40 protein-coding genes, 3 pseudogenes and 1 other annotated feature (1 of these 44 running past the window's edge) are annotated in these 48,730 nt (G+C 63.0%); of the genes and pseudogenes, 24 read left to right on the forward strand and 19 right to left on the reverse strand.

The genetic code is table 11. The features are described from left to right. Window positions 1–403: the 5' portion of a maleylpyruvate isomerase N-terminal domain-containing protein gene (locus BANT918_RS13815; RefSeq protein ID WP_101620803.1), read on the reverse strand. The gene continues 365 nt to the left of window position 1, outside the view; only the first 403 of its 768 coding nucleotides appear in the window; it begins with the start codon at window positions 401–403; its stop codon lies off the left edge, out of view. 68 nt (window positions 404–471) lie between these two features. Continuing rightward, window positions 472–1,134, reverse strand: coding sequence for a heme oxygenase (biliverdin-producing) (locus BANT918_RS13820; RefSeq protein ID WP_101620804.1), 663 nt, complete (start codon window positions 1,132–1,134; stop codon window positions 472–474). Window positions 1,135–1,277: 143 nt separating this feature from the next. On the opposite strand from BANT918_RS13820, the gene BANT918_RS13825 reads away from it, so the two are divergent. The 4 genes from BANT918_RS13825 to BANT918_RS13840 are packed head-to-tail and all read left to right on the forward strand — an operon-like array spanning window position 1,278 to window position 4,456. Further along, window positions 1,278–2,225, forward strand: coding sequence for an aldo/keto reductase (locus tag BANT918_RS13825; RefSeq protein ID WP_167389478.1), 948 nt, complete (start codon window positions 1,278–1,280; stop codon window positions 2,223–2,225). Beyond that, the gene (locus BANT918_RS13830; RefSeq protein WP_101620805.1) at window positions 2,222–2,806 is read left to right on the forward strand and encodes a hypothetical protein; all 585 of its coding nucleotides are present in this window, start codon (window positions 2,222–2,224) and stop codon (window positions 2,804–2,806) included. Before BANT918_RS13825 ends, BANT918_RS13830 begins: the two co-directional genes overlap by 4 nt. After that, entirely contained in the window at window positions 2,803–3,882 is a 1,080-nt protein-coding gene (gene tsaD / locus BANT918_RS13835) for a tRNA (adenosine(37)-N6)-threonylcarbamoyltransferase complex transferase subunit TsaD (RefSeq protein ID WP_101620806.1), read from the forward strand. The genes BANT918_RS13830 and tsaD overlap by 4 nt, the downstream gene beginning before the upstream one ends. Further along, window positions 3,869–4,456 carry an NUDIX domain-containing protein gene (locus tag BANT918_RS13840; protein ID WP_101620807.1) on the forward strand — a complete coding sequence of 196 codons (588 nt, stop codon included), beginning with the start codon at window positions 3,869–3,871 and terminating at the stop codon, window positions 4,454–4,456. Before tsaD ends, BANT918_RS13840 begins: the two co-directional genes overlap by 14 nt. A 184-nt stretch (window positions 4,457–4,640) precedes the next feature. Here the strand turns inward: BANT918_RS13840 and BANT918_RS13845 are convergent, their stop codons facing one another. From BANT918_RS13845 to BANT918_RS13860, 4 genes are all read right to left on the reverse strand, one after another. Beyond that, complete coding sequence (locus tag BANT918_RS13845; protein WP_101620808.1) at window positions 4,641–5,768, reverse strand: glutamate--cysteine ligase; 1,128 nt, start codon at window positions 5,766–5,768, stop codon at window positions 4,641–4,643. Between the two features lie 62 nt (window positions 5,769–5,830). Next, a complete protein-coding gene (locus BANT918_RS13850; protein WP_101620809.1) occupies window positions 5,831–6,928 on the reverse strand; it encodes an ABC transporter ATP-binding protein in 1,098 nt (365 codons plus the stop codon). A gap of 8 nt (window positions 6,929–6,936) precedes the next feature. Next, on the reverse strand, window positions 6,937–8,526 hold the full coding sequence (locus tag BANT918_RS13855) for a xylulokinase (RefSeq protein ID WP_101620810.1): 1,590 nt from the start codon (window positions 8,524–8,526) through the stop codon (window positions 6,937–6,939). Next, a complete protein-coding gene (locus tag BANT918_RS13860) occupies window positions 8,523–9,512 on the reverse strand; it encodes a sugar-binding transcriptional regulator (RefSeq protein WP_167389479.1) in 990 nt (329 codons plus the stop codon). The genes BANT918_RS13855 and BANT918_RS13860 overlap by 4 nt, the downstream gene beginning before the upstream one ends. 189 nt (window positions 9,513–9,701) lie before the next feature. Here BANT918_RS13860 and BANT918_RS13865 point away from each other — a divergent pair, with 189 nt between their 5' ends. The 5 genes from BANT918_RS13865 to BANT918_RS13885 all read left to right on the forward strand — a co-directional run bounded on the left by BANT918_RS13865 (window position 9,702) and on the right by BANT918_RS13885 (window position 16,350). Continuing rightward, window positions 9,702–11,060 (forward strand): ABC transporter substrate-binding protein, encoded by a 1,359-nt coding sequence (locus tag BANT918_RS13865; protein ID WP_101620812.1) that lies wholly within the window; start codon window positions 9,702–9,704, stop codon window positions 11,058–11,060. A 78-nt stretch (window positions 11,061–11,138) separates the two neighbouring features. After that, a complete protein-coding gene (locus BANT918_RS13870; RefSeq protein ID WP_101620813.1) occupies window positions 11,139–12,089 on the forward strand; it encodes a carbohydrate ABC transporter permease in 951 nt (316 codons plus the stop codon). After that, entirely contained in the window at window positions 12,086–13,024 is a 939-nt protein-coding gene (locus BANT918_RS13875) for a carbohydrate ABC transporter permease (RefSeq protein ID WP_208618116.1), read from the forward strand. The genes BANT918_RS13870 and BANT918_RS13875 overlap by 4 nt, the downstream gene beginning before the upstream one ends. 106 nt (window positions 13,025–13,130) lie before the next feature. Further along, window positions 13,131–14,627, forward strand: coding sequence for a mannitol dehydrogenase family protein (locus tag BANT918_RS13880; RefSeq protein WP_101620847.1), 1,497 nt, complete (start codon window positions 13,131–13,133; stop codon window positions 14,625–14,627). An 82-nt stretch (window positions 14,628–14,709) separates the two neighbouring features. Beyond that, on the forward strand, window positions 14,710–16,350 hold the full coding sequence (locus BANT918_RS13885; protein ID WP_101620814.1) for a glycoside hydrolase family 3 N-terminal domain-containing protein: 1,641 nt from the start codon (window positions 14,710–14,712) through the stop codon (window positions 16,348–16,350). Window positions 16,351–16,427: 77 nt separating this feature from the next. Here the strand turns inward: BANT918_RS13885 and BANT918_RS13890 are convergent, their stop codons facing one another. From BANT918_RS13890 to BANT918_RS13900, 3 genes are all read right to left on the reverse strand, one after another. Next, on the reverse strand, window positions 16,428–17,351 hold the full coding sequence (locus BANT918_RS13890) for a C40 family peptidase (protein WP_101620815.1): 924 nt from the start codon (window positions 17,349–17,351) through the stop codon (window positions 16,428–16,430). A 608-nt stretch (window positions 17,352–17,959) separates the two neighbouring features. Next, window positions 17,960–18,796 carry a sulfurtransferase gene (locus tag BANT918_RS13895; RefSeq protein WP_101620816.1) on the reverse strand — a complete coding sequence of 279 codons (837 nt, stop codon included), beginning with the start codon at window positions 18,794–18,796 and terminating at the stop codon, window positions 17,960–17,962. 71 nt (window positions 18,797–18,867) lie between these two features. Further along, the gene (locus tag BANT918_RS13900; RefSeq protein ID WP_101620817.1) at window positions 18,868–20,127 is read right to left on the reverse strand and encodes a THUMP-like domain-containing protein; all 1,260 of its coding nucleotides are present in this window, start codon (window positions 20,125–20,127) and stop codon (window positions 18,868–18,870) included. Between the two features lie 139 nt (window positions 20,128–20,266). Here BANT918_RS13900 and rsmA point away from each other — a divergent pair, with 139 nt between their 5' ends. The 3 genes from rsmA to BANT918_RS13915 all read left to right on the forward strand — a co-directional run bounded on the left by rsmA (window position 20,267) and on the right by BANT918_RS13915 (window position 23,465). Beyond that, window positions 20,267–21,232, forward strand: coding sequence for a 16S rRNA (adenine(1518)-N(6)/adenine(1519)-N(6))-dimethyltransferase RsmA (gene rsmA, locus BANT918_RS13905; RefSeq protein ID WP_233430500.1), 966 nt, complete (start codon window positions 20,267–20,269; stop codon window positions 21,230–21,232). After that, entirely contained in the window at window positions 21,229–22,179 is a 951-nt protein-coding gene (locus tag BANT918_RS13910) for a 4-(cytidine 5'-diphospho)-2-C-methyl-D-erythritol kinase (RefSeq protein ID WP_101620818.1), read from the forward strand. The genes rsmA and BANT918_RS13910 overlap by 4 nt, the downstream gene beginning before the upstream one ends. Before the next feature lie 143 nt (window positions 22,180–22,322). After that, window positions 22,323–23,465, forward strand: a complete 1,143-nt coding sequence (locus tag BANT918_RS13915) for an alanine--glyoxylate aminotransferase family protein (protein WP_101620819.1) — start codon at window positions 22,323–22,325, stop codon at window positions 23,463–23,465. A gap of 426 nt (window positions 23,466–23,891) precedes the next feature. Here the strand turns inward: BANT918_RS13915 and BANT918_RS13920 are convergent, their stop codons facing one another. The 4 genes from BANT918_RS13920 to BANT918_RS13935 form a co-directional block, all read right to left on the reverse strand. Continuing rightward, window positions 23,892–24,941: a homocysteine S-methyltransferase family protein gene (locus BANT918_RS13920; protein ID WP_101620820.1), complete on the reverse strand. Its 1,050-nt coding sequence runs from the start codon at window positions 24,939–24,941 to the stop codon at window positions 23,892–23,894. A gap of 182 nt (window positions 24,942–25,123) precedes the next feature. Then, window positions 25,124–26,155, reverse strand: a complete 1,032-nt coding sequence (locus BANT918_RS13925; protein ID WP_101620821.1) for an acyltransferase family protein — start codon at window positions 26,153–26,155, stop codon at window positions 25,124–25,126. Window positions 26,156–26,252: 97 nt separating this feature from the next. Then, window positions 26,253–26,597 carry a TraR/DksA family transcriptional regulator gene (locus BANT918_RS13930; protein ID WP_101620822.1) on the reverse strand — a complete coding sequence of 115 codons (345 nt, stop codon included), beginning with the start codon at window positions 26,595–26,597 and terminating at the stop codon, window positions 26,253–26,255. A 22-nt stretch (window positions 26,598–26,619) separates the two neighbouring features. Beyond that, the gene (locus BANT918_RS13935; protein ID WP_101620823.1) at window positions 26,620–28,449 is read right to left on the reverse strand and encodes an ABC-F family ATP-binding cassette domain-containing protein; all 1,830 of its coding nucleotides are present in this window, start codon (window positions 28,447–28,449) and stop codon (window positions 26,620–26,622) included. Between the two features lie 339 nt (window positions 28,450–28,788). Here BANT918_RS13935 and BANT918_RS13940 point away from each other — a divergent pair, with 339 nt between their 5' ends. The 7 genes from BANT918_RS13940 to deoC all read left to right on the forward strand — a co-directional run bounded on the left by BANT918_RS13940 (window position 28,789) and on the right by deoC (window position 36,701). After that, window positions 28,789–29,859 (forward strand): BMP family lipoprotein, encoded by a 1,071-nt coding sequence (locus BANT918_RS13940; protein WP_167389480.1) that lies wholly within the window; start codon window positions 28,789–28,791, stop codon window positions 29,857–29,859. Between the two features lie 74 nt (window positions 29,860–29,933). Then, window positions 29,934–31,535 carry an ABC transporter ATP-binding protein gene (locus tag BANT918_RS13945; protein ID WP_101620824.1) on the forward strand — a complete coding sequence of 534 codons (1,602 nt, stop codon included), beginning with the start codon at window positions 29,934–29,936 and terminating at the stop codon, window positions 31,533–31,535. Then, window positions 31,532–32,764: an ABC transporter permease gene (locus BANT918_RS13950; RefSeq protein WP_101620825.1), complete on the forward strand. Its 1,233-nt coding sequence runs from the start codon at window positions 31,532–31,534 to the stop codon at window positions 32,762–32,764. Before BANT918_RS13945 ends, BANT918_RS13950 begins: the two co-directional genes overlap by 4 nt. 1 nt (window position 32,765) lies before the next feature. Then, window positions 32,766–34,064 carry an ABC transporter permease gene (locus BANT918_RS13955; RefSeq protein ID WP_101620826.1) on the forward strand — a complete coding sequence of 433 codons (1,299 nt, stop codon included), beginning with the start codon at window positions 32,766–32,768 and terminating at the stop codon, window positions 34,062–34,064. 79 nt (window positions 34,065–34,143) lie between these two features. Beyond that, window positions 34,144–34,587, forward strand: a complete 444-nt coding sequence (locus BANT918_RS13960; protein ID WP_418904420.1) for a cytidine deaminase — start codon at window positions 34,144–34,146, stop codon at window positions 34,585–34,587. 100 nt (window positions 34,588–34,687) lie between these two features. Next, on the forward strand, window positions 34,688–35,977 hold the full coding sequence (locus tag BANT918_RS13965) for a thymidine phosphorylase (protein ID WP_101620828.1): 1,290 nt from the start codon (window positions 34,688–34,690) through the stop codon (window positions 35,975–35,977). Window positions 35,978–36,047: 70 nt separating this feature from the next. Then, window positions 36,048–36,701 (forward strand): deoxyribose-phosphate aldolase, encoded by a 654-nt coding sequence (gene deoC / locus BANT918_RS13970; protein WP_101620829.1) that lies wholly within the window; start codon window positions 36,048–36,050, stop codon window positions 36,699–36,701. Window positions 36,702–36,931: 230 nt separating this feature from the next. Here the strand turns inward: deoC and BANT918_RS13975 are convergent, their stop codons facing one another. From BANT918_RS13975 to BANT918_RS13990, 4 genes are all read right to left on the reverse strand, one after another. Further along, complete coding sequence (locus tag BANT918_RS13975) at window positions 36,932–37,393, reverse strand: hypothetical protein (RefSeq protein ID WP_101620830.1); 462 nt, start codon at window positions 37,391–37,393, stop codon at window positions 36,932–36,934. Beyond that, on the reverse strand, window positions 37,390–38,241 hold the full coding sequence (locus BANT918_RS13980; protein ID WP_101620831.1) for a serine hydrolase domain-containing protein: 852 nt from the start codon (window positions 38,239–38,241) through the stop codon (window positions 37,390–37,392). The genes BANT918_RS13975 and BANT918_RS13980 overlap by 4 nt, the downstream gene beginning before the upstream one ends. A gap of 190 nt (window positions 38,242–38,431) precedes the next feature. After that, window positions 38,432–40,264 (reverse strand): phospho-sugar mutase, encoded by a 1,833-nt coding sequence (locus BANT918_RS13985; protein WP_101620832.1) that lies wholly within the window; start codon window positions 40,262–40,264, stop codon window positions 38,432–38,434. Window positions 40,265–40,408: 144 nt separating this feature from the next. Further along, window positions 40,409–41,218, reverse strand: a complete 810-nt coding sequence (locus BANT918_RS13990; protein ID WP_101620833.1) for a purine-nucleoside phosphorylase — start codon at window positions 41,216–41,218, stop codon at window positions 40,409–40,411. 46 nt (window positions 41,219–41,264) lie between these two features. On the opposite strand from BANT918_RS13990, the gene BANT918_RS13995 reads away from it, so the two are divergent. Further along, window positions 41,265–42,266 carry a GNAT family N-acetyltransferase gene (locus BANT918_RS13995; protein ID WP_101620834.1) on the forward strand — a complete coding sequence of 334 codons (1,002 nt, stop codon included), beginning with the start codon at window positions 41,265–41,267 and terminating at the stop codon, window positions 42,264–42,266. On the opposite strand, the gene BANT918_RS14000 is transcribed toward BANT918_RS13995, so the two are convergent. After that, window positions 42,238–42,585, reverse strand: coding sequence for a hypothetical protein (locus BANT918_RS14000; protein ID WP_145996989.1), 348 nt, complete (start codon window positions 42,583–42,585; stop codon window positions 42,238–42,240). The two genes, BANT918_RS13995 and BANT918_RS14000, sit on opposite strands and share 29 nt — an antisense overlap. A 1,004-nt stretch (window positions 42,586–43,589) precedes the next feature. Here BANT918_RS14000 and BANT918_RS14005 point away from each other — a divergent pair. Then, window positions 43,590–45,548: an ATP-dependent nuclease gene (locus tag BANT918_RS14005; RefSeq protein WP_101620836.1), complete on the forward strand. Its 1,959-nt coding sequence runs from the start codon at window positions 43,590–43,592 to the stop codon at window positions 45,546–45,548. A 4-nt stretch (window positions 45,549–45,552) separates the two neighbouring features. Continuing rightward, window positions 45,553–47,448: a UvrD-helicase domain-containing protein gene (locus tag BANT918_RS14010; protein WP_101620837.1), complete on the forward strand. Its 1,896-nt coding sequence runs from the start codon at window positions 45,553–45,555 to the stop codon at window positions 47,446–47,448. Window positions 47,449–47,787: 339 nt separating this feature from the next. Here the strand turns inward: BANT918_RS14010 and BANT918_RS14015 are convergent. Beyond that, window positions 47,788–48,119, reverse strand: a pseudogene (locus BANT918_RS14015) (integrase core domain-containing protein); the annotation flags it as partial. Between the two features lie 215 nt (window positions 48,120–48,334). On the opposite strand from BANT918_RS14015, the pseudogene BANT918_RS14020 reads away from it, so the two are divergent. After that, window positions 48,335–48,553 (forward strand): annotated as a pseudogene (locus BANT918_RS14020) (transposase); the annotation flags it as partial. 12 nt (window positions 48,554–48,565) lie between these two features. Then, window positions 48,566–48,730 (forward strand): annotated as a pseudogene (locus tag BANT918_RS18145) (IS3 family transposase); the annotation flags it as partial. Beyond that, window positions 48,607–48,723, forward strand: a sequence feature (AL1L pseudoknot). It overlaps the preceding pseudogene by 117 nt.

Raw genomic sequence — 48,730 nt, forward strand, 5'->3', positions numbered from 1 at the left:
TCGCCCCGACTGGAGTGAGGACGATCGCATGCGCAGGTGTGCGAGCAACCAGATCGCATACCCGTTGGGCGATGGCCTCGGCGGCTGCGGCGGGATCATCTCCGAGTTCTCGACCGGCGTCCTTCCCTCGCAGCTCAACCTGATGGGCGTCGGCCAGCATGGCAGACGCGCCACGGTAGTAGTCCGCAGGCGAATCGACGTCGGGCTGCCTCGTCGGCGATTCTGCGCCAGCGCTCAGATACCTCTCCACCGTGGTGAATGCGCGGCACGTGTGCCCGAGCAGAGATCGCACATCCCACTCACCGAGCCCGGGAGCGTCCAGCTGGTTTCGGGTGGCCGGGAGCAGGGCTGTCAGTGCCGACGCCGATGAGTCGAACCATTCGCGACCAGTCATCTTCTGCATACAACTCCGCTTCTCATCTCCGGTCAAGTGTGATTCGGCTCGTTGCAGAGTCGAATCGCGAATGGTGCCTAGGCGATGGTGGCTGCAGACCGCTGCGACATGGCGGTCAGCTCTGCGAGGAGTTCCCCGTTGAGCCTGAACGCGGTCATCGTCTCATCGATGACGGTCTGTTCGTCCCCGCCGGTGCCTGCGATGTCGTTGAGTCGCAGACGGTAGGCATCCTTATACGGTTTCGTCTTGCCGAGTTCGGCGAAGTCCCACATCGTCAGCGCGCTGGTGGGCAGAGCGTAGTGCCTGGCCATGAGCGCTCCGATGGCCTGCCCGCCGGACAGATCGCCGAGGTAGCGCGTGTAGTGATGGGCGATGAGCTGCTCCGGACTCTCGATCCCAGCGAGGTGGGCTGCGTAGAATTCGGCACTGCGGGTCAGAGGCGAGTCGACATCGCTGAGCCTGAACTGGTCAGAGCTGGTCAGTTCCTGCAGGTCCCAGACGATGCGCTCATGTCGGAACAGATTCGCGTCGTAGAACCCTGCGAAGATCGTGTCTTCGGCGAACTCCCGGGACCTCTGCTCGAGGACGCCATAGATGACCTCGTACTGCTTGAGCAGAAGCGCATAGGCGCGTGAGTCGAGCCTGCCCTCCATGAGATCGACCATGAAATCGGTGTGCTCGACCTCGTCATGGATCGTGGCTGTGCTGGCCTTGAGCCGAGCTGAGAATGGTTCAGTCATGAAGTTTCCCCATTGAGAGATCGATGATCCGGAAGTGTCTCGATGATCCGAACGACTACAGTACTCGTTTTCATCTTAGCCTAGCCTGCCCTAACATCTGACTCATTCCTTCGTCGACCGCTGCCAAAGGGTAGGCTGGAGTCATGGAAAGAGTGCAATTGGCTGACACGAATCTGATGGTCCACCCCCTGCATCTGGGAGGCAATCCCTTCGGATGGGGTGCGGACCGGGACCAGAGCTTCGCAGTCCTCGACGCCTACGCCGAGGCGGGTGGAAACTTCATCGACACGGCGGACGCCTATTCTGTGTGGGTCGACGGCAACTCCGGCGGTGAGTCGGAGACCATCATCGGCGAATGGATGGCCTCGCGTGGCAACCGCGATGACATGGTCATCGCCACGAAGGTGGGAATGCACCCGAAGCACAAGGGCCTTGACCCAGCCAATATTCGCGACTGCATCGACGCCTCCCTGCGTCGTCTCGGCACAGACCACGTCGACGTCTATTACGCCCACGCCGACGATGAGGACGTTGATCAGGTGGCTGTGGCGGAGACCTTCGACGCGTTGGTGCGCTCCGGGAAGGTCAGCTACCTCGGCGCTTCGAACTTCACCTTGAATCGTCTGCAGTCGGCAATGAAGATCAGTGCGAAGTACTCGCTGGCGTGCTACCGCGTCGTCCAGGATCGGTACAATCTCGTGGCCCGCAGCGCGGTGGACCCACAGAAGCAGGCCTACCTGCGCTCCAACGGCATCGCTGAACTTCCCTTCCACTCCTTGGCCTCGGGATTCCTGACGGGAAAGCACACCGGCGGAGACGCCACCGGCAGCGTGCGCGGTGAACGCGTGGCCGACCTCCTCGAGAACCAAGAGGCGCTTCGCGCTCTCGAAATCCTCGACGACGTGGCTTCGGCGCACAACTCCACCATGACCGCAACCACCCTGGCCTGGCAGCTGTCACACGATTTCATTCCCTCCACCATCGCCTCGGCGCGGGTGCCCGAGCAGCTGACGGAACTGCTCGCGGGAACCGAACTGCAGCTGGCCGATGACGAGATCACGGCCCTCAACGAGGCATGGGTGGAAGCATGACGAGCACCAGCCCACGCCTTGTGAAATGGGAGAACGGCACCGACCTGGTCATCGAACTGCCCTTGGCCCTCGACGTTGCGACCGTCTGGTCCAAGCTCGTCGACAGTGAGACCGCCAGAGCCTGGTTCGCGTCCTTCACCGTCGACGAGGCGGCAGCCAGCTCGGACAGCGACGACTCGGACAGCGAGGACAGTGCTGAGGGGGATTCCAATCCTGCGATCACCTTCGACCTCGGTGAGACCAAGCTGCACGGTGAGATCCTGAGCTGCGAGGTCGAGGACCATGTCCTCGTCGAGCTCGACGATTTCGGCGTGCTGGGCATGGCGCTGCTCGCGCTCGAACTCACAGATGGGGACGCGACCCTTCTGATCTTCACCCAATCCGCAGCCGACGTCGAGAGTGCACGTCTCAAGGCCGCGGACTTCGGACCGATGTGGGACACGCACCTGCGCCTGTTCGCTCGGGTCCTGGGACTCGACGTCGCCGAGGCCGGTGAGGAAGAGCTGCTCGCGCTCTACGCGGACCTCGAACTTGAGGACAGCGAAACACACGACAGCGAGGACGGGGCGGCCGAGGCATGAGCGAACCGCTGGTGCTGGGCATCGAATCCTCGTGTGACGAAACCGGAGTCGGGATCGTTCGGGGCCGGACGCTGCTGACCAACACGGTCTCATCCTCGATGGATGAACACGTTCGCTTCGGCGGTGTGGTCCCCGAGGTCGCCTCACGCGCACATGTCCAGGCCATTGGTCCGGCCATCGCCTCGGCCTGCGATCAGGCAGACATCGCGCTGGGTGACCTCGATGCCATCTCCGTGACCGCAGGCCCGGGACTCAGCGGTGCGCTGATGGTCGGAGTCGGTGCAGCCAAGGGCCTCGCCGCGGCACTCAACCTGCCGCTCTACGGGGTCAACCACCTCGCCGCACATGTGGCGGTGGACCTCATCGCCACCGACGTCGACGGTCTGACCACGCCGACCATCGCACTCCTCGTCTCCGGCGGGCACACCGAGATCCTGCGCATCGGTGACGTAATCGATGACATCGAACTCATCGGCGCCACGATCGATGATGCTGCCGGCGAAGCCTTCGATAAGACCGCGCGGCTGCTGGGGCTCAACTACCCCGGCGGGCCGAACATCTCCAAGGCCGCTCTCGGGCAGCTCGACGGCAGCGGAATCCCCGGCGATCGCACCGCCGTGAAGTTCCCCCGCGGACTGGCCAAGAAGCAGGACCTGCGCGACCCCGAACGTCGCTTCAACTTCTCGTTCTCCGGACTCAAGACCGCCGCACTGCGGGAGGTCACGAAGGCCGAGACGCTGGGAACCCACCTGCGGGTCGCCGACATCGCAGCGGGGTTCGAGGACGCCGTCGTCGACGTCCTCGTGACCAAGACTCTGCTGGCGGCGGCCGACACCGGAATCAACCACGTCGTCCTCGGCGGGGGAGTCGCCGCGAACTCCCACCTGCGCGAGGTTCTTGGAACCAGATGCGCCGAGGCGGGGGTGAGGCTGCGCGTGCCGCCTTTGAGCTTGTGCACGGACAACGGAGCCATGGTCGCAGCCCTCGGTGCCGAACTCGTCCGCCGTGGAATCGGACCCAGCGACCTGTCATTTGCCGCAGTCTCTTCATTGGATGTCGATCATGTCCTCGTCTGACCCGAACGCAGGCGACCAGAACGCCTACACGCACGACCGAAGCGGTGCCTCACGCGATGAGACCGCATACGGTCCGAACTCGAAGGATCTGCCCGACTACCTGCCGCCTCGGCGATCAGGAGACGGATGGACTCTCGGCTCGGACGGGCAGAAGCATTGGGGACTCAATGGGGCAGCGGGATTGATGCTGCTTGACCCTGCGCAGGGGATCCTCATGCAGCACCGCGCCCTGTGGTCGGTCGAAGGAGGGACCTGGGGTTTCCCCGGTGGTGCCCGTGACCTGGGCGAATCCGCTATCGAAGCGGCCGTTCGCGAGTCCTGGGAAGAAGCCGGTGTCCCCGACCGTGAGGCCGAGGGCATCGAAGTCCTCGAGACCCATGTCCTCGATCTCGGCGACTGGTCGTACACGACGGTCATCTCCCGGGCTCTGCATCATTTCGACCCGGTCATCAGTGATCCGGAGAGCATCGAGCTCGCCTGGGTGCCGATTGAACAGCTCACGGATCTCAAGCTGCACTCCGGGGTCGCCGCGTCGCTGCCGGTCCTACTGGAGCTCCTCCGCCCCCACCTGTGAGCATTGCAGCCCAGCTGCTGGGCCCCGTGTGGAGCGTCGCCTGGGCTCCGTGTGGAGCGTCGTCGAGTTCCGGGTGTTGTACCGCGGCACTGGTGTGCGCCTGCAATTGTCGAGCCAGCACCCGTGTTTCGGCGAATGTGGGCGGGGCAGCGGCTGGTGGAACCCTCAGGTGTATGTGGAACCCTCAGGTGTATGAGGTGCGCAGGTCGCTGATCAGCGATCGAGTCACCTCGGTCAGCGATTGGGTGTCCTTGAACACGTTCTGCAGCCGCTGATAGGGCACGCCGCGGTCGATGATCGAGGTGATGGAGTTCAGCTCGTCTGTGCAGCCCAGACGCTGTGCCACCGGGGCCAGGCGCGCGATCTCATCGGCCAGGCATTCGGTGACCAGACGCTCATCGGCCTCGGCATTCTCGATGATGATGGCGTCCATGCCGTAGCGTGCGGCACGCCACTTGTTCTCGTCGTGGAACCAATCCGGCATCGTCGGCAGGGCCTCACCGGCATCAAGACGGGCGGAGAAGTCGTCGACGAGGCACTGGATGAGAGCTGTGATCGCGGTGATCTCCTCGAGCGTGGGCAGCCCATCGCAGACTCTGACCTCGACGGTTCCCCAGTTCGGGGCGGGCCGGATGTCCCAGCGGATCTCATTGATGTTGTCGATGATGCCAGTGGTGAGCATGTCGGCCACGTACTTCTCGTAGTCCGACCACTCGTCGAACTGGAAGGGCAGTCCAGCGGTCGGCAGCTGCTGGAACATCATCGCCCGGTTTGAGGCATAGCCGGTGTCGGTCCCGCCCCAGAACGGTGATGATGCGCTCAGTGCTTGAAGGTGGGGGACATAGGCGAGGAGGGCGTTGACGATCGGCAGCACCTTGTCCCGGGAGTCGATGCCCACGTGGACGTGGACGCCGAAGATGAGCATGTTCCGGCCCCACCACTGGGTGCGATCGACGAGCTCGAGGTAGCGGTCCTTGGCGCGGACCTCCTGAGACTGCCACTGCGCGAACGGATGCGTCCCAGCAGACATGAGTTCGATTCCACGGTCCTCGGTGAGCGTGCGCAGGGCACCCATGGACGTGGCCAGGTCCTCAGCGATTCCGGACACCTGCTTGTGGACGCCGGTGACGAGCTCGATCGTGTTCGTGAGCATTTCGCCCACGATCTGCTTCTCGAATTCGGGTGCACGTTCGGCGACATCGGCGAGGAGGATCTCGGCGGCGGGAGTCAGATCAAGGCTGTCCCCGTCCAACAGAGCCAGTTCCCATTCGACTCCAAGCGTGGAGCGGGGTGAGCGTGCGAAATCGACCATGGATCGATCATAGTATTCCGCACCTGATTTTCTTGCCTCCGCCCGCCTAATGGGCGTCACATTCAGGCCGCGTGGTCGGTCTCATCCGACAGCCGCGCACCGGATTGCGAATCGAAGAGGTGCAGGCGTGAGAACTCCGGGACGACTCTGACCACGTCACCTCTGGCCACGCGCGTGCGCCCGCTGACCCTGGTGACGATCGGCATGTCGCCGGTGCCCGTCGTCGCCCGACCGTGCACATAGGCATCGGCACCGAGCTCCTCGACCAGATCCACACTGACTTCCAGGCCACCGGTTGGTTCCAGACGGAAGTCCTCCGGGCGGATGCCGGCCGTCACCCGATCATCCGTGAGCTCCGAGCGCTGGGCGTGACTCAACCGGATCTCGGACTCACCGATGCGCAGCGCCCCATCCTGGAGCGGCAGGTCAAAGAGGTTCATCGCCGGAGAACCCATGAAGCCGGCGACGAAGAGGTTGGCGGGACGGTCGTAGAGGGCCCGCGGAGTGTCCACCTGCTGCAGGCGCCCGTCAGCGAGCACCGCGACGCGATCACCCATCGTCATCGCCTCGACCTGGTCGTGGGTGACGTAGACCGTGGTGACGCCGAGGCGACGCGTGAGCGAGGCGATCTGTGCACGTGTCTGGACCCGCAGTTTGGCATCGAGGTTGGACAGCGGTTCGTCCATAAGGAACACCTGTGGAGAGCGCACGATGGCGCGTCCCATGGCCACGCGCTGCCGTTGCCCACCCGAGAGAGCCTTCGGCTTCCGATCCAGGTAGGGCTCGAGGTCGAGCAGCTGGGCGGCCTCACGGACACGTTCGCTGCGTTCAGCCTTGGCCACACCGGCGATTTTGAGGGCGAAGGCCATATTCTCCCCGACACTCATATGTGGGTAGAGCGCATAGTTCTGGAACACCATTGCGATGTCTCGCTCGCGGGGTGAGACCCCGGTTACATCGTCGTCGCCGATTCTGATGTGCCCGCCGTCGACGGGTTCGAGGCCGGCGAGCATGCGCAGGGTGGTGGACTTTCCGCAGCCAGAGGGGCCGACCAGGACGAGGAACTCGCCATCGGCGATATCGAGGCTGATCTCGTTGACTGATGGAGTCAGCGCCTCTGGGTACTGGCGCATTGCCTTATCGAAAGTGACTGTTGCCATGGTGAATCTCAACCTTCCACGGGTGCGTGGGCACCCGACGATCCGCGGTGATCATTGTCTGAGTTCTCGTGGGCGGGATTGGTGCGGTCGGTGACGCTGCTGTCGGGGGTGTTTCCGGAGTGGGCGAACGAACGGTACTGCTGACGTACCTGCGATGGTCTCGGGTGCAGGGTCGCGACGAGCTCGACCTGCCACCTCGGCGAGGTTCCGGTCAGTGTCCAGGCCGCTTGTCGGGCGGCTCCGATGGCCACGTACTCGGCCTGTTCGGGCACGTCGATGGGGACGGTGAAGATGTCTCTGGCCACCTCACGGACTGCGGGGTTGCGGGCTGCCCCGCCGATAAGGAGCAGCCGTTTGACGGTCAGACCCTGCCGCGGCACCGCATCGAGTCCATCCGCCAACCCGCACAGCATGCCCTCGACGAAGGCCCGAGCAACGTTCTCCGGGGTCGAATTCGCCAAGGTCATACCTTCCAGGCGGGCTGTCGCATCCGGCAGGTTGGGGGTGCGCTCGCCCTCGAAATAGGGGACGAGCGTGAGACCGTTCGCCCCCGGTGCCGAGGCAAGCGCCAGTGCAGCCACGTCGGTATGGCTGGCTCGCAGCAGCACTGCCGCGGAGTCGAGGACGCGGGCGGCGTTGAGGGTGGCCACCAGCGGAAGCCGCCCACCGTCGGCCGAGGCGAATCCGGCGACCATACCGGAAGGATCGTTGATCTCCAGTCGGGTCGGGCTGAAGACCGTCCCCGAGGTGCCGATTGAGATGACGACGTCGCCCGGGCCGGCTCCGAGCCCGAGTGCAGCGGCCGCATTGTCCCCGGCGCCGGGACCGACGAGGATGCCCTCGGGCGTGTGACCAGCGCTCTCGTGGGGCTCCAGGACACGCGGCAGAAGGATGGCTGTCGGTTCAGGACTGGCCGTGCCGGTTGCCGGTTTCGTGTGAGCTGTGGGTCCAGCCGCTTCGCGTGCTGCGGAGCCGAAGGCCGCATGGAAGAGTTCAAGGTCGTAGCTGCCGGTGACCGCTGAGAAATACGCGGTTCCGCTGGCGTCGGAGGCATCAGTGACGAGTGCCTCGAGGTCGGGTCCTCGGGGAGCGGCCGAGCTGGTCGGTCCGTAGCCCAGGAGCCGCCAGGTCAGCCAGTCATGGGGCAGAGCCACGGCTGCCACTCGGGAGGCGTTGTCGGGCTCATGATCGCGCAGCCACCGCAGCTTGGCCCCGGTGAAGGACGCAACAGGAACGATGCCGGCCCGGTCGACGAACTCATCTGCCCCGATCTCCGCGATGAGTGCCCGTGCCGCTGCGTCGCTGCGCAGATCGTTCCACAGCAGAGCATCGCGGATGACCTGTCCGTGTCTGTCGAGAGTGATGAGTCCGTGCTGCTGTCCGCTGATGCTGACGGCGGCGACGTCAGCGAACCCTCCTGCGTCGCAGATCGCCTGCTGCAGGGCCGACCACCAGGCTTCGGGGTCGACCTCCGTTCCGGCAGGGTGCGGCGCCGATCCTTGGCGCAGGATCTCGCCTGTGTCGGGGTCGACGATGACGACCTTGCAGCTCTGCGTCGAGGAATCAACGCCGGCGACCAGTGTGCTCTCGGCAGTCATCGGGACTCCTCGGGCTGCCCGGCGGTCTGCCCGACGTTCTGTGCCTCGGGGCGCGGACTGTCGAGGATCTCTTGGGCCAGCGCATCGTCGACGATGGCGACGTCGAGGAATCCGGCGGCGCAGGCTGCGCGAACAGCCTCGGCGCGCTGTGCTCCGCGTGCCACACCGACGGTGGTCGCCGCGTTTCGCAGTTGTTCGAGGGTGACGGCGATGACGCGGTCGTCGATGGTGTCGACCTCGGCTCCAGCGGAGTCGAAGAGGCGCCCGGAGGCTTCGGCCACCGCGCCGTCGGCCAGCCCTGCGGCTCGCTGTTCTGGGCTGCATTTCTCCCAGACTGAGGACTGCTCCTTCGCCCACGCGGCGACCGAGACGACCGCGAGATCGAGATCGTCTGCGGCGGCGAGGGCACTGGAGATCTCGGGCAGGGCGCTGAGATCCGCAGTGGTGTCCGCCTCGGTGACCAGCAGAGGTGCCGGCAGCCGAACCATGGTCACGGCGGCATCCTGTCCCAACCGGGCGAAGATCCCGGAGCTGGGTCGATGCGAGCCGAGTTGAAGGGCCCCTGCCAGCTGGACGACTGTGCAGCGGGGGAGCGCGGGGGCGAATTCTGCTGCTGCGTCGAGTGTGCGCGACCAGGCAAGTCCGATGCGCATGCCCGGGCGGGCTCGATGATCGACGTAGGAGAGTGCGGCACGACCCATTCGCTGGGCGGCATCGGTCTCGTGCTCGAGGTCGACGATGACTGCCGACCTCAGCCCGAGTGTCGCCGCGAGCCGTTCGGCTTGGTCGTCTTCTTCGGCGGCATCGGCCTCGATGGAGATCGTGACGACTCCGCTGTCGACGGCCTCCTGAAGCAGACGGGCGATCTGGAATCGGCTGAGTCCGTGCGCTTTGCCCAGCTCCACCTTCGAGCCGCCTTGAATATAGTGCTCTCTGGCCAGTTGGGCCAGGAACCTGCGATGTCTGGCGGTGGGTGCTGTGTTCATGGCTCTCCCTTCCGAACTCACGGCGACCACACTCACGGCAGCCACCTTACCGCTCATATGTGATCTGTTGCACATCTGATCAGATTATGACACAGTATTGCACATGTGAGCACGGATGCTCATATGTATTTCGTCAAGCACACCCGACGGCGGGCAGCAATCCCGCAATGACGAGGGAAGGCAATTACGATGAAGCAGAAGATCACGGGTCGAGCTGTCACAGCGGCGGCCATCGGAGTGGTCGGAGCACTCACACTCGCTGGGTGTGGTGGCGCCGGAGGCAGTTCGAGCGGCGGAGGAAACGAAGAAGTCAACGTTCTCATGGTCAACAATCCGCAGATGCAGGACCTGCAGAAGCTCACCGCCGATCACTTCACCAACGACACAGGCATCAAGGTCAACTACACAGTGCTGCCGGAGAACGAAGTTCGCGCCAAGATCGGTCAGGAGTTCTCCGCTCAGGCCGGCAACTACGACGTGGCCTCGATGTCGAACTACGAAGTGCCGACATACGCCAAGAACGGGTGGCTGACCCCGATGGACGAAGGGGTGGTCGATGCCGAGGGATTCAACCAGGACGACATCCTCGCGCCGATGGCCGAATCGATGACCTATGAGGACCAGATCTACGGAGAGCCGTTCTATGGGGAGGGATCCTTCCTGATGTACAGGAAGGACATCTTCGAGAAGGCAGATGTGACGATGCCGGAGAATCCGACTTGGGACGAGGTTGCCGACCTGGCGGCGAAGGTCGACGGTGCCGAGAAGGGAACCAAGGGCATCTGCCTGCGTGGTCTGCCCGGTTGGGGAGAGATGTTCGCGCCCCTGACCACTGTGGTCAATACCTTCGGCGGAACCTGGTTCGATGAGAATTGGGATGCTCAGGTCGATTCCAAGGAGTTCAAAGAGGCGACGAACTTCTATGTCGACCTCATCAAGGATCACGGCGAATCGGGAGCACCGCAGGCCGGGTACACCGAGTGCCTGACCAACCTGCAACAGGGCAATGTCGCAATGTGGTATGACTCGACGGCGGCAACAGGAACCCTCGAAGCCGATGACTCACCGGTCAAAGGCAAGATCGGCTACGTTGCTGCTCCGGTGAAGGAGACCGAGTCGAGTTCGTGGCTCTACACCTGGGCCTGGGGCATCCAGGATGCGGCCAAGAACCAGGATGCCGCCAAGCAGTTCGTGGCCTGGGCCTCCTCGCAGGACTATGAGGAAACCGTGGCCGAGGAACTGGGCTGGCAGCACGTGCCCGCAGGCAAACGCACCTCGACCTATGAGAACCCGGACTACCAGAAGGCAGCAGAACCGTTCTACAAGCAGACCGAGGACGCCATCAACTCGGCCGATCCGGAGAATCCCGGTGTGCAGCCGCGCCCGACTCTCGGCGTGCAGTTCGTGACCATCCCCGAATTCGCTGACCTGGCGACGGGCATCTCTGAGGACGTCAGTTCGGCGATTGCCGGACGCACCACGGTGGACAAGGCCTTGGAGAAGGGACAGAAGGAAGCGCAGAAGGTCGGAGACAAGTACAAGAAGTGAGAGAAGCGCCGTGGGCGGAGGCGTTCGCGTCTCCGCCCAGGCATCCGGCCCCATTGCACCCATCACCGGAGGTTGTCCATGTCAGCTCCTGCGCAAGATCGCCGAACTCGGGCGGTGCCCGCGCCCACATCGCCTAAGCCCGCATCCTCGAATGCTCGACAGCGGTGGTCTCGGCGAGCCCCGATGCTGCCGGCGCTGATCTTCGTCATCCTCGTCACGCAGATTCCGTTCGCGATCACGATCGTCATCTCGTTCATGAAGTGGAACGCTGCCTATCCCGATGACATCAGCTTCGGCACCCTGCAGAACTACATCACCGTCTTCACAGATGCGGACCTGCTGCGTGCAGTGTTCGTCACCGTTGGGCTCACCGTCTCAGTCGTCCTGGTGTCGGCCGTGCTGGGCTTGGCCATCGCACTTCTCCTTGACCGCAAGTTCATCGGACGCGGGTTCGTGCGCACGCTGATGATCACCCCGTTCCTGATCGTGCCCGTGGCTGCGGCACTGCTGTTCAAGCATGCGATCTTCAACCCTTCCTACGGATTGGTCAACGGACTGCTGACCACTGTCTTAGGTGAGAATGCCCCGCAGCCGGATCTGATGAGCACATACCCGCTGTTGGGAATCGGCATCGTGCTCGTCTGGCAGTGGACCCCGTTCATGATGCTCATCATGCTGGCAGGTCTGCAGTCGCGTCCCATGGACGTCTACGAGGCGGCCCTGGTCGACGGCGCCGGGCCGGGTCAGACGTTCCGATTCATCACGTTGCCGCACCTGCGCCGCTATATCGAACTCGCGGCGCTGCTCGGCACGATCTACATCGTGCAGAACTTCGACACCGTCTTCACGATGACCTCAGGCGGACTCGGAACCGCGAATCTGCCGTATGTCATCTACCAGGAGTTCTTCGTGGCCCAGGACTATGGCGTTGCCTCTGCTGTCGGCGTCATCGTCGTCATCGCATCACTTGTCATTGCAACCTTCGCACTGCGAACCGCGTCCACTCTGCTCAAGGAGGAGAACTCATGAGCACCTCAGACATCACGGCGGCGACAGGAGCCACCGACCCCGCAGCCAACACCGGCCAGGCAGGTGCCGATCGTTCCCGGCAGAAGGCGAGTGCGCCGCGACGTCCGGGGCAACGCAGAATCGGCAAAATTCTGCTCGGTCTCTTGGCCTGGCTCGTGGGGCTCCTCTTCGTGTCCCCGCTGCTGTGGATGCTGTTGACCAGCCTGCATGCCGAGACCGATGCCTCGACGAACCCGCCCAGCTTCTTCGCGCCGCTGACGCTGGACTCCTATGCCAACTTCTTCGGCGGAGGCAGCGGTGCGAGCCCCTGGCCCTCCCTCATCAATTCTGCGGTCGCGGCGATCGTCTCCACCCTCATCGTGTTGGTTCTGTCGACCATGGCCGCGTACTCGCTGGCCATTCGCCGGATCCAACGCTGGTCCGACGTGCTGTTCTTCCTGCTCTCGACCAAGATGCTGCCGATGGTCGCGGGGCTGCTGCCCGTCTACCTGGTCGCGCAGGCATTCGGCATCCTCGACACCTGGCTCCTGCTCATCATCATCTATTCGGCGATGAACATGCCCATCGCAGTATGGATGATGCGATCGTTCCTCGCCGAGGTGCCGGTGGAAGTGCTCGAGGCCGCTGAGCTCGACGGTGCCCGGCTTCCCCGTGTCTTCATGCAGATCCTGTTGCCGCTGACCGCTCCGGGCCTCGCGGCCACGGCACTCATCTGCTTCATCTTCTCGTGGAACGAACTGCTGTTCGCCAATGTCCTGACCTCGACGGCAGCATCGACCGCTCCCGTGTTCCTCACCAGTTTCGTCACCTCCCAGGGACTGTTCCTGTCCCAGGTATGCGCGGCCTCGCTGATCATTTCGGTGCCGGTGCTCGTGGCGGGCATCGCCGCCCAGGACAAACTCGTCCAGGGCCTGTCGATGGGTGCAGTCAAATGATGCTCAACCGAATGCCCAACCGGTTCGATCAACGATCAGGGAAGAGATGATGATGAAACCCACGGATGCCCTCCATCCCACGGACTCTGGTCACGAAGGCCGTGACATGCTGCCTCTGCACGAATCGAACCTTGACCGGATTGCGGCACGCGGAGTCACGGTCCCCGACTACGACCGGAGCGCAGTGACTCCGGGCATCGTGCACTTCGGAGTCGGCGGCTTCCACCGGGCCCATATGGCAATGGTCATCGATGACCTCATGAGCGCCGGACGTGCCGCGGACTGGGGAATCGTGGGAGCCGGTGTCCTGCCCCACGATGTGCGCATGCGAGACGCGCTGGCCGGACAGGACCACCTCTATTCGCTGACGCTCAAACACTCCGACGGCACCCGCGAACGACGGGTCATCGGGTCGATCATCGACTACCGCTACGGACCCGACGATCCGCAGGGACTCATCGACCTCCTCGGCGAGCCGGCGATCCGCATCGTCTCGCTCACCGTCACCGAGGGCGGATACAACGTCAACCCGGTGACCGGGGAGTTCATCTCCGACGATGCGATGATCGTCGCCGATGTGGCCGCACTGGCCGCTGGGCAGCTGCCGGGTACGGTCTTCGGATATGTGATCGAAGCCCTGCGCCGCCGCCGAGACGCAGGTGTGGCCCCGTTCACCGTGCAGTCGTGTGACAACATCTCGGAGAACGGACAGGTGGCGAAGAAGATGTTCGGCGCCTTTGCCCGTCTCGTCGACCCTGAACTCGCTGACTGGATCGACGTTCATGTGGCCTTCCCGAACGCGATGGTTGATCGCATCACCCCGGCCACCACAGATGAGGACCGGGAGGACCTGCGTGATGACGCCGGGTTGCTCGATGCCTGGCCCGTGGTCGCCGAACCCTTCTTCCAATGGGTACTCGAGGACAGGTTCACCTCGGGCAGGCCCCCATACGAACTGGCAGGTGTCCAGGTCGTTGACGACGTCAGACCTTACGAGCACATGAAGCTGCGTCTGCTCAATTCCGGGCATCAGGGGCTGGCCTACTTCGGCCTCCTCGCCGGCTACACCTATGCCCACAAAGCGATGGAGAACCCCGATATCGCCTCTTACCTGCGCAGATACATGGACGAGGAGGGTTCGCCCAGCCTTGAGCCGTTGCCGGGCATCGACCTCGACGGGTACAAGGACTCACTCATCGAGCGCTTCAGCAATCCCGAGATCCGCGATACCTTGGCCCGCCTCGGCGCCGAATCCTCCGACCGCATCCCCAAATGGCTGGTCCCCGTCATCGGTGACAATCTTGCCTCGGGCGCACCGGTCGAGGTCTCGGCCGCGATCTGCGCATCCTGGGCCCGCTACGCCGAAGGCAGCGATGAGCAGGGGGCGGCGTTCACCATCGTCGATCGCTTCGGCGAAGAACTCCAGCAGGTCGCGAGGTCGCAAGCAGAGGACGCCTTGGCCTTCGTCCGGCAGGAGCAGTTCTTCGGCACCCTGGTTGACGAGCCCCGCTTCACCGGGCACTACCTGGCAGCCCTTGCCTCCCTGCACGAACGAGGTGCGAAGGAGACCGTCCGCCGACTCGCCGCCCACGAGAAGCTCTGAAGCAGCGCCGAACTCTGAGTCAGCGCAGTCACGCCCAGCCAGCCTTAGCCCCCGGTTGATCTTCGGCGATTAGCATGGTGATATGCGCCCCAGACTTGGCATCATCGCTGCGACCGCTGTGCTCGCCCTGACCGGTTGCTCCGGTGGACCCTCCGACCCGCAGCCGGAGAAGACTGGGGGAGCCGGAGCACCGCAATCGGCGCAGAGGGCCGACCCCGAAGAGGCTGCCGATCCCGCGGATATCCGCCCTGCTGACTTCGCCGCTGAGGCGAAGAAGATCGTCGATTCGTTCTCCACCGCTGAGCTGGCTGGGTCCCTCATCATCGGCACCTGGTCAGGTGCCGATACGCAGACCGGGGTGAATCTGCTGAAGGACAATAACCTCGGCGGGGTCATCATCATGGCCGACAATCTGCCCAAGAAGCCGACTCCCGACCAGGTCAGGGGCGTCACAGAAGCAATCAGTGGGGCCCGCTCCCAGGGCCAGCCCGTGTCGATCGGCGTCGATCAGGAGGGTGGTCCGGTGACGCGGCTGAGTACCGGGGCGCTGCCGTTTCCACCACTGATGGCGCTTTCGGCCGCCCAGGACCCCGAACTGACGCAGACCGCGACCAAGGTGCAGGGGCAGAACCTCACCGACCTGGGCTTCACCATCGATTTCGCCCCGGACGCTGATGTCACGACCGGTGAGAAGGACGTGGCCATCAACGTGCGTTCGGCCGGGGACGATCACAAGGCCGTCGCCGAGGTGGTCGCCCAGGCCGCGACCGGATACCACCTCGGCGGTGTCGCCAGTTCCGCGAAGCACTTCCCCGGCCACGGTCGTCTTCACGTCGACTCGCACGAGGGCCTGCCGGTGTCGAAGAAGAGCATCGAGGAACTCGAGGACACGGACCTGCTGCCGTTCAAGTCCGCGGTCAAGGCCGGCATCCCGATGGTGATGATGGGGCACATCGGCCTGCCGGATGCGAAGACGACGCCGGCGACGCTGAACACAAAGGCCTACCAGTCTCTGCGGGACACGCTCGACTTCGACGGAGTCATCATCACCGATGCCCTCAATATGAAGGCTGTGGACCAGAGCCAGGGCGGGGGAGAAACCGTCAGAGCGCTGTCTGCCGGCGCCGATCTCGCACTCATGCCACCGGATTCCGCAGCCGCACAGCAGGCAGTGGTCAAAGCGATGAAGAATGGTGACCTGAAGACAGTCGAACTGCAGAAGAAGGCCGAGCGTGTGGTGGCGATGCAGCTGGCCACGGCCGAGGCCCAGAAGGCGGTCACCGAAGCCGAGGATTCTGGTGGGAGCGACTCCGGGCCAGCCGGTTCGAAGGATCCGCAGGAGGTACTGACCGAGGTGGCCGAGAAGTCACTGACAGTCCTCAAAGGCGAGTGCGCATTTGAGGGCACCGACTCGATCTCCATCGTCGGTGGCGGTGAGAAGGAGAAGACCGCACTGGCCGCGGCGGCGAAGGCTGCGGGACTTGATGTTGGTTCCGGTGGCACGAGCGTGAGCCTGAGCCCGGACACCCCCGCCGAGGTGGCGGTCGGCACCGCTGCACCGTGGACGATGCGCAATACCTCGGCAAAGTCGGCGGTCACGGCCTATGACAGCAACTCCAATGCGTTGAAGGCCGTGGCGAAATGGCTCAAGGGCGATCTCAACGCCTCAGGCAAGCTGCCTGTGGACTACGAGGGAAGCGACAAGGCTCCGGACTGCAGCTGAGGCAATCGGATACACAAAAACTCCCCGTCTGACTCGAGGACCGTCGAGTCAGGCGGGGAGTTTCTGTGTGAACTGGATCAGAGAACGCGGATGAAGGTGACGTTGCCCATCCAGCTGTAGCTGCGCTTCGAGGTGCCTGAACCTGGGGAGCCGGCATCGTACATCTGTCCGCCACCGGCGTAGATGCCGACGTGGCCGGGGTGCCAGATGAGGTCACCGGGCTTGGCCTCCGACTGGGAGACGACTGTGCCGGATGCCTTCTGCGCTCCCGAGCTGCGAGGCAGGTTGACGCCGACCTTGCTGTAGACCCAGGAGGTGTAACCGGAGCAGTCCCAGCCGCCCTGTGAAGTTCCACCGTAGACGTATGGGGTGCCGACGCCCTTGGCAGCCCAGCCGATGACCTGCTGAGCCTTGGAGCCGTCGATCGAACCGGCATTGTCAGACCCGGAGTCTTTGCTCTCGCTCTTGTCCGACTTGTCTGACTTGTCCTTGTCGCCGGAATCCGAGGAACCGGTGTTGGCGGAATCGGAGGAATCGGTGTTGGCGGAATCGCCCGCCTTGTCCTCGGCGGGCTCTGGGCTCGGAGCCGCCTGTTCGTCAGCCTCGTCCTCGGTAGTCTCAACGGGTTCTGGCTTCGGCTTGGGTTGAGGCTTAGGAGCGGCTTCAGCAGTGACCTTCTGGACGTCGACACCGAAGGAGGAGTCCCCCTTCTTGTCCTTGTCCTGAGAAGATGAGCCTTCGCCAGCAGTGACGGTCGCCGACTGGTTCTTGAACTCGACCTGTGTCTGAGCTTGTGACTCGGCGGAGACTGCGACGTCGTCGTCGGCTCCCTGACCTGCTGCCGGAAGAACGGCTGCTGCGAGCAGACCACCGCTGGCAGCGACAACGGCTGCGCGACGCCCGAAGACGGCGGAGTTGGCATTCAGGATTTCGGTCAGTTCGGTCAGTGGGGTCTTGACCTTGGCTTCTGCGGCCCGGCGGCCATGCTGCTTAATTGCCACGTTTTCCTCTCGTCACCTGTTGGAAGAATCCCAACCGCCACTTTCGGTCCTTGAAGATTTCACATCGAGCGTGGCGTGCGGCTCTCGCTGTGAAGTCGTCACTTTCGTGTACGACCCTCACAACTGTAACCAATCAGTGACCCAATGTCACGTTTTTGTTATAAACGAGCATCCTTCCGAGATGATTCTGTAAAAGTCCAGGTCAGGGTGCTGATCATTGTCTAGATTTTTGTAACATTTGATCACTGGTGCGTATATGTCAGAGGTGAAATGCCGCACTTGTGGCGGTGTTCGAGAGTTTTATGTAACAAATCGGCTTACATGGCAATCGTGTGCGGACGGATCACGGACCACATCTGGCTGCCGCCGCCCAAGGGCGATTGGTGGCCGCTGGTCAGGCAGTGCCGCACCGTGAACGACCAGTGCCGCACCGTGAACGACAAACGGTCGGTATGGTCTCTTCGAATTCAGCGCTGAGTTCGAAGAGACCATACCAACCGTTGCACGGTTCGGGTGCGGACTCGGTTCGGGTGCGGACATGGTTCGGGTGCGGACGAGTTTGGAGACTGCGGCTCGGGTGAGACTGCAGCTACGTCAGCCCCGTCGGTTCAGGCCCCCGTGGCGACCGGGCGGTCGGGATCGGAGGACCAGCCCGACCAGCTGGCCGGGTAGAGGCTCGCCTCGACACCGAGGCTCGCCAGAGCCAGGGCATTGTGGCAGGCGCTGACGCCTGAACCGCAGTAGACGCCGACGGGCTGGTCGAGAGCGCCGAGAGCCGAGAAGCGCGAGCGCAGAGATTCCTCGTCAAGGAACTTGCCATCGGCGGTGTTCTCGCTGGCGGGCGCGTTCGTGGCGCCGGGAATGTGGCCGGCCTGTGAGTCGAGCGGTTCGCTGTCTCCACGGAAACGCTCGCCGGCCCGCGCATCGAGCAGGACTCCCGTCCAGGCCGACGCAGCATCGGCGTCGATGACGGGCATCGAATCGGGGGAGATCGTCACGGTGCTCGGCTGCACGGGGGCGCCGACTCCGGTGGCCAATTCCCCTCCGGCCGCAACAAATGCGTTCAGGCCGCCGTCGAGGACCCGGGCCTTCATTCCCGCCCACTGCAGCAGCCACCATGCACGGGCGGCTCCCTGGCCCGAATTGTCGTCATAGACGACGACCTCGGTGAGCTGGTCGATGCCCCAGGCCCGGACCTGGTCCTGGAATGCTTCGGCAGATGGCAGCGGGTGACGTCCCGCGGTGGGGTCGTTCTCGGAGTGTGCGGCGAGTTCCGTGTCCAGGTCGACGTAGATGGCTCCGGGGATGTGCCCGGCGGTGAAGTCGTCGCGGCCGTCGGGCTTCTGCAGTGTCCAGCGGACGTCGAGCAGCCTCGGCGTGGATCCATCGTCGGCGAGGCGAGCGAGGAGTTCGTCGGCGGTGATGAGAACGTCGGAGCGGTTCATGGGGACTCTCCTGGTGGGGTGGGACTAAGGGCGTAGAGCAGCGGTGGATCAGTTGAGCAGGGTGAGGCGGTTCAGCAGGGTTGGGTCAGGAGGACGACATGACGGTCACCCAGGCGGGTGAATACCAATGTCGCTTTGTCTCCTGCCGGCAGTTTGAGCTGACGCCTGACCTGGTCAGGAACAATATCAGCTCCGCGTTTTTTGATCACGACCGAACCGATGCCACGGCTGACGAGGGCCTTGCGCAGGCTGGGGATCTTCGCGGGCAGCACATCGGTGACCTGATAGGAGGTGACCCCGGCCGCGGCCGGCCCGGTGGGTTCGACGTCGGTGGTCAGATAGGCGATCTTCGGGTGGACGCGGCGAGCCTGCAGCGGTCCGCACAGGGCGGTGACGAGCCCGGCGCGCACGATCGCCCCGTCGGGTTCCAGGAGGTAGTGGCCGACTTCGCCGACGCCGTCCTCATCATCGTCGGGCAGATCGTCCTCGTGGACGAGGAGCGTGCGGTCGCCCATGACGAGGGCACTGCGTCCGGGACGCTGCCGGGCGGCACCGAAGTAGAGGCAGACCTCGACGACTTCGCCCAGGTGGGAGACCCATTGCGCCTCGGCCTCATCGGGGATGAGGCTGTGGTCGAGCGCTGGTCCGAGCTTGACCCCCGCGGCCTTCGCCGCGATCGCCTTGTCGATGACCCATGACAGGGAAGGGGAGAAGTCTTCGGGGTCGAAGATGCGTGCGGTGGACCCGCCTTTGGTGCCCTTCCCGACCGTGCGGCGGGCCGGGTCGAACCACAGGGCGTCGAATGCAGACGTGTCGATGTCTTCGGCGCGGGCATGGTCGACGCTGGCATTGGTCAGGTGGCGGAGGTTGAAGCTGGCGATGGCCGCGGTGACCTCATCCGCGTCGACGGCGGTGACCTGGGCGCCCATCCCGGCGAAGGCGAAGGAATCGACGCCGATCCCACAGCCCAGATCGGCGATCGTGGGTGCGGGGTCTGCCGCATCAGGACTGTTGTCGGTGTCCTTGTCGCCACCGGTGTCCTTGCCCTCGCCGAGGAGGCGGCGGGCGTGGTGGGCGGCGACCGGCAGTCGTGTGGCTTGGGCCAGACCATCGCGAGTGAACAGCATGTCTTCGGCGAACGGGCCGAGCTTCTTCACAGCGTCCTTGCGCAGCTGAGCCTGTGTGAGCAGGCCGGCGGTCACCTCGGCGGAATAGCCTTCCTTGCGCAGCGCCGAGGATCGGGCGAGCTCATCCGCAGGCAGGTCCTCGATCCGGTCGAGCCGGTCGAGGACGGAGACGTCGAGGAGTTCGGTGAGTGTCTGCGGATCCATACGTTCACCCTATCGTCCTGGCGTCAGTCCTCTGACTGCGATCATCCGTCCTGTGACTGCGATGGTTCAGAGTACAAGGAAATGGCGACAGGAGCCTTCGGTGATTGTGCCTGTCAACGAGTGCTGTAAGTTGTTGGCTGTGACGTTATTGACCGCACGCGACATTCGCGAAATCGCCGCCGACATCGGTCTGCGCCCGACTAAGCAGAAGGGGCAGAACTTCGTCATCGACCCCAATACCGTGCGCTCGATCGTTGCGTCCGCGAAGCTTGCCGATCACAGCAGCGTCGTCGAGATCGGTCCCGGCCTGGGATCGCTGACGTTGGGTCTGCTGGAAGCCGGACACCATGTCACCGCCGTTGAGATCGACGATGTCCTGGCCGCACGCCTGCCGGCGACGGTTGAGAAGTATGGGCAGACTGCAGTCGCTGCCGACGAGGCCGCGAACTTCGAGCTGGTCAACGCCGATGCGCTCAAGGTCACCGAATTGCCGACGGCCCCCGACGCGCTGGTCGCGAACCTGCCCTACAACGTTGCGGTCCCAGTGCTCCTGCATTTCCTCGAGGTCTTCCCGAGCCTCACGTCGGTGCTCGTCATGGTCCAGCTCGAGGTCGCCGAACGCCTCGCCGCGGGCCCTGGATCGCGCACCTATGGTGTGCCCAGCGTCAAGGCTCAGTGGTATGGCGACGTCACTCTGGCCGGACGCATCGGCAAGAACGTGTTCTGGCCGGCCCCGAACATCGACTCCGGACTCGTCCACATCGACGTGCCCCGCACCCACCGTGACCCGGATCAGCGACGTCGCCTGTTCAGCGTCGTCGACGCAGCCTTCGCCCAACGTCGCAAGACCCTGCGCGCGGCCCTGGCAACCTGGGCCGGCGGTCCCCAGCGGGCAGAAGAGCTCCTGCGCGCTGCAGGCATCGACCCGAAAACGCGCGGCGAAGCCCTCGGCGTCGATGACTTCGAACGACTCGCCGCAGCGGGCGCAGCATCGGAGCGCGGCGCGACGTCGACGAGTGCAGCCGCGGGTGCGACTTCGGGCAACACCCTCACACCGGACGACGAAGGCACACACGAAAACCCACAGGAAAGCGCACAGTCATGAGCGCACAGCTGCACTCGAGCCCGACGACCCTGACGCCGGTGAAGGTGCGGGCACCGGGCAAAATCAACGTCCACCTCGGCGTGGGCACAGCTGGCGACGACGGATACCACGAACTCGCGACGGTGTTCCAAGCGCTCAACCTCAATGAGACCCTGACCCTCGTCCCCGGCGGCAGCGCTTCGATCGTCGTCGGCGGCCGATATGCGGACGCCGAGGTGCCCCAGGACGAGTCGAACTTCGCCCGGAAGGCCATCAACCTCCTCATCAGCGCCCTCGAAGACGAACGGGATGTCGACGTCCTGCGCGACCTCGACATCGTCATCGACAAACAGGTGCCCGTCGCCGGCGGCATGGGCGGCGGATCGGCCGACGCTGCCGCAGCACTGTGCGGTGGGGCCCACCTCATCGGGGGAGTCGACGAGTCGATCCTCCATGACTGCGCGGTCGCCGTCGGCGCCGATGTCGCCTTCCTCCTCCACGGGGGAACGGCCATCGGCCATGGCCGCGGGGAGAAACTCACCCCCGTCCTCACCCGCGGATCATTCCACTGGGTCATGGCCACCTCGGCGAGGCAGCTGTCCACGCCGGCGATCTACTCACGTTTCGACGAACTCACACCCGACCCCGAACCGGCCGTCGTGCCCGCCGATGTCCTCGCGGCGCTCGCCGCTGGCGATCCGGACATCTTGGCGACGGCGGCAGCCAACGATCTGACTGATGCCGCGATATCGGCGATGCCCGAGCTCGCCGAGGTGATGGAGGCCGGGCGCGACGCCGGTGCGCTCCTGCCCCTGCTCAGCGGCTCGGGTCCAACGATCGGCTTCCTCGCCCGCGACGCCCATCACGCACTTGAACTTGCGGTGCTGCTCCAGGCCACGCGCGGAGTCAAGGAAGCGCTGCGAACCACGGGCCCGGCCCCCGGCGCCCATGTCATCGACCACCTGTGAGCCATCGGTCATCGACCGCTTCTGAACCATCGACCGTTCCCGAAAGTTGTATGTCGGTGAACTCGGATCACAGGCAAACCAGCTGGTGGGATTCGCTGCCCGGATAGTGGCCCAAACTTCGTGAACGTGGCAATGTGGGAGACATGACTTTGCCACATGAAGATGTTGACCCAGACGGCCTGCTCGAATACTCGGTGGTCTTCACCGACCGATCGCTGAACCACATGTCGGGGCGATTCGTCTCCGTGATGCAGGACATCAATCGCGTCCTGCGCGAGGCATACGACGCCCATAGTGTGGCCATCGTCCCTGGTGGCGGCAGCTACGCCATGGAATCCGTGGCCAGGCAGCTCGCGACGGGCAAGAAGTGCCTCGTGGTCCGCAACGGACTGTTCTCCTTCCGCTGGTCACAGATCCTCGACGCCGGCTCCATCGCCAGTGAGACGACCGTGCTCAAGGCCTCACCGCTCAGCGACGAGCACCAGTCGGCCTGGGCTCCGGCCCCCATCGCCGAGGTGGTCGCCGCCATCGAGCGCGAACGACCAGCCGTCGTGTTCGCACCCCACGTCGAAACCGCGTCCGGGATGCTCCTGCCCGATGATTACATCCGCCAGGTCGCCGACGCGGTTCACAGCGTCGGCGGAGTCTTCGTCCTCGACTGCATCGCCTCGGGTGCCGTGTGGGCCTCTCAGACCGATCTGGGCGTCGACGTCCTCATCAGCGCACCACAGAAGGGGTGGAGTGGTTCACCCTGCGCCGGCTACGTCATGCTCAGCGAAACCGGGCGTGCCGCGGTTCAGGAGTCCACCTCCTCGAGCTTCGCCATGGATCTGAAGAAGTGGCTGTTCATCGCCGACGAGTACGAAGAGGGCCGGGCGCCGTATCACGCGACGATGCCGACCGATTCGCTGGCGCACAACGCCAAGCTCATGCTCGAGACCGAGGAGCGCGGCTTCGACAAGCTCTCAGCCGCCCAGTTCGAGCTCGGCGACCGGGTCCGCACAGTCTTCGCCGATCGTGGACTGTCTTCTGTCGCGGCTCCGGAATTCGCCTCGCCCAGCGTGGTCGTCGTCCACACGGACAATCCGAAGCTGGCCACCGGCGCGAGCTTCAAGGAAGCCGGAGTTCAGATCGCTGCCGGAGTTCCTCTGCAGTGCGACGAGCCGGAGGACTTCTCGACCTTCAGAATCGGTCTCTTCGGTCTCGACAAGCTCGGCGACATCGACGGTTCGATCTCCCGTCTCGAGGCCGCACTCGATTCGATCGGCGTGACGCCGCAGGGCTGATGCTGCTTGCTTCGTCGCGAAGGCGCGGGTAGCACCACCGTAGGTAAGCGCGACGCCATGTGACTCACTCCGCACACCAAGAGCGCCAGAACACCCCGTTGCACAGGGAGGTTTTGGCGCTCTTGGTGTGTGATGATCTCCGGGCAGCTTCGTCGCCGCAGCGGGGAAGAGGTTGTTCCTCACTGCAGGCACTATTCCTACCCGCAGTTCCGCTGCACACACTCAGCGCCAAAAGGTCCCGTTGCACAGGGGCCTTTTGGTCCCGTTGGTGCGCGGTGTCGAGTGATGCGCGGTGTCGAGGAGAAGATGCTGGTTGCCCACGCGTTCGCGACTTGGGCGGAGGCAGCCTGTACTCGGGCAGAGGCAAACTGCGCTCAGGCGGTGGTGCCGGATACTGCGTTCAGGCGGTGCTGCCGGATACTGCGTTCAGGCGGTGGAGCCGAGGGCGACGACGTTGTCGGCGAGGCGTTCGTTGTCGCCGTACATGAAGTGGTTCTTCATGTTTTCCGAGAACCGGCTGGCATCGGTGGTCAGGCCGACCGCCTCGGCGACCTCACGGATGTGCATCGGAGTCGCGCCGCAGCACACGCCGATGTAGTTGATGCCCAGGTCGTAGGCTTCCTTTGCGAAGGAGCCGATCTCGTAGCGGTTCGTCTGCAGCGGATCGAGAGCCGTGGGGAAGGTGCGCCCATGCGGCGAGTGGACTGCGGCATGAAGATCGGAGAGGTTGAAGAAGGTGGGCTCATCGGCCGTCGTGCGGTAGGGGATGGGCAGGGCACCGACGTGACAGGACACTGCCGCACGGATCTCCTTCAGCCACGGCAGCATCGTGGCGGGTCCGCGGAAGCAGTTGAGGCCGACGACGTCGACGCCCAGCTGTTCGAGCTTCTGCGCCGTCTCCACGATGCCCACACCGTCGGCCATCTGCTGAAAGGCCATAGGTGCGAGGGTGAGGACGACGGGCAGGCCGCTGGCCTTGGCGATCTCGGCCGCAGCAATGGCCTCACCGGCGAAGTAGAAGGTCTCGCCGACGATGAGGTCGGCGCCTTCGTCCACGGCCCACCCCACCATCTCGGTGAACATGGAACGGACCTCGGCCTGGCGTTCCGGATTCTCGGGATCCCAGATGTTCGAGTTCGAGATGTTTCCGGCCATGAAGTTTCCGGGTTTGGCGTCGGCAACGCTGCGGGCGATCTGCAGGGCGGAGCGGTTGAGAGGTTCGAGCAGATCCTCCTTGCCGATGACCCGCATTTTCTCGCGGTGACCGTTGTAGGTGAAGGCTTCGACGATGTCCGAGCCGGCGCGCTGGAAGTCCACGTGCAGTGAGCGCAGGGCATCGGGGAATTCGAGTGCGACCTCGGGCACGAACTCTCCTGCGGACAGGTAGCCGCGCTTTTCGAGTTCGAACAGGAATCCTTCGGCGCAGATCACTGGTCCGGCGTCGAGGCGTTCGGTCAAGGGGTTGGGCTGAGTCATGGGTGCTCTCCGTATGGAAGGTCGAGGACGGGCGATTGAACTCGCTCAGGCGCAACGCCCGAACTCTTCGCATACAACCATCTTTGGAAGAGTTGCCGACGTCACATCGACATAATGGAGTCATATGACGCTCGGAGTCGTCTTCTAGCGACTCCGGAGCCTCATATTGCTAGGGGAGGGGCCTACGAAGAAGTCTTCTCCGAGTGTCTGCCGGGCTTCGGACGCAATGGCGCAAACGGGGCGAGCAGCAGTCGGGTCACGGTCGAGGAATACCAGCGCAGGGCTCTCTCGAACGGACCCCAGGACAGCACATATGTGGTGAGCAGTGCCAGGGCGAGACAGATGATGAAGATCAGCGGGGAGCTGAGCACGTCCTGACTGTCATCGAGGAGTGGCTGGAGACCGCGGACGACGAACCCGTGAATGACATAGATTGCCAGGCTGTGACGGCCGATCTTGGCAATGTACGTGTCCTTGTCGCCCACCCACATGAGCAGCATCAGAGTCATCAGGACAGAGCCGATGTCGATGATGAGTCGGAGGCCGACGCCTTCGGGAACGCTGACATCGAAGTGAGCGAAGTTGAGACTGCCGTAGAACCAATAGTGATCGACGTTGTCGAGGTAGAAGTAGCCGATCGCGCCCAGTGCGGCGGCCGTGAAGAACAGCTTCTGCCAGATGCGCAGGCTGCCCGCCCAGTCGAGGATCTGCTTGCCGTAGAGCTTGCCGATGACGAAGAAGGGCCAGAAGATCATGGACCGCGAGGCCGAGAGCTCCATGTCGAGGATCGGCAGAATTCCGCCGAAGAGGCCCACCACCACCGAGGTGACGAGGATCGTTCGTGGGAATCGTTCGATGAACGGCACGGTGATGATCCAGTACGCCATGGACAGCAGGAACCACGAGTACCAGAACGGAGTCAGGAAGCTGTAGTCGGGATCAAGGCCGAAGATCGACATCCACCCCCACAACAGGGGCAGCACGGTGAACAGCAGGACTAAGAAGGTCAGGACGCGTTCGGGCAGCCTCGTCGACTTCGCCGTGATCCCGGCCAGGAAGACGAAGGCTGGCATGTGGAACGAATAGATGAGGTACATCGGCGCACGGAGGACGTCGTCATCCCAGGGTCCGGTCCTGGCCAGCAGGTGGCCGAGGACGACGGTGAAGATGAGGATGCCTTTGGCGCGGTCCAGTCTGTGATCTCGTGTGGGCACCACGCCACGATAGCGTGCTGGGCCTGCGAAACATAAAGATTTCACACCGCTCCAAGACAGAGGTCAGGTGCCATTCAGCTTGGAAGCAGTCGTACTTTCAGCGTGCGCAGGCGACGCAGGTCGGTGCGTAGGGGCGAACCTCCAGTCGCACCTCGGGTATCGGGTTCCCACAATTGGTGCAGATTCCGAAGCAGCCGTCATCAAGTCGCTGCAACGCCTGCGCGATGGCGCTCAGACGCTCCTCGGACTGGCGCAGCAGAGTGTCTGCCTGAGACCGTTCGAAGGCGAGGGTCGCCCCTTCAGGGTCGTGCTCATCGTCGCTGTTGTCGCCCTCGCGTGCGGCCGAGAGATCCTTGATGTCCGAGGATAGGGCGGCGATGAGCCGTCTGGTCTCGGAGTCTTCGGCATGCAGGAGCTCCCGCATCCGATCCGAGTCGACCATCACCCCTCGTCCCCGTTCTCCATCAGGCGTCGAGGGTCTCGTTGGCTTCGAGCCAGCGCTCTTCCAGCTCGGTCATTTCGTCCTTGAGCTCCTGCAGGGATGAGGTGAGTTTCTGGAGTCCCTCGAAGTCGGTCTGGTCATGGTCGGCCATCTCATCGTGGGCTCGCGCGATCCGCTTGCTCAGCTTGTCCATGCGGCGTTCGATCGAGGAAACCTCTTTCTTCGCCGCCCTGGCCTCGGCCCCGGAGAGCGTGTCCGCCCCTGTGCCGGCGGACGCACTCGCACCGCCAGGATTAGAGCTCGCTGCTCCTCTGCCGGAGACGGTTCCCTTCGATCCACCGGATTTGGCGCTGTCGGCGCGCAGCTGAAGGTATTCGTCGACGCCTCCTGGCACGTGCCGCAGGCCATGATCGAGGATCGCGTACTGCTGATCGGTGACTCGTTCGAGCAGGTACCTATCGTGAGAGACGACGATCAGAGTAGCCGGCCAGGAGTCGAGGAGGTCTTCCATCGCCGCCAACATATCGGAGTCGACGTCATTGGTCGGCTCATCGAGGATGATGACATTGGGTTCGGACATGAGCAGCAGGAGCAGCTGCAGCCGGCGCTTCTGTCCTCCGGAGAGCTCTTTGACACGGGCCGAGAGGTGCTCCTTGGCGAAGCCGAGGCGTTCCAGGAGCTGTGCCGGGGTGTAGTCCTTGCCCTCGATGGTGAAGCTCGTCTTCGATTCCGACAGAACTTCACGCACCTTCTGCCCGGCGATTGCGTCCAGTTCCTTGAACTGCTGGTCAAGGACTCCGACCTTCACGGTCTTCCCGCGCTTGACTCTGCCCTCATCCGGTTCGAGCTCACCCGAGATGAGACTGAGCAGGGTCGACTTGCCAGCACCGTTGGGCCCCAGGATTCCGGTGCGTTCGCCAGGACCGATGCGCCAGGTGACGTTGTCGAGGATCTGCTGGTTCCCGAAACTCAGGGACACATCAAGGAGGTCGACGACGTCCTTGCCCAAACGGGCGGTCGCCATCTTCTTCAGTTCGATCGGGTTGCGCACCTCCGGGACATCGGCGATGAGCTGGTTTGCTGCTTCGATTCGGAACTTCGGTTTCGAGGTGCGGGCAGGGGCACCTCGGCGCAGCCATGCCAGTTCCTTGCGCATGAGGTTCTGGCGCTTCTGCTCAGTCGCGGATGCGATCCGGTCACGTTCGACACGTTGGAGGACATAGGCGGCGTATCCGCCCTCGAAGGGTTCGACGATCTGGTCGTGGACCTCCCACGTCTTGTTGCAGACCTCATCGAGGAACCATCGGTCGTGAGTCACCAGCAGCAGAGCTCCGGAGTTCTTCGCCCATCGGTTCTTGACATGCTTGGCCAACCACGAGATGCCATCGACGTCGAGGTGGTTGGTCGGCTCATCGAGGATGAGCAGGTCCCAGTCTTCGATGAGCAGTGCCGCCAGAGCCACACGTCGGCGCTGACCGCCGGAGAGGCTGCCGATAGTGGCATTCCAATCGAGGTCGGCGATGAGGCCTGCGATGATGTCGCGGGCTGCGGCGTCGCGGGCCCATTCGTGGTCGTCCATGTCCCCGACAACGGAATAGCCGACGGTCGCTTCGGAGTCCATGGTGTCGCGCTGGCTGAGCATGCCCAGACGCATTCCGCCGCGGTAGGTCACTCGCCCCGAATCGGGTGCGATGGTGCCGGCGAGCATGCCCAGCAGGCTCGACTTGCCGTCGCCGTTGCGGCCGACGATGCCGATCATGTCCCCGGCGTCGACGCCGAGCGTGACGGAGTCGAAGACGATGCGGGTGGGGTATTCGAGGTGCAGGGCTTCAGCCCCGAGAAGATGTGCCATAACGCCCTCTAGCCTAGAGCACGAGCCGTCTGGGACCAGCATGCGCGGGTAGTCGTCGGGTAGTCCGCGGGTAGTCCGGGGACCGAAGCCAGAGTCGGTGTCCGGGGTGGGGCGAAGGCAGGGGCGGAGTCGAGTGAACATGAAGTTATGTTGCGTTTTCATATCGGTGTCGAGGAATCCGATGCTATCGGCCCCTGTTTAGGGCCTGAGTTGCATTAGACTGACGGGAAATTCATTGAAATATGAGTGATCATCCAGTGGTTTCACAAATTCGGCGGAGGACTCCGTGCCTCGATCGACGCCATTGTTGGTCGTGAGAAACTTGAGAAAAGAGTAAAAGTGAAGAAGCTTGTATCTGCGGTGTCGATTGCCGCCGCATCTGCCCTCGTGCTCTCCGCCTGTGGCTCAGGAGACAGCGGCGATTCGAAGGCCGAAGATTTCCTCGGCTGCATGGTCTCGGACTCCGGTGGCTGGGACGACCAATCGTTCAACCAGTCGGGCCGTGAGGGACTGCAGGCGGCGGTGGACAACCTCGGCATCGAGGAATCACTGGCCGAGTCGCAGGGCGACGCAGACTTCAAGCCCAACGTCGACAACATGATCCAGCAGGGCTGCAACCTCACATTCGGTGTCGGGTTCCTGCTCGAGGACGCGATCCAAGAGGCTGCTGAGGCCAACACGGACCTCAACTTCGCACTCATCGACTCCACCTTCTCCGATGCTGACGGCAAGCCGGTCACCCTCGACAACGCGAAACCCGTCGTCTTCAACACCGCCGAAGCCGCCTACCTGGCAGGCTACGTGGCAGCGGCATCGTCCGAATCCGGCAAGGTCGGCACCTTCGGCGGCATCCAGATCCCCTCGGTGACCATCTTCATGGACGGATTCGCCGACGGTGTCAAGAAGTTCAACGAAGAGAATAAGAAGGACGTCAAGCTCCTCGGCTGGAACAAGGAGAAGCAGGACGGATCGTTCTCCGGTGACTTCGAGAACCAGGGCCAGGGACAGGCACTGACCAAGCAGCTCATCTCGCAGGGCGCCGACGTCATCATGCCCGTCGCCGGTCCTGTCGGACTGGGTGCAGCCGCTGCGGCGAAGGACGCCAAGGACGTCAAGCTCATCTGGGTCGACTCCGACGGATACGAGTCCACAGAATACGGTGACATCATCCTCACCTCGGTGGTCAAGAACATCCCCAACGCCGTCGAGGACACCGTCGCCGAAGCCCAGGAAGACAAGTTCACCTCCGAGCCCTACGTCGGCACTCTCGAGAACGAAGGCGTCGGACTTGCTCCTTACCACGACTTCGAGGACAAGGTTCCCGAGGACGTGAAGAAGAAGGTCGAAGAGCTCGAGAAGAAGATCATCGACGGATCGCTGACCGTGGATTCCGAGAGCACGCCCAAATAGGCGAATAGGTTAAACTGCAGGGCCGAGTCCTTTCGGCCCTGCAGTTTTCGAATTTATGAGGAGTACCGGAAGCAGTGAAACTCGAGCTTCGCGGGATGACGAAGGTGTTCGGATCGTTCGTGGCCAACGACCACATCGATCTCACCATCGAGCCGGGCGAGATCCACGCCCTGTTGGGTGAGAACGGCGCCGGAAAATCCACCATGATGAACGTCCTCTACGGACTCTACGACGCCGACGGGGGAGACATCCTCCTCGACGACAAGCCTGTGACCTTCGCCGGTCCCGGCGACGCCGTGGCCGCCGGCATCGGCATGGTCCACCAGCACTTCATGCTCGTGCCCGTGTTCACCGTCGCCGAATCGGTGGCACTCGGTTATGAGCCGACGAAGTCCCTGGGACTCATCGACCTCGCCGAGGCGCGGAAGAAGGTCCGGGAGATCTCTTCCCGCTTCAACTTCAACATCGATCCCGACGCTCGCATCGAGGACCTGCCGGTCGGTGCTCAGCAGCGCGTCGAGATCATCAAGGCACTGTCCCGCGATGCGAAGATCCTCATCCTCGACGAGCCCACCGCCGTGCTCACCCCGCAGGAGACCGACGAGCTCATCTCGATCATGCGCCAGCTCAAGGAGCAGGGCACCTCGATCGTGTTCATCACTCACAAACTGCGTGAGGTCCGAGCGATCGCGGACTCCATCACAGTCATCCGCCGCGGCAAGATCGTCGGCGAGGCCTCCCCGGAATCCACCGAGGCGGAGCTGGCCAGCCAGATGGTCGGCCGTGCCGTATCCCTGACGACGGAGAAGGACGAGGCCGACCCCGGCGACGCCACCTTCCAGGTTCGGGGCCTCACCGTCGTCGACAAGGCCGAGAACGTCGTCGTCGACGATGTCAGCTTCGATGTTCGCCGAGGTGAGATCCTCGCCGTCGCCGGTGTCCAAGGCAATGGGCAGACGGAGTTGGCTGAAACCATCATCGGGCTGAGCCAACCACGTCTGGGCACGATCACGCTCGACGGGAAGAACCTCGTCGGACAATCCGTCAAGGACCGTCTGGGATCAGGCATCGGCTTCGTCCCCGAGGACCGGTCCACCGACGGCATCATCGCCGAGTTCACGATCCGCGAGAACATGATCCTCGACGTCTACGATCGTCCTCCGTATGCGAAGGGCCTCAACCTCAAGTCCGCGGTCATCAACGAGGAGGCGAAGAAGAAGGTCGAAGAGTTCGACATCCGCCTCGGCAGCGTCGTCGACCCGATCGCGACACTCTCCGGCGGAAACCAGCAGAAGGTCGTCCTCTCCCGTGAGCTCGGCCGTGACCTGCGCCTCTTCATCGCCAGCCAGCCCACCCGCGGCCTCGACGTCGGTTCGATCGAATTCGTCCACAAGCGCGTCATCGCCGAACGTGATGCCGGCACGCCATGCCTCATCGTCTCGACGGAACTCGACGAGGTCTACGGGATCGCCGATCGGATCGCCGTCATGTACTCGGGTCGCATCGTCGGCGTCGTCGGTGCCGACACCTCGCGCGAAGCGCTGGGCCTGATGATGGCAGGAGTGCCGGCCGAAGAGGCATTCGCGGCCACATCCGACAGCACTGCCTCGGACACAGCCGCCACCGCGGCACCTGACGAGAACTGCGCCACCACCTCGGCGGAGGAGACCAAATGACAACTGACATGTCCCCGGCACCACCATCGCCGGCTCCACCATCGACAGCTGAGTCGGGAGAGGGCAAGCAACAGAACCTGCTCCAGGAGATCCTGTCCGGGTCGTGGTTGGTTTCGGCGCTGTCGATCGTGGTCGCACTCATCCTCGGCGGTGTGCTCATCGCCGTGTCCAATTCCGAGGTCATTGAGGCAGGGAAGAACCTCTTCGCTGCCCCAGGCGCCTTCTTCTCGACCCTGTTCTCCACAGTCGGCGACGCGTATTCGGCGCTGTTCCGCGGAGCTGTCTTCGATTGGAACGCCCGCACCACAGAGCGTGCGATCCGTCCCCTGACGGAATCCATGGTCAGCGCCACCCCGCTCATCCTCACCGGGCTGGGCATCGCCATGGCCTTCCGTTCGGGCCTGTTCAACATCGGCGGCCAGGGGCAGGTCATCCTCGGCGCGACCATCGCCGGCTACCTCGGATATGCCCTCCATCTGCCACCTGTCGTGCATATGCTCATCGCCGCGATCGGCGGCATCATCGGCGGCGCAGTCTGGGCCGGCATCGCCGGTGTCCTCAAGGCGCGGACCGGAGCCAACGAGGTGATCGTGACGATCATGCTCAACTCCATCGCGGGCTACCTGCTGGGCTACCTGCTCAAGCAGAGCTGGTTCACACACACCAACTCGGCGAACCCACAGTCACGCACACTCGACGATTCTTCGCAGATGTTCCTGCTGCTGCCGGCACCGTTCCGGCTGCACTTCGGGTTCATCATCGCCATCCTCGCAACGATCTTCGTCTGGTGGCTGCTGGAACGCTCGACGATCGGCTTCGAGTTCAAGGCAGTCGGTGCCAACCCGCACGCGGCCCGGACCGCAGGCATCTCGGTGTCGAAGGTGACGATCCTCGTCATGATCGTCGCCGGAGCACTCGCCGGACTCGGCGGAGCAGCTCAAGTGCTGGGCACCGAATACAAACTCACCGGCGGAATCAGCGGATCGATCGGCTTCGACGCCATCACCGTTGCCCTGCTGGGACGATCCAAACCCTTGGGGACGTTCTTCGCGGGTCTGCTGTTCGGTGCGTTCAAGGCCGGCGGCTACCTGATGCAATCGCAGACCGGCACCCCGATCGACATCGTCCTCGTGGTCCAGTCCGTCATCGTCCTGCTCATCGCGGCCCCACCACTCGTGAGGTCGATCTTCCGGTTGCCCACACCGGCGCTCAAGCGGAAGGAGGCCTGACATGACTGCTCAGAACACGACTGCTGCGACACCGGCGGCGAAGACCTCGGCACAGTCCAAGGCGCTGACCCCGATCGCGTGGAAGTTCCCGATCACCTACACGATCCTGGCCCTCGTCTCGCTCATCTTCTTCGGCCTCATCGGCCGTGACGGAGAGACGACGTTCCGGATCGCAACCAGCGGAGACCTCTTCGCCATTCCCGACGTCGTGGTCTCCTCCACCGTCGCCGGACTGGTCCTCTCGCTCATCCTTGTGGTCATGGCCGCAGCCTCGATCTACTTCGCGCTGAAGCGGGTCACCCTTGCCGGATGGTTCCCGATGGTCTTCGGCATCCTCTTCGTCGTCTCCTTCCTCGCCTGGGCCGGTGGCGGCAGCGGCGGAGTGATCCCGCTGACCACGCTGCTGGCCGGTGCCCTGGCACTGTCCGTGCCGCTGATCTTCGGCGCCATGTGCGGGCTCGTCGGGGAACGCTCCGGCATCATCAACATCGCCATCGAGGGCCAGCTGCTGGCTGGTGCCTTTCTCGCCGCGGTCGTCGCCTCTGTGGCCAAGAACCCATATGCGGGACTCCTGGCCGCACCTGTCGCGGGTGCGCTCGTGGCTGTGGTGCTCACCTTCTTCGCAGTGAAGTACTGGGTCAACCAGATCATCATCGGCGTGGTTCTCAACGTCCTCGTCGTCGGTGTCACGAGCTTCCTCTACTCGACTGTGCTCACCGCAAACCCAGAGCTGTGGAACGCCAGGCAGAAGCTTCCGAATCTGCCGATTCCGCTGCTCTCGGACATCCCCATCCTGGGACGGGTGCTCTTTGACCAGAACATCCTCGTCTACATCATGTATGTCGTCGTCATCGTCCTTCAGGTCTTCGTCTTCCGGTCGAAGTGGGGCCTGCGGATGCGGGCAGTGGGCGAACACCCGAAGGCCGCCGACACCGTCGGCATCAAGGTCAACTTCACCCGAGTGCGCAACACCCTCTTGGCCGGTGCCATCGCGGGCCTCGGTGGTGCCTTCTTCACCGTCGGATCGGGTCTGGCGTTCGGCAAGGAGATGTCGGCCGGCCAGGGGTACATCGCACTGGCGGCGATGATCCTGGGCAAGTGGAACCCGAAGGGCGCCCTGCTAGCTGCCCTGCTGTTCGGCTTCTCCAAGAGTTTGGGCAACACTCTGCAGTCCATCGGAACGCCGGTGGCCAACGAGCTGCTGCTCATGCTTCCCTACATCGTCACGGTCCTCGCCGTCGCCGGTTTCGTCGGCCGGGTCCGCCCACCGGCGGCCGCAGGCGTACCGTATGTGAAATAGTGCAACCCTGAAGAGAGAGGTATTCCCTATGACTTCTGCAGATGTCGAAGCCTCTGAACACGTGTGGGATGGCGTGCCGATGCTCGTTTCGCTCGAGGACCTGAGCGAGGACACCTGGTCGTTTCTGCGCGATGAGGCGATGAGGGCGATGCACTATGCCTACGTGCCGTATTCGTCCTATCCCGTGGGCGCGGCCGCACTCGTCGACGACGGCCGAATCGTCAGCGGCGCCAATATCGAGAATGCCTCGTTCGGGGTGACGTTGTGTGCCGAATGCTCACTCGTCTCCGACCTGTTCATGTCCGGCGGCGGCCGGCTCGTGGCCTTCGACTGCGTCGATGGTGCGGGGCAGACCCTGGTCCCATGCGGACGCTGCCGCCAACTCCTGTTCGAACACGGCGGCAACGACCTCATGCTCAACATGCCCAGCGGCAAGGTACCCATGTCGGTTGTGCTGCCCGAAGCCTTTGGACCAGATCATCTGAGCTCCGATGCGCAGGGCGCCGGCCCAGCCAAACACTGAACCCGATATCGCCGAGGTGGCACCGCGATCCCAGCGCCACCTCGGCGATCACCTGTGACCACCAGATCGGTCACCTCCCCGAGAACGAAGGACTGACACCGTGAGAGTAGAGGCATTCGATGCCGTCGACGTCATCGCAAGCAAACGCGATGGCCGCACCCTGAGCAGTGACCAGATCAACTGGGTCATCGATGCCTACACCCGCGGTGTCGTCGCCGATGAGCAGATGGCAGCGCTGGCCATGGCCATCTTCATCAACGACATGGAATCAGGCGAGATCGCGGACTGGACGAAGGCGATGATCGCCTCGGGCGAACGGATGGACTTCTCGTCCCTGTCACGGCCGACCTCGGACAAGCATTCGACCGGGGGAGTCGGGGACAAGATCACCCTACCTCTGGCACCACTCGTCGCAGTCTTCGACGTCGCCGTCCCGCAGCTCTCGGGTCGCGGCCTGGGCCACACCGGGGGGACGCTTGACAAACTCGAATCCATTCCCGGGTGGCGGGCGGGCCTGAGCAACGAGGCGATCCTCGACCAGCTCGAGGACATCGGTGCGGTCATCTGCGCCGCCGGATCCGGTCTGGCACCGGCGGACAAGAAGCTCTACGCACTGCGCGACACCACCTCGACGGTCGACTGCATCCCGCTCATCGCCTCATCGATCATGTCGAAGAAGATCGCCGAGGGCACTCAGGGCCTCGTCCTCGACGTCAAGGTCGGGTCCGGGGCCTTCATGAAGGACCTGCCCAAGGCACAGAAGCTGGCGCGGACCATGGTCGATCTGGGCAAGACCGCCGGGGTCAAGACCTCCGCTCTGCTCACCGACATGTCCACCCCGCTGGGGCTGACGGTCGGCAACGCCCTCGAGGTTCGCGAATCCGTGGAGGTCCTGGCCGGTGGCGGTCCCTCCGACGTCGTGGAGCTGACTGTCGCGCTGGCCGAGGAGATGCTGCGTCTGGCCGGCAAGACCGACGTTGATGTGCGCGCTGCGCTCAGCGATGGCCGCGCCATGGACGTGTGGAAGAAGATGATTCGGGCCCAGAACGGTGACCCCGACGCCGCGCTGCCCGTCGCCGAGCACACCGAGGTCGTCACGGCCCCGACGTCCGGCGTGCTCAGCCGCCTCGACGCGCTGTCCGTCGGCGTTGCCTCCTGGCGACTGGGCGCCGGACGTGCACGTAAGGAGGACCCGGTCCAGGACGTGGCCGGAATCGAACTTCATGCCAAACCCGGCGACACGGTGACCGCGGGCCAGCCGCTGATGACACTGCACACGGCCACTCCCGAGCGCTTCGCCCGCGCCGTCGAATCCCTCGATGATGCCGTCGAGATCGGTGGCGACCTCAGCGCGGTCTCCGACTCGATCGTGCTCGAGAAGATCACCTGAGCCTCAGGTCACGCTCAGCGCATCACCCCACCACGAACGCAAGCACCACGAACCACCTTGGAGGACAATCATGACCAGCAGAGCCGAAGTCGCCGTACTCATCGACCACACACTGCTCAAGCCCGAAGCTACCCCGGCCTCTGTTGAGGCTCTCGTGACGGAGGCTAAGGACCTCGGCGTGCTCGCGATCTGCGTTTCGCCGTCTATGCTTCCCATTGCCGATACCGCCGAGCTTCTCATTGCCACGGTCGTCGGCTTCCCCAGCGGTCAGGTCAAGCCCGAGATCAAAGCCGCCGAGGCTGCTCAGGCAGTTGCCGACGGAGCCGATGAGGTCGACATGGTCATCAACATCGGTCAGGCCATTGCCGGTGACTTCGACGCTGTGGAGGCCGACATCCGCGGAGTCGTCGAGGCAAGTGGCACCGCGCTGGTCAAGGTCATCATCGAGTCGGCAGCGCTCAACGACGAACAGATCGTCGAAGCCTGCCGTCGTGCCGAGGCCGCTGGAGCAGGCTTCGTCAAGACCTCCACCGGTTTCCACCCCGCGGGCGGAGCCAGTGCACACGCTGTCTCACTGATGCGTGAAACCGTGGGCGATCGCCTCGGCGTCAAGGCCTCCGGCGGAATCCGCACTGTGGAAGCTGCGGAGGAGATGATCGCCGCGGGAGCCTCACGTCTCGGGCTGTCGGGATCCGCTGGGATCCTCGGAGGGCTCTCCGACTGAGCCTAGTTCTCTGCAGTCGAAGTCAGGGTGAGCTGGTTGCAACCAGCTCACCCTGACTTCGACTGTATGCGTCCCGGAAACCACCGTGCGAGTGCGTCGGCAATGGGCGTGGCGAACCGCGCAGGGTGCAACTGTTCGTGGAGCGAACAAGATACCCCTCACCGCTTTGCTGCAACAGCCCAGCGGGGGCGGGTTTGGTTTCCTGCCGTAAGGCCTAAGGACCTTGCTGGCTAGAAGAGCCGCCTGAGCGTGGCCGACACAGCTTCGGGGTCGCGCAAGATGCTTCGCAACTCGGGGTCGCAATGTATCTCGCGAAGAAAGTTCGCCGCCGTTATGGCGGACCGTGAGTCATATCCGACGACGTAATGGGGAGTGATGTCGAGTTGCACAGACGTTTCGCCGATAGCGCGCACCGTCAGTGAACCAATTGGTGCATCGCCGGTCCACGCGCTAAGCGTTAGGACCATACGGAGTGCACCGACGAGGATATCGGCGAGAGCCGGTCGTGACCAGCGACCAATAGGCAGATAGAGGTCCAGAGACTCAATATCCGGCCATCGATACACGTAGTCCGGACGGTCTGGGGTTCGATGAATCAAACGGTTTTCGCTCACGACGAAGTGCGAATCAGAAGTATTCCCGATCGATATGCCCGCGCGGTCAATACCAAGTGGAGGGGGAAGTGATGTCATCCTACTTCCTCCGATGGAGGTCCTTCGCGAAGAAATTTTGAGATAGTCGACAATGCCAGTTTGTCTGCGGCATTTGGAAGTTTTTCGAGCACGTGAACAGCCAGTGAAATGGACTGCTCGGGGTCGACAACCAGGCAGCTCCCCGCATATTTCGTTTGACCGTTGTGCCAGCGAAGACGCCCGGTTCCGCTCCATCCATTCCAATCGCCGGTCTCTCCTACATCTGAGAGAAATCGTTCACCGTAGCGCGCCAGATCTTCCAAAGTAGACCACACCCCACCAGCACTTGAATACGCGCTTTCACCAATCTCCCACGGTGGATTGACCTTGTTTCTCCAATTCTGCAACACGACCCTGTCTCCGACTTTGGGACTCAACGTCGCGGTGGTGATGCCGTACTCGTCGAAGATGGCGTCCTTGGCAAAATCGAACCACGGGCGACCCGTGATCCGACCGATGACGGCTCCTAGGATCGCAAACCCAAGGTTGGAATATGCGCAGTCATAGGGGAAGTCTTTGAGGGTGCTAGCCAGAGACTGACGTATCACGTGCTCGTCGACGTTCCGATACGGATCTCGCAGTAATCCGGACGTCATCCCCGTGTGCACCCGAGGCAGACCGGAGGTGTGATTGACCAGTCTTCGAACGGTGATCGATTGTGGCAGGCCCCAACCGAGCACCGACTCCACGGGCGTATCGAGTGGCAAAGGGCCGCCGGGTCGGGCAAGTATTGAGGCGGCATGCGCCGTTACGAGTTTGGTTATGCTTCCCCACTCGACGAGCATCCCGGGAGAATACGGTGTAGAAAATTCGTCTATGACCAACGCGTTCGAGCTATAGGCCACCATGGCCGTTTTTTTGTGATTCAAGAAGTTCGTCGACCTTACTATTCAAGTGGCCTATTTGCTGGTTTCGGTCCGAGCTAACCGAGCGGCGATGTGAGGACGACTGTGGCATCTTGTCCTCCCGGACGCCATTCAACATCCATCGGTGGCGGCCTCGCTTCTCGGACTGCCCCTGTGCTCCCGGCGCCGAATCTCAGAGCCCGAAGAAGGCCTTGAGTTCGGTGCTGATGGACTTCAAGCGCTCATTGAGTGCCGGCTTCAGGGCCGCACTCGCCGAGGCGGTCGAGACCCTCAGCCCGGCGGCAGCCACTGCCCGTTGATCGGCGGCCGCAGCAGCGGCGAGTCCCTCAGGATCGGCGACGACCTCGAGGTAGCACTTGAGCTTCGGCTCGGTCCCCGAAGGGCGCACGATCACGCGTGAGTTCGCCTCGGAGAGCAGCAGAATGCCATCCGTGGGAGGCAGACCTTCATAGCCCTGCGACAAATCGTGAACCTCGGTGACAGGAGACCCGGCCAGCGTCACCGGCGGGTTCTCCCGCAGCTTCGACATGGCTGTAGCGATGCGGGTGACGTCGTCGAGGCGGAAGCTCAGCGGAACTGTTGCGAAGTATCCATCGCGGTTGCGGATCCGGTCGAGTTCGGCATCGATGCTCGAACCCGATTCCTTGAGCCGTGAGGCCAGGGCTGCGAAGGTCACGGCAGTGGAGATTCCGTCCTTGTCCCGAACTGCGCTCGGATCGACGCAGTAGCCCAGAGCCTCCTCGTAGCCGAAGATCAGGTCGGGGACACGGGAGATCCACTTGAAACCCGTGAGTGTGTTGGTCGCGGTGAATCCGTGGCTTGCAGCGGCGGCAACCAGCCCCCGGGAGGAGACGATCGAATTTGCGAACACCGGTGACGCGGTGTCTTCGCGCTTCGAGTGATGGGTGCCCTCGGCCAGACGGGTCGCGATATCCTCACCGAGGAGGAGACCCACCTCGTCACCGGACAGCTGCCGGTAACCGGCAGCCAGCGAGGCATCCGGGATGGCCGCGGAGAACCTGTCGGCGTCCGGGTCGTTGGCGATGATCAACTCCGCACCGACTTCTTTGGCCAGGGCGTATGACTCGTCCAGGGCACCAGCCTCTTCGGGATTGGGGAATGCCACCGTCGGGAAATCCGGATCCGGTGCCTGCTGGGAGGGAACCGGATGCACATTCGTGAACCCGGTGCGGGCCAGGGCAGCCTCGGCGACGGAAGCTCCGACACCGTGCAGGGAGGTGTGCACGATGGTCAGATCGGCACTCGAGCGCACACCGAGGGCATCGATGCGAGCCAGGTAGGTTTCAACGATCGTCTCATCGAGATGCTCCCAGCCGGATTCGGCACGAGGCACGGAGGCCACGGACTCGACCTCGCCGATCTGCTCGGCAATGAGTGCATCGGCTGGGCTGACGATCTGAGCACCGGCACCAGCCTCGGCAGCACCGGTGTCGGATTCGATGGCGAGCAGCGGACGCTGACCGAGGTAGACCTTGTATCCGTTGTCCGCGGGCGGGTTGTGGCTGGCGGTGACCATGACTCCGGCATCGGCTTGCAGATGTGACAGCGCGAACGCAAGCAGCGGGGTCGGCAGCTGATCGGGCAGCTGGATGGCCGTTCCGCCAGCGGCCGTAACGACAGCGGCTGTGTCGGCTGCGAAGTCTGAGGACTTGTAGCGGGCATCGCAGCCGATGACGACCGTGAAACCCTCACCCACCGTGTTCAACAGGAAGCGGGAGAGCCCGGCCGCGGCGCGGATGACGACAGCACGGTTCATCCGGTTGGGTCCCGCCGCGATCTCTCCGCGCAGGCCCGCGGTGCCGAAGGCCAGGGGGCCAGCGAAACGATCCTCGAGGTCGGCCAGCGCCGCCTCATCTCCGGCCTTCGCCGAGGTGAGGATGTTGCTCAGCGTCGTCGCGGTCTGCTCATCGGGGTCATCGGCGATCCACGCCTCGACGATGTCGGCGTCGAATCCGGTGGTGAAGCGATCGGCTACTTCGGTCATATCTGTCCTTGTCCAATGCGGTCGGAACGGGCAGCGCCCGTGGGGTAGATAATGCTGCTCAGGTCAGAGGAACGCTGGTCGTGCAGGGGAGTGCTGTCGGGCCAGGGGAGTGCTCGCGGGCTACTGCCGAGTGGCAGGCCTTCGTCAGAGTTTGGCGACGATGTCGGCGAGCAGCCCGGAGATGCGCGGGGCTGCCGCGACTCCGGCCTCGATGACCTCGGCATGGGAAAGCGGGGTCTCCTGGATGCCGGCGGCGAGGTTCGTCACCAAGGAGATGCCCATCAGCTCCATACCGGCCTGACGTGCGGCGATGGCCTCCAAAGAGGTGGACATTCCGACGAGGTCTGCGCCGAGGATCCCGGCCATGCGCACCTCGGCTGGAGTTTCATAGTGAGGTCCGCGGAACTGGGCATAGACGCCTTCGTCGAGGCTCGGATCGACCTCTTTGGCGATGGCCCGCATCCGGGGGGAATAGAGGTCGGTGAGGTCAACGAAGTTCGCGCCCTCGATGGGGGAGGTGCCGGTGAGGTTGAGGTGGTCGGAGATGAGGACCGGGGTGCCAGCGGCCCAATTGCGGTTGAGTCCTCCGCAGCCGTTGGTGAGCACGAGGCTCTCACATCCGGCGGCAGCGGCGGTGCGGACCCCGTGGGCCACGGCGCGCACTCCCTTGCCCTCGTAGTAGTGGGTGCGAGATCCCAGGACGAGGGCGTGCTTGCCGTTGGCCTCGATCCGGATCGTGCGCAGGGTGGCGCCATGGCCTTCGACGGCGGGAGCATGGAACCCGGGAACCTCGGCGGCGGAGATTTCGCTGATCGTCTCGCCGAGGAGCTCCGCTGCTCCACCCCAGCCCGAGCCGAGGACGAGAGCAATGTCATGGGATTCGATGCCGGCTTTGGAGTTGATGGTCGTGGCCGCGGCGCGGGCGGCGGCGGTAGGATCGCTTAAGTCAGTCATGACGCCAAGATTATCAAGTTCTCGACCCGTTCAAGGAGCGCACACAATGCCGATCAGAGACCTGACCGATGGTGACGACCTGCGGTTGAACGAGGTGTTCGCCGACGCCGATACGCCGGCCGCCCACATGGCCAGGTCACTTTTCCATCCGTCCTCGGACTCGCCCCTGCTGCGATCCGTCATCGCCGAGGTGGTCCCTGGGGTTCCTGTCGGTGCCGCCGCGATCGCGCAGTCCCCACTCCACCCCTACCGGGCGTGGGTCCACGTCGAAGTTGCGAGCGAGGAACAAGGACATGGTCAGGGACGGGAACTCTTCGAAGCCGTGTGTGCTGAGACCGTCGGAACCACCCTGGAAGGACTTGACCTGCGCACACGTGTGCAGGCCGGCAGCCCGGGCGCCGGCTTCGCGCAGGCGCTCGGGTTCGCACCGCTGACGACGACCAGGGTGATCAAGGTCGCAGCCGGTGCGTTGCCACCCAGCGGTGGCGGACGAGCCGAGGACCTTGAGATCGTGGCGACCGGATCGGTGAAGCTGACGAAGGCGTTCCTGGCCTGGTACACGGCCGTGAACAAGGACGACGCGGTGGGACCGCTGACGATCGGTCAGGTCAACAACGCGTTTCTCTCCGAAGCCGCCGGCGCCCATGGTGCCGCGCTGCTCAACGGTGAAGCCGGTGCCGCCGCCGATGCCGGACTGAGCGCCTTCGCCGTCTCCTACGCGCGGGAGGCCGAGCAGACGGGCGTCGAGATCACAGATGTGATGCCCGCCCCAGGTGATGACGAGGAAGCACCCACCGAACTCATCATCGGGTCGATGTTCGAAACCCGTGACGAGGCCGCCGACACCACGAGCGAGCTGTTCACAGCAGCGATCGCCGATGCCGAACTCCTCCTGGCCCGGCTCTCCGTCGATGCCGACGTGGTGCTTGAGGTCACGAGCGGCATGCCAGTTGTCTCGGCTCTGGCCGACCGACTCGTGGAAGCGGGCCAGGCGAGCGAACTCTACCGCTACGAAACACTCACGGGACCTCCTGCCCAGACACACTGAACCTCGGACCGCTACTGAGGAGAGCGGAGCGTTGCGGTGAGAAGAGCCGCACCGCCTGAGTTCTCTGCTCGGTGACGAACCATGCGGTCCCCTGGTCCCCATCGAGCGGTGGCAGTCTGAGCACACCCAGATTGCTGAGGTCCTGCCGACTGTGGGCGCCGATGATCAGCATCGGGCCCAGGCCCTGTGCCTTGGCCAAAGGGGAGCCGTAGCCGGGAGTGAACCGCACCGGCATCGTCACCACATGCAGTCCACCGTTGAGCAGGTCGGATGCCTCCGGGTTAGCTCGTCGATGAGCGTCGGCATGCAAAATAAGCACTCCTGGGCAGTCCATCTACCGGAGCCCCTGACGTCACAGGCGTGATGTCAGGGCCGATGATGACTGCTGAACCGTCGAAGTTCGGGGCGCCACTCGCGAGTTCGTAGAACGTTCTTTTGAAACCGGTGATATTCGCAACGGAGGCACGGAACTCACTCGAATCCTACCTCCGACCCGTCGATCCGGCGGTAAAGCTGGCGACTACAGCTCGGAGAAGAGTCGAGCACTGGATAAACTGCAAGCCTTCTTCGAACGGTTCACAACCGTGAGTTGATGGTGTGGAGTTTTCAGCTCCTGTGTCAATGTCGGAGTTAGAGGTGGGTTCCCCGTAAGAAGCTCTTTTCAGTGAGTCATGTCAGCAATGCGGCGACATGTCCCGAGCATCTTGGTAGATCTGCCCGATCTGATTGCGCATTCGAGTTGCGTTTTGGCCGTGCTCGATAGTTTCACGGATCGACAGGGATAGAAACCGGCTAGTTTTCCGGCACAGCCTGTGTGCATGCAGGCACGGGGATCTCTGTCGAGCTTAGATCCTAGGGTCCGTCTTGTCGACACCACTCAAACGAGACGAGTCTCTGACTTCCGCGTCTGTCTCAATGGTTTGGTCTCACATGGGAAGCATCTAGTTGCATTCTTCAAGACGTTTGGAGTCGCCGCGGTCCCGTCGAAGAGCTCGACAGCCCGGGCTCCGCTGAGGGTCCGTGCTTGGATGAGGTCCTGGCCGAGTTGTTCGACTCCTGCCCAGTGCTTGTGCATGGAGTCTCACCTACTCTCGCAGCACACATAGTCCCGTTGCGATACTAGATGAATTCAACACCGACTTTTTGCGACCCGTCGGCCGTGCAACCACCCGGGCGCCACTGTCATACTTCTCATGCGTTGCGTATCTTGAAGCTGCTATCCCAGAAGCGATCAAAAGTTCCGCGTCATCGCCGGCGTTCGGTCGTCTTGCCTCATGATTTAATAATGTTACTCCCCATTCGGCAACAGTTAAGGAGGATAAGGTGCACGTTGAGTCACTACGTCTGCGAAACTTCAGGTGCTTTGGCGACGTCCCGGTGCCGATGACACTGGAATCGGGTCTTACCGCTCTGATCGGCACCAACGGAACCGGAAAAACCGCTGCGTTCTTAGCTTTGCAGCGCATGTTCGGTATTTCTTCCGAAGAGCGCACAATCCGACTCGATGACTTTCACGTGCCCGTCACCGAAGTGCCGGGATCCGAGCCAAGCACTCGACATCTGACAATCGATGTCGTCCTTGCCTTCCCCGAACTTGACGAGGTCGATCGCGATGTCACAGCCGTTCCTGACTTCTTCAGACGTATGGTGACCGACGCAGAAGGACACATGAAATGCCGCATCGTTCTCGACGCGATCTGGTCGGATGACGGCACGATCGACGGATCCGTCGAGACGTGCCTCTACGGGGTCTCTTCTCTAGACGATAGCTACTCTGAGGACCGCGTTCATACACTGCCTGCAGCTGAACGCTCCCGGATCCAGTTTGTCTACGTTCCAGCCTCCCGTGACGGGGCAAGACAGGTATCCGGGTTTCTCCGTGGTCGTTTGTGGAAGGCCGCGATATGGTCAGAGGGCCTCCGAGACTTAGTCTGCAATGTAGCAGCGGATGTAAGCAGCCAGTTTCACCAGGAAGCCGCGACGAAGACCGTCGAGGACGCTTTCGGGAAACGCTGGCAACAACTCCAAGGGGCTGGCACCCACTCGCAGCCCCGTTTCCAGCCTCTCGAACCTGACATCGACCAGTTTCTCCGCGGCGCCGAGCTCACCTTCGAACCTGACCCAAGTAGTCCTGCGCGCCCCGCACGACTCCTAAGCGACGGGCAACGGTCGCTGCTTCACTTGGCACTCACGACCGCTACCCTCGACCTCGAACGCACAATCACGACCGACCCTACATCGGGGTTTGACCCCGAGGCAGTCTATATCCCGGCATTGACCATCCTGGCAATCGAGGAACCAGAAAACAGTCTCTCGCCGTACTACCTTTCCCGCATCATCCGCCAGCTGCATGACCTGGCGGCGACCCCGCAAGTCCAAGCGCTGCTTTCAAGCCATTCCGCCAGTGCCCTTGGTCGCATCGACCCGCGTTCTGTTCGTCACTTCCGGCAGCACCCTGCCACCGGTGAATCCAACGTTCGCCCAATCACCCTGCCCGAACACGACATTGCAGCCGCGACATACGTCCGCGAAGCCGTACGAGCGCACCCCGAACTCTACTTCGCCCGGTTCGTGGTCCTCGGTGAAGGCGATTCCGAGCACATCGTCATCCCCGCGTTGGCCCGCGCACTCGGAATTGAACTTGATCCGTCGTTTGTGGCGATGGTCCCTCTCGGTGGACGTCATACGAATCACTTTTGGCGGCTTTTGACCGACCTGCAGATCCCGCATGCTACATTGCTTGACCTCGATTTTGGACGATCAGACGGTGGGTCCGGCCGATACAGGACAGCGATAAGCAACCTCGAGGCCAACGATATTCGCGTCCTAGACGAAGTCGACGACCACGACACCGTCGATGACGTCACTGACGACAAGAGCCTTGCAACCCTCAAGAACGTGCGAGACGCACTTCGTCGCTACGGAGTATTCTTCTCCGCACCCCTTGACCTCGACATGCTCATGCTCCGGAGGTACTGGAGCGCCTACACGGCACTCGAAGGCGGACAACGAGGGCCCGACTCAACTGACGCTACCAACGTGGTCCTAGGAACAGGGGGAACTGCCCGTGGACGGAAGTACTGGAGTCCAGAAGACAAGGCAACGAAGGAGGACCGGCAGGACTCCTTGCGGTGGTATCGCTACCTCTTCACCAACCGCTCCAAACCGGCGACACATCTCGCAGCGCTCACCCGAATGACCGACGAAGAGATAAAGGAATGTATCCCTGAGGTACTCAATGCGTTAATTGAATTTGTCCGGTCCGAAATCACTCCCAAATAGCGGCATGGACTTCCGACAGAGATCAGCGACGACGTGGCAGCCGATCGGGGTTCCCGACCTCGAGCCCGCTGCGTGGGAAGCACTGCGTTACCGAGGAAGCACCGCTGTAACCGCGGGCCCTGGTGCAGGAAAGACCGAATTCCTCGCTCAGCGCGCGACGTACCTCTTGCAGACGGGGCTCTGCCCGGCACCGCAGAAGATTCTCGCGATCTCCTACAAGCGTGAATCAGCTGTCAACCTAGCTAAGCGCGTCGTTGCCCGCGTCCCGGAGGCCGCTCATCGCTTCGAATCGATGACCTTCGACGCCTTCACCAAAGGACTCGTCGATCGATTCGCGCATTCCCTGCCGTCTGCTTGGCGCCTCAACGAGCGTACCTATGATGTCGAATTCTTTAAGGAACCAGAGATAAGTGCGTTCCTCGAGGATCTCGGTCGAACTCAGTCACCGGGGATGCAATCAGAGATCATGGCGATCCAGTCCCGACGGTTTCTCCCAGATATCGTAGGCACGCTTGCGCTACCTGACGACCCAACAGGACCAACTGCGTCAACCAATGAATTCGTCGTCTTGCGCTGGTGGTGGCAATACTACGGTTCCTCGACTTCGCCTGCGATCGACTTCACGATGCTCAATCGCTTGGCCGATCTCCTCGTCCGGTCTAGCCCGCCGATTCTGCGAGGGTTGCGCGCAACCTATCCGTTCGTGTTCGTGGACGAGTTCCAGGACACGACTGCTGCGCAGATCACATTCTTGAACACGGTGTTCGGTCACCCGGGTGTGGCCGCCACAGCAGTCGGAGACAGCAAGCAACGGATCATGCGCTTCGCTGGCGCGCTCGAAGACGCCATCAGTAGGTTCGAGACCGACTTCGCGGCCAAACAATTCGCGCTCACCTGGAATTTTCGATCCTCAGCCGACCTTGTCGCTGTGCAGCATCGAATCGCAACGAGCATCGATCCAGTGGCCGTGCAGACCGAGTCCCGAGCCAAGGGCGAGCCCGACCATGTCCCGCTCGTTATCTGGACCTACCCCAACAGCGTGAAGGAAGCCGAGCATCTCGCACAGTGGATCGCGGACGACATTGCATCGTCAGACCGCACAAGTGCAGAGTTTGCGCTCATCGCACGGCAGAAAGTTGCCGAATTCGAGCCTACGCTGACAGACGCATTCAAGAAGCGTGGTCTCTCCATCCGTAATGATGACGCGCTATTCGGGAAGCTCAAGCTACAAGACTTGCTCAAACACGACGTCACCCGCTTCCTGGTCGGGCTTCTCACTCTCGCGGCCCACCCCGCCGGACATGCAGAAACCTGGATGGAGTCCCTGGCGCTTCTTCGACGCGTCCGCGGTAGTGAAGGCACAGAAAGAGCCGAGCGGCGGCTCTCCGACCAGTTGAGCTCACTGACGATTGAACTGAGCGCATGGCTGAGCACAAAAGAAATCTCCACTACTGATGCCACAGACATCGTGGAGTACATCTCCAGCCTTATCGGCACTGAAGCGCTCGCGGGGTTCGTGCGCGGCCAGAACAGCGGCGATAATCTTGAGCTCCTCCTGGAAGCCCTCGCCGTCCGGATCAAGAGCGTGAAAGATGATGCCGTGGACTGGCCTGAAGCCGCCGAAGCCATCGAAGCCAGAGACTCTATCGCGCTCATGACTATTCACCGAAGCAAGGGCCTGGAGTACCATACGGTAGTAATTCTCGGCCTCGATGATGATCAGTGGTGGTCCTACCGAATGGATCCCCTTGAAGGGAACTCGACATTCTTCGTCGGACTGTCACGCGCGGCCCACAGGCTCGTATTCACAACAACTCGCCCCAGTACGGCAAACCGCAAGATTAAACCCCTGCTGCAACTCCTTGACGAGGCCGGCGCAGAAGTGCAGAACTGGCCGTAAAAGCCAGCGGGCCACCTTCGCGACATAATACTCCATGTCCTCTGCGTTCCTGTGGACTCCCGCCATCAGGATGCCAAAAAGAATCATCAAAGGCTTCGTCGACGATAGAGGACAGCACGAAGCACGGCCCTACAATTTGGACGGCCATGGCCAAGCTAAAAAGGAGCGCGATCGCTTTCGCGATCTGGGTTAGGCATAGTTCCGTGCTTAGGTGGCGGAACTCTTGATTTGAACGAATTGAACCAATTGAAAGAGAGGACTAGCCGGTTCAGTGGAATCAATATGGACGGATGGTTCCGTGTGTGAGGTTCCCCGCAACTTGTAGACACGTGATCTGTCTCACGCAACCTGCGTAGGCACTTCCTCCTCACTGACCAGGTCGGTCAGCAATCGTCCTTGCTCGAACTCCACCGGCGGCACCTGACCCAATGCCGAATGTAACCGCCGACGGTTATACACCTCTTCGATCCACCGACCGACCTCGCGCCGAACAGCGAGCCTGCTCGCCCATCCACGACGGTCATAGAACTCCGTCTTCAACGTCGACCAGAACGACTCCGGCATCACGTTATCCAACACACCCTAGTCCGCCCCACCGACTGAGCCAGCCCCAGTTCTTCCGCCGCTCGACTGAGTATTCGCTGGTGTGAGCGCCACTGATTATTGCGATTGGGCGCCACCAGTTATTGCCTTTCAGCGCCACCGATCGTGGCGATGAGCGCCAGCCGGATACCGACGCTCACCGACAATTGGTCACCGCGATGCTGTACTGATGTGTTCGCGCATGTTCATCTCTCCGGTCGTGATCCAGATCGTGTTGTGAACGATGCGATGAATCGCTCCGGGGATAATAGAGGCAGGGAGATTGGAAGAAGGAGATTCTCTCATGCCAGTGAAATACACCGATGAGCTCAAAGCTCGTGCCGTCGAGCTCGTCATGCATGCCCAGGCCGATCCTGAGACCGCGAGCGGGGCAATCACCCGCGTCGCGAACGAACTCGGCCTGAGCAAGGAGACCCTGCGAGTTTGGGTGCGCAAGCACAAGGACTCCGGCAGAGCCACGCCGACGGAGTCGGTCGACCTTGAGGCCGAAAACCGTCGACTGCGCGCCGAGTTGACCGAAGCGAAACGGGCAAACGAGATACTTCGCCGGGCGTCGGCTTTCTTCGCGGCGGAGCTCGACCGCCCATCCAAGTAATCGTCGATTTCATCGACAACAACCGCGACGAGTTCGGAGTCGAGCCAATCGTGCGCGCCCTTTCAGGGACTGCTGCACGGATTG

The organism is Brevibacterium antiquum CNRZ 918 (assembly GCF_900169145.1).
In the GTDB taxonomy this organism is placed as follows: domain Bacteria; phylum Actinomycetota; class Actinomycetes; order Actinomycetales; family Brevibacteriaceae; genus Brevibacterium; species Brevibacterium koreense.

Excerpts from the sequence above, each read along its gene's own strand:
- BANT918_RS13935 (WP_101620823.1), bottom strand. The coding sequence starts at position 28,449 with ATGGCACATCTTCTCGGGGCTGAAGCCCTGCACCTCGAATACCCCACC.
- BANT918_RS13850 (WP_101620809.1), bottom strand. The coding sequence starts at position 6,928 with ATGGCAACAGTCACTTTCGATAAGGCAATGCGCCAGTACCCAGAGGCG.
- BANT918_RS13975 (WP_101620830.1), bottom strand. The coding sequence starts at position 37,393 with ATGACATCACTTCCCCCTCCACTTGGTATTGACCGCGCGGGCATATCG.
- BANT918_RS14010 (WP_101620837.1), top strand. The coding sequence starts at position 45,553 with ATGGACTTCCGACAGAGATCAGCGACGACGTGGCAGCCGATCGGGGTT.
- BANT918_RS13995 (WP_101620834.1), top strand. The coding sequence starts at position 41,265 with ATGCCGATCAGAGACCTGACCGATGGTGACGACCTGCGGTTGAACGAG.
- BANT918_RS13955 (WP_101620826.1), top strand. The coding sequence starts at position 32,766 with ATGACTGCTCAGAACACGACTGCTGCGACACCGGCGGCGAAGACCTCG.
- deoC (WP_101620829.1), top strand. The coding sequence starts at position 36,048 with ATGACCAGCAGAGCCGAAGTCGCCGTACTCATCGACCACACACTGCTC.
- BANT918_RS13845 (WP_101620808.1), bottom strand. The coding sequence starts at position 5,768 with ATGGTCGATTTCGCACGCTCACCCCGCTCCACGCTTGGAGTCGAATGG.
- BANT918_RS13910 (WP_101620818.1), top strand. The coding sequence starts at position 21,229 with ATGAGCGCACAGCTGCACTCGAGCCCGACGACCCTGACGCCGGTGAAG.
- BANT918_RS13950 (WP_101620825.1), top strand. The coding sequence starts at position 31,532 with ATGACAACTGACATGTCCCCGGCACCACCATCGCCGGCTCCACCATCG.
- BANT918_RS13915 (WP_101620819.1), top strand. The coding sequence starts at position 22,323 with ATGACTTTGCCACATGAAGATGTTGACCCAGACGGCCTGCTCGAATAC.
- BANT918_RS13855 (WP_101620810.1), bottom strand. The coding sequence starts at position 8,526 with ATGACTGCCGAGAGCACACTGGTCGCCGGCGTTGATTCCTCGACGCAG.
- BANT918_RS13875 (WP_208618116.1), top strand. The coding sequence starts at position 12,086 with ATGAGCACCTCAGACATCACGGCGGCGACAGGAGCCACCGACCCCGCA.
- BANT918_RS13900 (WP_101620817.1), bottom strand. The coding sequence starts at position 20,127 with ATGGATCCGCAGACACTCACCGAACTCCTCGACGTCTCCGTCCTCGAC.
- BANT918_RS13960 (WP_418904420.1), top strand. The coding sequence starts at position 34,144 with ATGCTCGTTTCGCTCGAGGACCTGAGCGAGGACACCTGGTCGTTTCTG.
- BANT918_RS13880 (WP_101620847.1), top strand. The coding sequence starts at position 13,131 with ATGCTGCCTCTGCACGAATCGAACCTTGACCGGATTGCGGCACGCGGA.
- BANT918_RS13895 (WP_101620816.1), bottom strand. The coding sequence starts at position 18,796 with ATGAACCGCTCCGACGTTCTCATCACCGCCGACGAACTCCTCGCTCGC.
- BANT918_RS13825 (WP_167389478.1), top strand. The coding sequence starts at position 1,278 with ATGGAAAGAGTGCAATTGGCTGACACGAATCTGATGGTCCACCCCCTG.
- BANT918_RS13840 (WP_101620807.1), top strand. The coding sequence starts at position 3,869 with ATGTCCTCGTCTGACCCGAACGCAGGCGACCAGAACGCCTACACGCAC.
- BANT918_RS13860 (WP_167389479.1), bottom strand. The coding sequence starts at position 9,512 with ATGAACACAGCACCCACCGCCAGACATCGCAGGTTCCTGGCCCAACTG.
- BANT918_RS13980 (WP_101620831.1), bottom strand. The coding sequence starts at position 38,241 with ATGGTGGCCTATAGCTCGAACGCGTTGGTCATAGACGAATTTTCTACA.
- BANT918_RS13920 (WP_101620820.1), bottom strand. The coding sequence starts at position 24,941 with ATGACTCAGCCCAACCCCTTGACCGAACGCCTCGACGCCGGACCAGTG.
- BANT918_RS13870 (WP_101620813.1), top strand. The coding sequence starts at position 11,139 with ATGTCAGCTCCTGCGCAAGATCGCCGAACTCGGGCGGTGCCCGCGCCC.
- BANT918_RS13830 (WP_101620805.1), top strand. The coding sequence starts at position 2,222 with ATGACGAGCACCAGCCCACGCCTTGTGAAATGGGAGAACGGCACCGAC.
- tsaD (WP_101620806.1), top strand. The coding sequence starts at position 2,803 with ATGAGCGAACCGCTGGTGCTGGGCATCGAATCCTCGTGTGACGAAACC.
- BANT918_RS13990 (WP_101620833.1), bottom strand. The coding sequence starts at position 41,218 with ATGACTGACTTAAGCGATCCTACCGCCGCCGCCCGCGCCGCGGCCACG.
- BANT918_RS13820 (WP_101620804.1), bottom strand. The coding sequence starts at position 1,134 with ATGACTGAACCATTCTCAGCTCGGCTCAAGGCCAGCACAGCCACGATC.
- BANT918_RS13930 (WP_101620822.1), bottom strand. The coding sequence starts at position 26,597 with ATGGTCGACTCGGATCGGATGCGGGAGCTCCTGCATGCCGAAGACTCC.
- BANT918_RS13885 (WP_101620814.1), top strand. The coding sequence starts at position 14,710 with ATGCGCCCCAGACTTGGCATCATCGCTGCGACCGCTGTGCTCGCCCTG.
- BANT918_RS13865 (WP_101620812.1), top strand. The coding sequence starts at position 9,702 with ATGAAGCAGAAGATCACGGGTCGAGCTGTCACAGCGGCGGCCATCGGA.
- BANT918_RS13985 (WP_101620832.1), bottom strand. The coding sequence starts at position 40,264 with ATGACCGAAGTAGCCGATCGCTTCACCACCGGATTCGACGCCGACATC.